Annotated in this window: 55 protein-coding genes and 5 pseudogenes (1 of these 60 cut by a window edge); 21 read left to right on the top strand and 39 right to left on the bottom strand. The window is 64.0% G+C overall.

The window, feature by feature from the left end; translation table 11 throughout:
* The 5 genes from catA to AC1D1A_RS19950 all read right to left on the bottom strand — a co-directional run.
* Positions 1-462, bottom strand: the 5' portion of a protein-coding gene (gene catA, locus AC1D1A_RS19970; RefSeq protein ID WP_476850855.1) for a catechol 1,2-dioxygenase. It extends 387 nt beyond the left edge of the window; only the first 462 of its 849 coding nucleotides appear in the window; the start codon lies at positions 460-462; its stop codon lies beyond the left edge, outside the window.
* Between the two features lie 193 nt (positions 463-655).
* The gene (gene catC, locus AC1D1A_RS19965) at positions 656-934 is read right to left on the bottom strand and encodes a muconolactone Delta-isomerase (protein WP_476858159.1); all 279 of its coding nucleotides are present in this window, start codon (positions 932-934) and stop codon (positions 656-658) included.
* A 69-nt stretch (positions 935-1,003) separates the two neighbouring features.
* Positions 1,004-2,104: a mandelate racemase/muconate lactonizing enzyme family protein gene (locus AC1D1A_RS19960; protein WP_476858160.1), complete on the bottom strand. Its 1,101-nt coding sequence runs from the start codon at positions 2,102-2,104 to the stop codon at positions 1,004-1,006.
* Positions 2,094-3,077, bottom strand: a complete 984-nt coding sequence (locus AC1D1A_RS19955; RefSeq protein ID WP_476858161.1) for a LysR substrate-binding domain-containing protein — start codon at positions 3,075-3,077, stop codon at positions 2,094-2,096. The genes AC1D1A_RS19960 and AC1D1A_RS19955 overlap by 11 nt, the downstream gene beginning before the upstream one ends.
* An 81-nt stretch (positions 3,078-3,158) precedes the next feature.
* Positions 3,159-3,428, bottom strand: a complete 270-nt coding sequence (locus tag AC1D1A_RS19950) for a hypothetical protein (RefSeq protein WP_476858162.1) — start codon at positions 3,426-3,428, stop codon at positions 3,159-3,161.
* A 1,437-nt stretch (positions 3,429-4,865) separates the two neighbouring features.
* Here AC1D1A_RS19950 and AC1D1A_RS19945 point away from each other — a divergent pair.
* The gene (locus AC1D1A_RS19945) at positions 4,866-5,261 is read left to right on the top strand and encodes a nuclear transport factor 2 family protein (RefSeq protein WP_476948523.1); all 396 of its coding nucleotides are present in this window, start codon (positions 4,866-4,868) and stop codon (positions 5,259-5,261) included.
* The gene (locus AC1D1A_RS19940; protein WP_476858164.1) at positions 5,258-5,956 is read left to right on the top strand and encodes an SDR family NAD(P)-dependent oxidoreductase; all 699 of its coding nucleotides are present in this window, start codon (positions 5,258-5,260) and stop codon (positions 5,954-5,956) included. The genes AC1D1A_RS19945 and AC1D1A_RS19940 overlap by 4 nt, the downstream gene beginning before the upstream one ends.
* Positions 5,957-6,001: 45 nt before the next feature.
* On the opposite strand, the gene AC1D1A_RS19935 is transcribed toward AC1D1A_RS19940, so the two are convergent.
* The 4 genes from AC1D1A_RS19935 to AC1D1A_RS19920 form a co-directional block, all read right to left on the bottom strand.
* Positions 6,002-6,766, bottom strand: coding sequence for an SDR family oxidoreductase (locus tag AC1D1A_RS19935; RefSeq protein ID WP_476948522.1), 765 nt, complete (start codon positions 6,764-6,766; stop codon positions 6,002-6,004).
* Positions 6,763-7,305, bottom strand: a complete 543-nt coding sequence (locus AC1D1A_RS19930; protein WP_476948521.1) for an MFS transporter — start codon at positions 7,303-7,305, stop codon at positions 6,763-6,765. The genes AC1D1A_RS19935 and AC1D1A_RS19930 overlap by 4 nt, the downstream gene beginning before the upstream one ends.
* A gap of 504 nt (positions 7,306-7,809) precedes the next feature.
* Positions 7,810-8,100 carry a muconolactone Delta-isomerase family protein gene (locus AC1D1A_RS19925; protein WP_476858167.1) on the bottom strand — a complete coding sequence of 97 codons (291 nt, stop codon included), beginning with the start codon at positions 8,098-8,100 and terminating at the stop codon, positions 7,810-7,812.
* A 32-nt stretch (positions 8,101-8,132) separates the two neighbouring features.
* Positions 8,133-8,510: a YybH family protein gene (locus AC1D1A_RS19920; protein WP_476948520.1), complete on the bottom strand. Its 378-nt coding sequence runs from the start codon at positions 8,508-8,510 to the stop codon at positions 8,133-8,135.
* Positions 8,511-8,626: 116 nt separating this feature from the next.
* Between AC1D1A_RS19920 and AC1D1A_RS19915 the strand changes: the two genes are divergently transcribed.
* Complete coding sequence (locus AC1D1A_RS19915) at positions 8,627-9,082, top strand: TetR/AcrR family transcriptional regulator (RefSeq protein ID WP_476858169.1); 456 nt, start codon at positions 8,627-8,629, stop codon at positions 9,080-9,082.
* Positions 9,083-9,206: 124 nt separating this feature from the next.
* Here the strand turns inward: AC1D1A_RS19915 and AC1D1A_RS19910 are convergent, their stop codons facing one another.
* The 4 genes from AC1D1A_RS19910 to AC1D1A_RS19895 form a co-directional block, all read right to left on the bottom strand.
* Entirely contained in the window at positions 9,207-10,985 is a 1,779-nt protein-coding gene (locus AC1D1A_RS19910; protein WP_476948519.1) for an MOSC domain-containing protein, read from the bottom strand.
* 210 nt (positions 10,986-11,195) lie between these two features.
* Positions 11,196-12,566, bottom strand: a complete 1,371-nt coding sequence (locus AC1D1A_RS19905; protein WP_476858171.1) for a dihydrolipoyl dehydrogenase family protein — start codon at positions 12,564-12,566, stop codon at positions 11,196-11,198.
* Positions 12,563-12,730, bottom strand: coding sequence for a hypothetical protein (locus AC1D1A_RS19900; RefSeq protein WP_476858172.1), 168 nt, complete (start codon positions 12,728-12,730; stop codon positions 12,563-12,565). The genes AC1D1A_RS19905 and AC1D1A_RS19900 overlap by 4 nt, the downstream gene beginning before the upstream one ends.
* 12 nt (positions 12,731-12,742) lie before the next feature.
* Positions 12,743-13,243: a VOC family protein gene (locus tag AC1D1A_RS19895; protein WP_476948518.1), complete on the bottom strand. Its 501-nt coding sequence runs from the start codon at positions 13,241-13,243 to the stop codon at positions 12,743-12,745.
* On the opposite strand from AC1D1A_RS19895, the gene AC1D1A_RS19890 reads away from it, so the two are divergent.
* On the top strand, positions 13,164-13,901 hold the full coding sequence (locus AC1D1A_RS19890) for a glycoside hydrolase family 15 protein (protein ID WP_476948517.1): 738 nt from the start codon (positions 13,164-13,166) through the stop codon (positions 13,899-13,901). The genes AC1D1A_RS19895 and AC1D1A_RS19890 overlap by 80 nt on opposite strands.
* Positions 13,902-13,949: 48 nt before the next feature.
* Here the strand turns inward: AC1D1A_RS19890 and AC1D1A_RS19885 are convergent, their stop codons facing one another.
* Positions 13,950-14,705: an integrase catalytic domain-containing protein gene (locus AC1D1A_RS19885; protein ID WP_476948516.1), complete on the bottom strand. Its 756-nt coding sequence runs from the start codon at positions 14,703-14,705 to the stop codon at positions 13,950-13,952.
* Positions 14,706-15,437: 732 nt separating this feature from the next.
* On the opposite strand from AC1D1A_RS19885, the gene AC1D1A_RS19880 reads away from it, so the two are divergent.
* Complete coding sequence (locus tag AC1D1A_RS19880) at positions 15,438-16,019, top strand: redoxin domain-containing protein (protein WP_476948515.1); 582 nt, start codon at positions 15,438-15,440, stop codon at positions 16,017-16,019.
* A pseudogene (locus tag AC1D1A_RS19875) lies at positions 15,964-16,512 on the top strand (DUF5996 family protein); the annotation flags it as partial. The gene AC1D1A_RS19880 and the pseudogene AC1D1A_RS19875, both read left to right, overlap by 56 nt.
* Positions 16,513-16,573: 61 nt before the next feature.
* Here the strand turns inward: AC1D1A_RS19875 and AC1D1A_RS19870 are convergent.
* Positions 16,574-16,945: pseudogene (locus AC1D1A_RS19870) on the bottom strand (transposase); the annotation flags it as partial.
* Positions 16,946-17,725: 780 nt separating this feature from the next.
* Between AC1D1A_RS19870 and AC1D1A_RS19865 the strand changes: the two are divergent.
* A complete protein-coding gene (locus AC1D1A_RS19865; RefSeq protein WP_476850832.1) occupies positions 17,726-18,136 on the top strand; it encodes a nuclear transport factor 2-like protein in 411 nt (136 codons plus the stop codon).
* 200 nt (positions 18,137-18,336) lie between these two features.
* On the opposite strand, the gene AC1D1A_RS19860 is transcribed toward AC1D1A_RS19865, so the two are convergent.
* Genes AC1D1A_RS19860 through AC1D1A_RS19850 form a run of 3 tightly spaced genes read right to left on the bottom strand, consistent with a single transcriptional unit; the run spans position 18,337 to position 21,790 of the window.
* Positions 18,337-19,398, bottom strand: a complete 1,062-nt coding sequence (locus AC1D1A_RS19860) for an NAD-dependent epimerase/dehydratase family protein (protein ID WP_476948514.1) — start codon at positions 19,396-19,398, stop codon at positions 18,337-18,339.
* Positions 19,395-20,276, bottom strand: coding sequence for an MTAP family purine nucleoside phosphorylase (locus AC1D1A_RS19855; RefSeq protein WP_476948513.1), 882 nt, complete (start codon positions 20,274-20,276; stop codon positions 19,395-19,397). Before AC1D1A_RS19855 ends, AC1D1A_RS19860 begins: the two co-directional genes overlap by 4 nt.
* A gap of 50 nt (positions 20,277-20,326) precedes the next feature.
* Positions 20,327-21,790 carry a glycosyltransferase family 87 protein gene (locus AC1D1A_RS19850; RefSeq protein WP_476948512.1) on the bottom strand — a complete coding sequence of 488 codons (1,464 nt, stop codon included), beginning with the start codon at positions 21,788-21,790 and terminating at the stop codon, positions 20,327-20,329.
* Between the two features lie 101 nt (positions 21,791-21,891).
* Between AC1D1A_RS19850 and AC1D1A_RS19845 the strand changes: the two genes are divergently transcribed.
* On the top strand, positions 21,892-23,082 hold the full coding sequence (locus tag AC1D1A_RS19845) for a molybdopterin-dependent oxidoreductase (RefSeq protein ID WP_476858181.1): 1,191 nt from the start codon (positions 21,892-21,894) through the stop codon (positions 23,080-23,082).
* Positions 23,079-23,579 (top strand): hypothetical protein, encoded by a 501-nt coding sequence (locus AC1D1A_RS19840; protein WP_476850827.1) that lies wholly within the window; start codon positions 23,079-23,081, stop codon positions 23,577-23,579. Before AC1D1A_RS19845 ends, AC1D1A_RS19840 begins: the two co-directional genes overlap by 4 nt.
* Here the strand turns inward: AC1D1A_RS19840 and AC1D1A_RS19835 are convergent.
* From AC1D1A_RS19835 to AC1D1A_RS19825, 3 genes are read right to left on the bottom strand one after another with little or no spacing between them, the layout of a single operon-like run.
* Complete coding sequence (locus tag AC1D1A_RS19835; RefSeq protein ID WP_476850826.1) at positions 23,519-24,223, bottom strand: methyltransferase domain-containing protein; 705 nt, start codon at positions 24,221-24,223, stop codon at positions 23,519-23,521. The genes AC1D1A_RS19840 and AC1D1A_RS19835 overlap by 61 nt on opposite strands.
* Complete coding sequence (locus AC1D1A_RS19830) at positions 24,223-24,891, bottom strand: TIGR04282 family arsenosugar biosynthesis glycosyltransferase (protein WP_476948511.1); 669 nt, start codon at positions 24,889-24,891, stop codon at positions 24,223-24,225. Before AC1D1A_RS19830 ends, AC1D1A_RS19835 begins: the two co-directional genes overlap by 1 nt.
* A 7-nt stretch (positions 24,892-24,898) precedes the next feature.
* A complete protein-coding gene (locus AC1D1A_RS19825) occupies positions 24,899-25,624 on the bottom strand; it encodes a glycosyltransferase family 2 protein (protein WP_476850824.1) in 726 nt (241 codons plus the stop codon).
* Positions 25,625-25,882: 258 nt separating this feature from the next.
* On the opposite strand from AC1D1A_RS19825, the gene AC1D1A_RS19820 reads away from it, so the two are divergent.
* Both AC1D1A_RS19820 and AC1D1A_RS19815 read left to right on the top strand, forming a co-directional pair.
* Positions 25,883-26,218: a YciI family protein gene (locus AC1D1A_RS19820; RefSeq protein ID WP_476948510.1), complete on the top strand. Its 336-nt coding sequence runs from the start codon at positions 25,883-25,885 to the stop codon at positions 26,216-26,218.
* Between the two features lie 69 nt (positions 26,219-26,287).
* Positions 26,288-26,599 carry an HAD family hydrolase gene (locus tag AC1D1A_RS19815; protein ID WP_476858183.1) on the top strand — a complete coding sequence of 104 codons (312 nt, stop codon included), beginning with the start codon at positions 26,288-26,290 and terminating at the stop codon, positions 26,597-26,599.
* Positions 26,600-26,955: 356 nt separating this feature from the next.
* On the opposite strand, the pseudogene AC1D1A_RS19810 reads toward AC1D1A_RS19815, so the two are convergent.
* Positions 26,956-27,114: pseudogene (locus AC1D1A_RS19810) on the bottom strand (IS110 family transposase); the annotation flags it as partial.
* 626 nt (positions 27,115-27,740) lie between these two features.
* Here AC1D1A_RS19810 and AC1D1A_RS19805 point away from each other — a divergent pair.
* Positions 27,741-28,430 (top strand): nucleoside/nucleotide kinase family protein, encoded by a 690-nt coding sequence (locus AC1D1A_RS19805; protein WP_476948509.1) that lies wholly within the window; start codon positions 27,741-27,743, stop codon positions 28,428-28,430.
* Between the two features lie 358 nt (positions 28,431-28,788).
* Here the strand turns inward: AC1D1A_RS19805 and AC1D1A_RS19800 are convergent, their stop codons facing one another.
* The 3 genes from AC1D1A_RS19800 to AC1D1A_RS19790 form a co-directional block, all read right to left on the bottom strand.
* Positions 28,789-29,259 (bottom strand): hypothetical protein, encoded by a 471-nt coding sequence (locus AC1D1A_RS19800; protein ID WP_476858253.1) that lies wholly within the window; start codon positions 29,257-29,259, stop codon positions 28,789-28,791.
* Positions 29,252-29,791: a hypothetical protein gene (locus AC1D1A_RS19795; RefSeq protein WP_476858252.1), complete on the bottom strand. Its 540-nt coding sequence runs from the start codon at positions 29,789-29,791 to the stop codon at positions 29,252-29,254. Before AC1D1A_RS19795 ends, AC1D1A_RS19800 begins: the two co-directional genes overlap by 8 nt.
* A 317-nt stretch (positions 29,792-30,108) precedes the next feature.
* A complete protein-coding gene (locus AC1D1A_RS19790) occupies positions 30,109-30,558 on the bottom strand; it encodes a hypothetical protein (RefSeq protein ID WP_476858251.1) in 450 nt (149 codons plus the stop codon).
* A 297-nt stretch (positions 30,559-30,855) separates the two neighbouring features.
* Between AC1D1A_RS19790 and AC1D1A_RS19785 the strand changes: the two genes are divergently transcribed.
* Complete coding sequence (locus tag AC1D1A_RS19785; RefSeq protein ID WP_476858250.1) at positions 30,856-32,379, top strand: glycoside hydrolase family 43 protein; 1,524 nt, start codon at positions 30,856-30,858, stop codon at positions 32,377-32,379.
* Between the two features lie 134 nt (positions 32,380-32,513).
* Here AC1D1A_RS19785 and AC1D1A_RS19780 read toward each other — a convergent pair whose 3' ends face one another.
* Complete coding sequence (locus tag AC1D1A_RS19780; protein ID WP_476858249.1) at positions 32,514-33,275, bottom strand: HAD hydrolase-like protein; 762 nt, start codon at positions 33,273-33,275, stop codon at positions 32,514-32,516.
* Between the two features lie 74 nt (positions 33,276-33,349).
* Here AC1D1A_RS19780 and AC1D1A_RS19775 point away from each other — a divergent pair, with 74 nt between their 5' ends.
* Positions 33,350-33,817: an Lrp/AsnC family transcriptional regulator gene (locus tag AC1D1A_RS19775; protein ID WP_476858248.1), complete on the top strand. Its 468-nt coding sequence runs from the start codon at positions 33,350-33,352 to the stop codon at positions 33,815-33,817.
* A gap of 10 nt (positions 33,818-33,827) precedes the next feature.
* On the opposite strand, the pseudogene AC1D1A_RS19770 reads toward AC1D1A_RS19775, so the two are convergent.
* The 3 genes and pseudogenes from AC1D1A_RS19770 to AC1D1A_RS19760 form a co-directional block, all read right to left on the bottom strand.
* Positions 33,828-33,932, bottom strand: a pseudogene (locus AC1D1A_RS19770) (lyase family protein); the annotation flags it as partial.
* Between the two features lie 105 nt (positions 33,933-34,037).
* Positions 34,038-35,450, bottom strand: coding sequence for an aldehyde dehydrogenase family protein (locus tag AC1D1A_RS19765; RefSeq protein WP_476872153.1), 1,413 nt, complete (start codon positions 35,448-35,450; stop codon positions 34,038-34,040).
* Entirely contained in the window at positions 35,443-36,495 is a 1,053-nt protein-coding gene (locus tag AC1D1A_RS19760; protein ID WP_476948508.1) for a homoserine dehydrogenase, read from the bottom strand. The genes AC1D1A_RS19765 and AC1D1A_RS19760 overlap by 8 nt, the downstream gene beginning before the upstream one ends.
* A 301-nt stretch (positions 36,496-36,796) precedes the next feature.
* On the opposite strand from AC1D1A_RS19760, the gene AC1D1A_RS19755 reads away from it, so the two are divergent.
* From AC1D1A_RS19755 to AC1D1A_RS19745, 3 genes are all read left to right on the top strand, one after another.
* Positions 36,797-38,236, top strand: a complete 1,440-nt coding sequence (locus AC1D1A_RS19755; RefSeq protein WP_476850812.1) for an amino acid permease — start codon at positions 36,797-36,799, stop codon at positions 38,234-38,236.
* Positions 38,237-38,317: 81 nt separating this feature from the next.
* A complete protein-coding gene (gene alr / locus AC1D1A_RS19750; protein ID WP_476948507.1) occupies positions 38,318-39,481 on the top strand; it encodes an alanine racemase in 1,164 nt (387 codons plus the stop codon).
* Positions 39,482-39,518: 37 nt separating this feature from the next.
* Entirely contained in the window at positions 39,519-40,319 is an 801-nt protein-coding gene (locus AC1D1A_RS19745; protein ID WP_476948506.1) for an IclR family transcriptional regulator, read from the top strand.
* Here the strand turns inward: AC1D1A_RS19745 and AC1D1A_RS19740 are convergent.
* From AC1D1A_RS19740 to AC1D1A_RS19730, 3 genes are read right to left on the bottom strand one after another with little or no spacing between them, the layout of a single operon-like run.
* Positions 40,316-41,092: an IclR family transcriptional regulator gene (locus tag AC1D1A_RS19740; protein ID WP_476948505.1), complete on the bottom strand. Its 777-nt coding sequence runs from the start codon at positions 41,090-41,092 to the stop codon at positions 40,316-40,318. The genes AC1D1A_RS19745 and AC1D1A_RS19740 overlap by 4 nt on opposite strands.
* 32 nt (positions 41,093-41,124) lie before the next feature.
* A complete protein-coding gene (locus AC1D1A_RS19735; protein WP_476948504.1) occupies positions 41,125-41,877 on the bottom strand; it encodes a cyclase family protein in 753 nt (250 codons plus the stop codon).
* Positions 41,874-42,323 carry a hypothetical protein gene (locus tag AC1D1A_RS19730; RefSeq protein WP_476948503.1) on the bottom strand — a complete coding sequence of 150 codons (450 nt, stop codon included), beginning with the start codon at positions 42,321-42,323 and terminating at the stop codon, positions 41,874-41,876. The genes AC1D1A_RS19735 and AC1D1A_RS19730 overlap by 4 nt, the downstream gene beginning before the upstream one ends.
* 324 nt (positions 42,324-42,647) lie before the next feature.
* Here AC1D1A_RS19730 and mmuM point away from each other — a divergent pair, with 324 nt between their 5' ends.
* Positions 42,648-43,652, top strand: a complete 1,005-nt coding sequence (mmuM, locus tag AC1D1A_RS19725; RefSeq protein ID WP_476948502.1) for a homocysteine S-methyltransferase — start codon at positions 42,648-42,650, stop codon at positions 43,650-43,652.
* Positions 43,653-44,535: 883 nt separating this feature from the next.
* Here mmuM and AC1D1A_RS19720 read toward each other — a convergent pair.
* From AC1D1A_RS19720 to AC1D1A_RS19705, 4 genes are all read right to left on the bottom strand, one after another.
* Positions 44,536-45,495: a carbohydrate kinase family protein gene (locus AC1D1A_RS19720; RefSeq protein WP_476850805.1), complete on the bottom strand. Its 960-nt coding sequence runs from the start codon at positions 45,493-45,495 to the stop codon at positions 44,536-44,538.
* Positions 45,496-45,616: 121 nt separating this feature from the next.
* Positions 45,617-46,411 (bottom strand): ATP-binding cassette domain-containing protein, encoded by a 795-nt coding sequence (locus tag AC1D1A_RS19715; protein ID WP_230011630.1) that lies wholly within the window; start codon positions 46,409-46,411, stop codon positions 45,617-45,619.
* A complete protein-coding gene (locus AC1D1A_RS19710; protein ID WP_476850804.1) occupies positions 46,408-47,454 on the bottom strand; it encodes an ABC transporter permease in 1,047 nt (348 codons plus the stop codon). Before AC1D1A_RS19710 ends, AC1D1A_RS19715 begins: the two co-directional genes overlap by 4 nt.
* A 114-nt stretch (positions 47,455-47,568) precedes the next feature.
* The gene (locus tag AC1D1A_RS19705) at positions 47,569-48,687 is read right to left on the bottom strand and encodes a substrate-binding domain-containing protein (RefSeq protein WP_223917292.1); all 1,119 of its coding nucleotides are present in this window, start codon (positions 48,685-48,687) and stop codon (positions 47,569-47,571) included.
* 165 nt (positions 48,688-48,852) lie between these two features.
* Between AC1D1A_RS19705 and AC1D1A_RS19700 the strand changes: the two genes are divergently transcribed.
* The 3 genes from AC1D1A_RS19700 (at position 48,853) to AC1D1A_RS19690 (ending at position 53,111) form a co-directional block, all read left to right on the top strand.
* Positions 48,853-49,851, top strand: a complete 999-nt coding sequence (locus tag AC1D1A_RS19700) for a LacI family DNA-binding transcriptional regulator (RefSeq protein WP_476886957.1) — start codon at positions 48,853-48,855, stop codon at positions 49,849-49,851.
* 52 nt (positions 49,852-49,903) lie between these two features.
* Positions 49,904-50,200 carry a putative quinol monooxygenase gene (locus AC1D1A_RS19695; protein WP_476948501.1) on the top strand — a complete coding sequence of 99 codons (297 nt, stop codon included), beginning with the start codon at positions 49,904-49,906 and terminating at the stop codon, positions 50,198-50,200.
* Positions 50,201-50,486: 286 nt separating this feature from the next.
* Entirely contained in the window at positions 50,487-53,111 is a 2,625-nt protein-coding gene (locus AC1D1A_RS19690; protein ID WP_476948500.1) for a GH32 C-terminal domain-containing protein, read from the top strand.
* A gap of 461 nt (positions 53,112-53,572) precedes the next feature.
* On the opposite strand, the gene AC1D1A_RS19685 is transcribed toward AC1D1A_RS19690, so the two are convergent.
* From AC1D1A_RS19685 to aspA, 3 genes and pseudogenes are all read right to left on the bottom strand, one after another.
* Entirely contained in the window at positions 53,573-53,836 is a 264-nt protein-coding gene (locus tag AC1D1A_RS19685; protein WP_476858254.1) for a winged helix-turn-helix domain-containing protein, read from the bottom strand.
* A gap of 99 nt (positions 53,837-53,935) precedes the next feature.
* Positions 53,936-55,237: a dicarboxylate/amino acid:cation symporter gene (locus AC1D1A_RS19680; protein ID WP_476948499.1), complete on the bottom strand. Its 1,302-nt coding sequence runs from the start codon at positions 55,235-55,237 to the stop codon at positions 53,936-53,938.
* A 150-nt stretch (positions 55,238-55,387) separates the two neighbouring features.
* Positions 55,388-55,630 (bottom strand): annotated as a pseudogene (gene aspA / locus AC1D1A_RS19675) (aspartate ammonia-lyase); the annotation flags it as partial.

The following is a 55,630-nucleotide window of genomic DNA, read 5'->3' as shown; positions in this document are numbered from 1 at the left end:
CCACAGTTCGATCAGTGCTCCGGCGAGCGGCTGGCCGGCGACGTTCGTGACCTGGCCCTGGAACAGCAGCGGCGTGCCTGGTTCGTCGTCGCGCATCGGCAGGGTGGCCGGGGTGTTGAGCGTGGGGGCGTTCGGGATGTAGTACGGTCCCTCGATGCTGCCCTTGGAACCGTGGCGGCTGGAATTGGCGACCTCCTCGACGGAGTGCTCCACCCATACGTCCAGGAACAGCGGCCACTCCCCGTCCTCGCCGACCTGGATGAGCCAGGCCTTGAAAGCGTTGTATTCGTCGTAGGTGACCTTCTCGTCCAGGACGGTGTCGTTGATCGCCTTGATGACGCGGCCGGCAAGCGTGCTGACCCGCTCCTGGCTGGTGCCGGCGGCGAGGTGCTTGTTCTCCCGGAAGCGGGCGGTTGCCCCTGCGCCCGAGGAAGCTGCTGTGGCTTCGGTTTCCATTGTCATGGTGACTCCCTTGTCAAAAAAGAACGATGGTAAAAACGGTCGGCGGTTTCGGACTGGCAAATTTCGCTCAGTGCCGTGCCGCACATCACAACCGGTGTTGATTCAACGGTAGGCCCGTAATTGATCGAGGGGAAATACCTATTTCCGGCCCATTGAAAGCTTTTGGATATGAATGTTCGAGCGAGGGGCCGGGCTATTTCACAGCGGACGGGTGCATGGCCAGCGGCGTCACCTTGATGTCCATGTAGGGGAAGAGCGGCAGTCCGGAGAGCAGGGTGTGCAACTCGTCGTTGTCCGCGACGTCGAACACCGAGTAGTTGGAGTATTCGCCCACGACCCGCCACAAATGCGCCCAGCGTCCGTCGCGCTGCAGCTGCTGGGAATACTCCCGCTCTTCCGCCTTGATGGCGTCGGCGTGTTCCTTGGGCGTGTCCAGCGGAATATTGACGTCCATGCGGACCAGGTACAGCATGTGGTTCTCCTTGCGGGGTGGGGAGCGGTATGCGGGCGTTCTGAGGGCAGGATGCGGGGCCGGGCCGGCCTAGTCCTGTCGGTATTTCTGCAGCTTGTCGGCGTCGATGGCCGCGCCGACGCCGGGGACCTCGCGGACCCGGATGGCGCCGTCGTTGATTTCGAGCGGCTCCGCGAGCAGGTCGTCCGTCATGTCCAGGTAGTTGGAGAGCTCCCCGGCCCGCCGGGAGCTGGCCTCGAACGCCGCACCAAAGGTGACCGTGGCGAGGCTGCCGATCTGGGTGTCGATCTGGTTGCCCATCGTGACGTCCACGCCGAGGCCCACGCAGAGGCCGAGGATCTGCTGGGCTTCGGTGAAACCGCTGCGCGCAGTCTTAATGCAGATCGCGGTGCTGCCGCCGGAAAGCAATTCGCGGGAGACATCGCCCAGGGTGGGGACGCTTTCGTCGCCCACGATCGGGATGCTCGAGCTCTGCACCAGCCGGCGCCGGCCCATCGCCTCGCCGGCATCGCACGGCTCCTCCAGCATGGAAAGGCCCAGGCCCTCGGTCCTGCGCAGGACCTCCATGGCCTCGTTCGCCGTCCAGCCACGGTTGGCGTCGAGGTAGATCTCGGCGTCCTCGCCAAGGCCCTCCCGCAAAACATGGCAGGCCTCGACGTCGAGGGAGAGGGGCCGCCGCCCGGTCTTGAGCTTGAAGGTGTTGATGCCGTACTTTTCACGGAACCGCAGCGCTTCTTCCAGAAGCTCGGCGGCGGGCTTGAAGCCCAACATGTGCGAGACCCGCATGCTGTCGGTGAAGCCGCCCAGCAGTTTGTGCACCGGGGTGCCCAGCGAGATCCCGATGACATCCCAGAGGGCGATGTCCAGGGCCCCCTTGGCCGTGGGGTTGTTGACCGTGCGCCGGAGCAGCTGCTGGACCTTGGAGCGGTCCAGCGGGTCCAGCCCGATGAGTTGCGGGGCAAAGACCTTGGTCACCACCGAGACGATCGAATCCTGGGTTTCGCCGTAGGTGTAGGGCCGCGGCGGGGTGTCCGCGATACCGCAGATGCCGGTGTCCGTGTAGATCCGGACCAGCACGTGTTCCGCGGAAGTCACCTCGCCGCTGGCGAACTTCAGCGGCCGCGCGTAAGGAATGGCGTAGGGAATGGCCTCAATGCGGTCAATTTTCACGGGGTGGTTCCTTTGTTGCGGATGCGGGTTGTGACTGTGGCAGGGACTGGGCCGGCGACTCCGCGGGGCGAAGCGGGGGCTGTTGCTGGCCAGGGCCCGATGTGGGAGGTAAATCGAAGAGCTGCAGGAAGCTGCGCAGCAGGGGTGTCTCAGCGTCGCGGATCCAGGCAACGGCGAGGTCGACCGGCGGCGGGTTATGCAACGGACGGAAGACGACACCCTGAAAGGAAAACATCCGGGAAGTCATCGGCACTAGGGCGATCCCCATCCCCGCCGCGACGAGCGAGAGCAGGGTGGAGGTTTCCCTGGCCTCCTGGACGAGCCGCGGCTGGAACCCGGCTTTGCGGCAGGCATCCACGACGATGCTGCTGACCGCGGAGTAGCTCGGATAACCGACGAAGTCCTGGCCGGCGAGCTCCGCCAGTTCCAGGGTGCCCTTTTCCGCCAGCGGCGAATCCGCCGGGAGGGCCGCGACCAGCTGATCCTGTTCGAGCAGTTTGAGGGCCACAGTTCCGGAGCGGACTGGGGGTCGGAGGACGGCGACGTCGAGCCTTCCGTCCTCGAGTGCGGACTCCATCTGCGGCGTCAGCATTTCGCCCTGAACGGTGATGCGGAGCCCGGGAAAAGTGCGTCGGGCGGCCTGGACGATGCTGGGCATCAGCCGGTAGGTGGCTGTTCCGGTGAAGCCGACGCGGAGGACGCCAGTGGCACCTGCGCCGACCTGCCGGACGTCCTCCTCCAGAGCTTCCAGTTCCTGCATCAGCAGCCGTCCTCGATCCAACAGGACCTGTCCGGCTGGGGTGAGATCCACCTTGCGCGTAGTGCGCAGCAGCAAGGGTGTGCCGAGCTGTTCCTCCAGCTGCCGGATCTGTTGGGACAACGGCGGCTGGGCCATGTGCAGCCGCTGGGCTGCGCGGCCGAAGTGACGTTCCTCGGCCACTGCAATGAAGTACTTGAGGTGGCGCGTCTCCATAAGAAGCTCCCGGGCAGCTCGAAGCAGGCGATATGCCGTACTCCGACCAGCTTAGGAGGGCGGATTAGTTAGGGGAAATACCTATTTCAGAGCTATTGGGACGTTTCGCATACCAATCTCCGCCTGTGGGCGGCCGGGGCGCGGACAGGCAGGCCAGCGGCAAGGAGGGTTACATTGTTCGAAAGGCAAGCTGGCCAAGATGTCGGCCCAGCCGAAGTGCTTGAAGTCATAGCCGCCCGGCGATGGCGCGGTGACGACCCGGTAGATGAAGTCTGCAAGGAAGATCACGCTGAAAACGGCGTTCATCACCGTGATCCCGGTGTCGAGCGATTTGCCCCCTTGTTGCCTCACATGAAAACCTCCGAGCGACAGCTGTCACGCGGGCAGCAACCATAACCCACGCTCCGGGCACCGCTTCGGCTGGTGACCGCACTCACCGACCCACTGTTGAAATCAGGCGGACTGGTACTTGGACCAACGTGGACGGGATCGCTTGATTATGCGGGCCTGCACCAGGCACGCGCCAAATAGCACCACCAAATAGCTCTGTCATTCACACGGCTGAGCAAGGCAGGCCCGGGCTCGCCCCCGCACCCCGGGACTCCGGCAACCACCACCGCCCCCGCCGCCGGGGTTCCGTTGTTTCGTGTGGCTCGGTTAGTCCGCGATCAGCGTCTGAAGGGGCGCCGCCCAGTCGTGCAGTGTTGCGCCGACGGGATCATGAACGGCTTGAAGGGAGGTGACCTTGTGATGGAGAGTCGAGTACAAGTCCCGCGCCCCTTCGATTGGGGGGGGGGCTGCTGGCGGCTGCGAAGCTTGGAGCTGGCCGCTTTGGGGTGTGTACAAAGTACACAATTTCGGCTTCGGATCGGGCCGTACCAGTCCCGGATTGGGCCGGATTCCGCATGTTTCCGCGGGAGTCTAGTGTTTGTTTGCAGGGGAGGGAATGCAGTTCGAGTCCCACCTCGGGCACAGCATTCCCCCTCGTCAGAGGGGTTTTTGCTTTAGTGTGTGTACATTGACCCTGATTGGGTCCCTCTGACGCTTGCCGCGGTTGGTGCCTGACGCCGCGGTGGCCTATGGAGTTATGTGGGTGGCGGGTTCAGAGTCCTGACTGGTGGGCTCTCCGCCTGCTGGGATGTGGGTTCATCCGGGTCTCCTTTCTGGGGTGGCCTGGTGGCCGTGGTCGGTCCTGTACCTATTCATGTCGTGGGGTTGTGGTGGTGACATGCTTCTGCTGAAACAAGTTCATTCGGCCACGAGTTTTGCGTTGCACGACCTCTTGTTCGCTTTCAGGTCTTTTTCTCGCGCTTCGCTGCCGGCCGCCTCATTGAGCGTTCGGGCCAGACTATCTCCGTGGCCTCACACCGAGAGTTTTGAACGCGCGTGCGTCCATCGCCGACCTTGCCTCGCCCGGCCGAGAAGCCGCTGAGCCGGAATCGAGCCTCATCCCGCTCAGTCGTGCGTAGGACCCCCCCCGTCCTCATCACTCCGCAAGGAGGTGCTGGGCGCCATCGGCATCGAAGGTCGGAGTTCGCTGCCCGACGATGGTTAGATCCGACATCCGGCAGTGGCGGTCGGGGAGTGAGCGTGAGACACTCGCCGGCCCCAAAGTACTCTCGGCATGCGCACCCCGGCCGCATTGGCCGCGCACGCGACCTCTCAGATCGACCAGTTCGGGCTGAAAGTGGATTGCGAGAGGAACTGCCAGCACTCAAACTGGACCACAAGCAGACCGCCGGACGGCGACCTGAATCGACGGAGATCACCCACGGAAAGGACAACACGATGGATCCGACCAGGGCGGCACTCGAGGCACACTGGCGCACATCGGAAAGCGGGGATAGCGAAGCCGAACACGCTATCTATTCCGACGACGCGATCCTCGACTATCCCCAGTCGGGTGAACGCTTCCGTGGTCGAACGACAATTGCGGCGCAACGTGGTGGACACCCTGCCGAGAGGCATTTCACGGTACTGCGGATCGCCGGAAGCGGGAATCTCTGGGTGAGCGAGTGCATCATCACGTATGACGGCGTGCCAACATACTCGGTGTCCGTCATGCAATTCGTTCAAGAGAAGGTAGTGCATGAGACGCAGTACTTCGCCGACACCTTTGGCGCCCCCGCATGGCGGATAGCAATCGCAGAGCCGATGCCGGGCCGGCAGATCGAAAGGGCATGATTCCGACCGGAGGGACGAGTAATGCGGCCGCAATCGACCCGAAGCACGTCCTGATCATCGGAGCCGGACCGGGCCTCGGGGCCGCTGTGGCCCGTCGCTATGCCAGAGAAGGGTTTCGAATCACGCTCGTCGCGCGCCACGAGGAGTCCCTTGCCGCTATCGCCGATGAATTGCGCGCTTCGGGCGCCAACATCGCCACCGTGCTCGCCGACGCCGCCGACCAGGAGGCGTTCCGTCTACGGCTGCAAGCCGTCGCACAGATCGACGCCCCCGGAATCGTGGTCTACAACGCTGCCCTGATCGCAAGAGACAGTATCCTCGCCACGGACGCCGAGTATCTGATGGCCGCGTACAACGTCGACGTGCTCGGCGCCATCACTGCTGCGCAGGTTCTCACGCCGGCGATGGCACAGGCCCGCACCGGCACGTTCCTGACGACGAACAGCTGGCTCAGCCACGACCCGCAGCCCGAGCATGCGACCCTCTCGATGGGAAAGACCGCCCTGCGCGCGGTGACCCATTTGTTGCACGACGAGCTGGCCCGGCAGAACGTGCACGTCACCGGGGTCACCATCGCCGGAGACATCGCGGATGGAACAGCGTTCGCGCCGGAACTGATCGCCGAAGCCTACTGGCGGCTTCACTCTCAGCCGGCATCGGAGTGGAGCCCAGAGGCTGTCTTCGACGGCAACTGATCAGCGTCGCCGTACGGGGAAGTGTCGTGGACCCACCCTGCCTCCTCACTGCCTCCCAAGGACTTGCTCGCCGCCATCGACGTCGAAGGTCGCACCCGTCAGTGCCGAGTTGGTCATGATGTGAACAGCGAGCGCTGCCACGTCCTCCGGTTCCACGACCCTCCGGATGGGCAGGCTTCTGCCAAGCTCGCTGCGACGGGCGTCGAGATCGTCGCCGAGCAGTGACGCTGACAGAGGCGTGTCGACGAAGCCTGCCGCGAGCAGGTTCACTCGGATGGGCGCCAGCTCCAAGGCGAGATTCGCGACCAGAGCCGGCAGGGCCGCCGCGAAAACGCCCGCGACGGCCAGGCCGGGGCCGGGGCGGCGTGCGCCGGTGCCGGTGATGAAGATCAGCGTGCCGCCTGGGCGCACGGTGCCGATGGCCGATCGGGCGACCTTCAGGGTGAGGAGGAGGTGCTCTTCGAGCGCGCCGCGGACGCGTGCCAAATCCATATCTGGTAAAAGGGCGTAGTAGGACCCACCAGCGGTGACGAGCACATGGTCGATCGGTTGGGGGAGCTCCTCGAAGAACCGTTCGAGGAGCTCGTGCTCCGTGGCGTCGAAGGCAGCCGTGCTGAGCGCGCCGACCTCCTGCGCGGCCAGTCGCAAGTGATTAGGATCGCGGCCGGTGAGAATGACATCGGCCCCCTGCGCGCGGGCCTCGAAGGCAGTCGCACGGCCGATCCCCCTGCTGCCGCCGATCACGACGACAGTCTGTCCTGTGAGCGGTCCGGAGGAGCGCCGGATCTCTTCGTTGCTGAACACGGTCATTTCACTCMCTGCGGAACGGGACGATCGGCCACCGGAAGCGCGCATGTATTGATTCTGGGCGCCGCGGTAATCGGCATCGCACCTGGCCGGACATTGGATACAACCGGGGCCGTGACGATCGCCGAAGCCGCCGTGATCCGACCCATCACGATCACCGCTGCCGAAAATCCGCCCTGAATGGCTGTTGTCAGGCCCCTTGCGCCGGATCCCCCGATCAGCACAGGAACCACCGCCGTGATGAGCAAGGCCCCGACTCCGGATCCGCCGTTGTTGATGGCGGAGGCCTCGCCGAGGTCGGCGTCGCTGACGGCCGCGCGCACGGCGGCTGTCAGACGTGTCACCAGCAGGCCGACTCCGAGCCCCAAAAGCAGAATCGCCTGCACATAGCTTTCGCCTGGACGCGCGCCCGAGAGCAGGAAGAAGCCGACGGCGACCGCGAGGATTCCGGCCACCATCAGCCAGGGCGGGCCGAGCCGCGCGACGAGCGCTCCGGCGAACGGCGAGAGCGCTAGAAACACCACTAACCCCGGAATGAGCACGGCGCCTGCCTGCTGACGCTCATGACTTTGTTCCCCTGTCTTGACGGGTCGCTTCGAACACGGAGAGGGGCATCCGCCGTGCCGAAGTCGACGTTATTACGGGAGCCAACGGGCTGGAACGCCGGGTTCTCCGGCATCCGGATGCTCGAATCGCACACCAGCCGCCGACGGGTGCGCGACGGCACGCCCACCGTACTGCGATGCGGGGTCCGACGCCAGAGCGGCCTCCACTATCGGCCCAGTCCCGAGCACGAAGCTGCCGCCGATCGAACCAGAGGAAAGACCAGGACCCGGATGCGCCCGGGGTCGATGCGGTGGGCGGATCGGCTGCAGACCCGTCCGCCGAACCCGAGCGGGCTGAATGCGCACGCCACCTGGCCGACCTCGCGGCGGCCTCCCGGGAAGCCGCCGTCGCGGCCGGCATCGCACCGTACCCGACGGCATGCTGACCCGAGCCGCACTCCGCCCCGGACTGCTCACCCCAGCGTGAGGAGCAGCCGACAACTATGCGCCAGGATCGTTCGGATGTGGCGACAGCGGCGTCACACTGTCGCGCCGCCACACCCGTAGCGGCATCGACGCAAGCACCTCCTCCAGTTCGTCGGCGTCACGCGCCTGGAAGAGACCCCAGGTGCGCCATTCGCCCTCTGCGAGGGGAGGGCGCCACAGCCGCAGGAGGTTTCCCTGAGCGGCGAGGGCGCGCGAATTCGCCGCCTCTCTGCTCCGCATATTGGCGACTGCCTCGTCCGACGTGCCCTCCGGGACCGTCGTCCTCATGTCGACCAGGAACTCCATCGGGTTTCCTCCCGCCTCCGATCGCGTGAACCCTACGCCTCGATCTTCGACACGTGATAGTGCCGGATAAGCCACTCGCCCTCCGAGCGCACCAGCGCCACGGTCAGATGCACCGGAATCACCGCGGCGTTCGGCGGCGTGAAGTCGACGTCGACGAACGCGAGTAACGTGTCCTCCGAGAACGCACGCGTCTCCAGCACCGTGTACGTCAGGGTGAGCCCGCCTGGCTGCTTGTCGTAATAGGCGGCGACTCCGGCTCGGCCAACGACCGGCGTCCTGTCGAAACCCTGGAAGATCGCATCCTCGGTGAAGTACGCGGCGACGCGCTTGGGCTCGTGGCGCCGCACAGCGTCGGCCCAGCTGTCGAGCACCCGGATGAGTGCAGCAGCCTGTTCGGTCGTAACGGTCATGGTCACACTGTCGCTTTCTCGAATCTCGTCAGTTTCCGACGTTCTGACCGCCGTCGACATGGAGGAACTCTCCCGTGACGAACGGAGCCCGCTCGAGGTAGAGCACGCCGCGCACAATGTCGTCGATCGCCTATCCGTCCTACCGGGTGCAGGGCTGCATAGGTGTCGAATGCCTCCGGCGCGTGCAGCGGGGTCTTGTTGACGCCCGGACCAGCGTTCGGTCAACTACTAACCGATGCAGGTATAGCCGACTGGTCGTATTACTGCAACCCTGGGACGAACATCTGACGCGCCGGAGTGCTTCCTGGCAGCGGACCGTCGAGCTTTTCGGGCAGCGCTCGTACGCGAGGATCGGCATACCCGAGGTCTGTGCGGCCGCTGGGCTGCCGAAGGGGAGCTTCTGTTACTTCGTCCCCTCCAAGCAGGCGCTGGCCCTCGCGGTCGTCGACGAGCACTGGGTGTGGCAGCGRGACCTGGGGGTGAACATCCTCACCGATCCGGCTCCGATCGTCGAACGTCTGTGCCGCCTTTTCGTGCTGATCGCTGAGATGCAAAGATCACCAGGAGCATGACGGTCGGGGCCAACCGGTTCGACCTGACGTACGCGAGGGGCGGTCTGTCCGACGACGCGCTGCTGACGAACATCCGGCTCTGGAAACGAGGTCGCGCCCCCCCGGTACGCGAACTCCTCGCGAGTCAGGCGTCCAAGACGGTTTCGGCGGCCGGTTGAGCACAGCACAGCAAAGTTTGCGACGCCTCCGGTCGCTCCAGCGGCTCGGGCGAGTAGTCGACCGCGCCGCTGAGCAGTCCGGTAACGCAGGTGTGGCACACGCCAGTGCGGCACGACCATCGCGTCGACACGTCGCAGGCCTCGGCCAGGTCGAGCAGCGACCCGTACCGGTCCGACCAGTTCACCGTGAGACCGCTTCGGACGAAGGTCACGGCCGGCCCGGTTCCCGCGGTTCCCACCGGCGGGTGCGGCGCGACCGGCGTCATCGCCACGACACCGGGATTCAGCGACGCCAGCGCGCTGAAGAGCTCGGAGTGGATGCGTCCCGGGGCGATGCCGATGGCCTTCAACGCCTCGGTCATCCCTTCGATGAATACCGGCGGGCCGCAGACGTAGGCCCTCGACGCCACGTCGAAGCCGAGCGCCCGCAAGCCGTCCGCATCCAGTCGGCCGAACATCGTTCCGGGCGCCGGCCCCTCGAGCGGCGGGGCCGAACGGGTGAACCAGAGGAAGGAGTGGGCGTTCGTCAGCCGGCCGAGCAGCTGCTCAACCTCGGGGGCAAGGCCGTAGTCTGCCTCGGCCCTGGCGACATGGAGCCACCACACCTGCCGATCCGGCTGCGTGGAGGCCAGTGAGGCCAGCATCGACAGCACCGGGGTGATCCCGATTCCCGCCGAAAGCAGCAGCACCGGCTCGTCGGTGTCGTCAAGCACGAACTCCCCGCGGGGCGCCGCGACGTCGATGACGCTTCCGTCGGCGACCGTGTCGTGGATGTACGGGCTAACGGTTCCGTGCTCCTCCCGCTTCACGCTGATCCGGTAGGTGGCGTCGTCCGGGCGGCCGGAGATCGAGTAGCTGCGGACCGCAGACGTGCCGCCGACCGGCAGCCGCAGCGTCAGGTACTGGCCGGGCTTAGCCGCCGGGAGGGCCGCGCCCGATCTGTCGCTCAGATAGAGGGAGCGCACGGACGGTGTCACCTGGACGGTCTTGGTCACGGTAAAGGGCCGGAACCCGTTCCATCCGGGTTCCTGTCCCGCCTCGGCCTGTGGCCCGGTCTGGCCCATGTCCGCCGCGGCGAGCAGCTCGTGGAAGGACTGCTGCCAGCCGGGGCTCAGCGCCGGAATGCCGACCGCGAGCTTCAGGAGCTCGTGAGATCGGTCCGGCAGATAGAGCAGGCCGTCGATCGCTTCAACGGTCAGCTGATGGCGTCCATCGGCGACTTTCACGATCGGGTCGCCGGGCTGCACTGTGCCTTCCGTGAGCACCCGCAGGTAGAAGCCGGGTCGCCGGTGAGAGACGAGGAGCGAAGCCATCTGCGGTACTCCCAGGCGCAGGCCGACGCGGTAGCACGTCACCCGTGGCTGTGTCACCTCGAACTTGGCGTCACCGATCCGGTACCGGTCGCCGATGCARACCTCATCATCCGCGAGGCCCGCGACGGTGAAGTTTTCGCCGAAGTTGCCGGGCACCAGGTCGTCGCGGTTGAGGTGTTGAGACCAGTGGTCATAAGACCCCTGCTGGTACACCATCACCGCGCGCTGTTCACCGCCGTGGCCACCGAGGTCCCCTTGGCCGTCGCCGTCGACATTGAGTCGTCGAACGAACCGGGGGCCGTTCACCGGGTATTTGTAGATGCCGGTGTGGACTTTCCTACCCTTCCAAGAAACGTCTTTCGGCATTCCCACGTTGAGCGCCAACAGCTTTCCGACGTTGTCGCTGACGCGAAGATGATCGGTCGCGGCCATCAGCTCGGCCCCTTCTCGCCCATCACACCCTCCGCGATATCTGGTGCCCGTCCAGTAGTGACTGTGGCATCGCTCATCCCAACACGCTCAATTCATCCCGTCTCGATCTCTCCGCCGGAAGCGCTCTAACCACCACGGGTTGCCCCGCAAAATCCGGCTCGTGTGCGGCCCGCGAAGCGGCAGCTGCGGTGCTCCTCGAATCGGCTTTCCTCAGTCCGCCGCGGATGGTCCCGCGCCGACCCGCCTGCGCGCACCCCCGATCTCCCCGCGCAGTGCCTTCAGCGCGGAGACATAGATTTCCGAGAAGGTCGGGAACGGCTGGATCGTGTCGCTTAGGACATCAATGGGGACACGGGCCCGGATCGCCAGCGTCGCCTGCTGCAGCCACTCGCCGGCCTCCGGGCCGAGCGCGTACGCACCTGTCAGCCGTTCGCCGTCGCTGAGGAGGGTCAGGAAGCCGTTGCTCTCGGCGTCGGCACGCGTGTAGGTGGAGGTTTTCGGCAAGTCTGAGACTGGGGCCGTGGCGCTGAAGCGGCCCTCGGCGGCGCCCACCGCCGCGGCCTGCGGGTCCGTATAAGTGACCCGCGGAACGGCCTCATAGTTTGCCTCCCGCGCCTCACCGAGGATGTTCGCGGCGACGACATCGCCCTGATACTTCCCGACGTGGGTCAGCGGCCAGATGCCGGTGACGTCACCGATCGCCCACAGCCCGTCCGCCACGCGCAGGCGTGCATCGACAGGGACTCCGCGGGGATCCGGCTCGACGCCGACGGTCTCCAGGCCGATCCCACTAATCCGCGGGCGCCTGCCCGTGGCGACGAGCAGCCGGTCACCTCTCAGCTCGCGCCCGTCGTCGATCTGGACGACGTAGTCCCCGCCCTCGCGCCGCGCCGTGGTCGCGGCCGCGGACAGCACGAGTTCGATGCCCTCGCCGCTCAGAACTTCACCGAGGGCCTCGCCCAGCGGCGCCGGCTCCCGGGCCAGGACGTGCCCGGACATGTCGATGACTGCCACCTCGCCGCCGAATCGGCGCACGGCCTGGGCCATCTCGACACCGACCGGGCCGCCGCCGAGGATGAGCAAGCGCCGGGGAACGGCCTTCATTGAGGTCGCCTCGCGGCTGCTCCAGACACCCTCTAGACCCCGCAGGCCCGGGATCGGCGGCACGACCGGATCGGCGCCATTGGCCAGGACCACCTGGGCGGCGGTGTGCCGCACGCCGTCGACCTCGACGACGCCCGGCCCGGCGAGCCGCCCGGTGCCGCGCAGCAGGTCGATACCGTGATCGGCCAGCCAGCGCTCCTGCCCTGCATCGGAATAGTCCGAAACCATGAAGTCGCGCCAGGCCAGCGCCGCTTCGACGTCGACTGCGGCAGTGGCGGCGGCCTCGCGTGCCGCATGGGCAGCCTCACCGGGCCGCAGCAGCGTCTTGGACGGGATGCACGCCCAGTACGAGCACTCGCCGCCGACTAGTTCCCGTTCCACGACGGCCACGCGCAGACCGCCCTCGGCCAGCGCGCCTGCACAGTGTTCACCCGGTGAGCCGCCGCCGATCACAATCACGTCGTAGTCGCTGTTCATGTCGGCAACTCCTCCCCGGCATGCTCGCGCACCATGTAAAGCGCGTACCAGTCAGGCCAGTCCGGGTCCTCTTGGCCCGTGAGTTCCTCGTGTTTGCCATGTGCTGCCGCGGCCCGCCTGAGGGCTTCGGCAAGATCGTCCATGGATTCGTACGTCGTGGCCATCAGCCTCTCCCTTCAGCGGCCCGGAAGCCGGGTCTTGATCTCCTGAAGGACCCAGCCGTTGCCGTCCGGGTCGTTAAAGGAGGCGAACGAGCCGTAGTCCGGGTGTCCGGGGGCCGGTCCGTCGACACGTCCCTCGCTTCCGGCGTGGTGGAAGATGCCCGTGGCGTCGTGGAATGTCTCGCTGACCTCGACCCCGCGCGCGATCAGGTCGGCCCGGGCAGCGTCTATGTCGTACACCGCCAGATGTAGGCCCTGGGATGAGCCCGGCGGCGCCGAGGTGACCCCCTTGCCGAAGATGATCGAGCAGCCGGAACCCGGGGGCGTGAACTGCATGAGACGGTAGCCGTCCTCCACGGCCGCTTCGGCGTCGAACCGCCAGCCCAGGCCCTCGTAGAAGCGCTTGGCCCGATCGACGTCCGAGACCGRCACCACGATGACCTCGAGCCTGAATTCCCCGGGCTTCACCGGCGGACTGCCGGCTGCACTTTGTTTGCTTTCGTCGACGGTGCTCATCCCGGCCTCCTCGGTGGGGCGCGCCATGAAAGAGCGGCATCGGGCTCACCGGCGACCCGGGAAAGGCGTGCCGGCGGCGGGCATCAGGCCAATGCTGCGGGCTTGCGCTGCAGGGGTCGCCATGCGCTTTTCCTTGTCGCCCCCCGGTCGGTCTGCGGCCGAGGACGCTGCCCTCGGGACCCCACAGTGGCCTCATCCGGGACGAAAGTCAAGGGGGCAGCCTAACTCGTCGGATGCAGCGGGGGAGAGCCAGGGCCCAACCCTTGTGGCGAGCAACGCAGATCGCCCCGGGCATGCACGGGGGATATTCGAACGGGCATGCAGCCACGTCAACGATGTGGGTCTCCTCAGTGAGGAAACCGATTCCTCGAACGGTGGGCAACTGGGGAACTTTCCGCAAACCTTCAGCCACATTGGGGCTGGTCAACGCAGCCTGGTCCATCCAGCAGGCGGAGCGGCGCAAAGCGCAGCACTGACAGTACAGAATCCCTGTACTTCCGGGCTGGCTGACGGGGCCCGGCCCGCTCCTCGACCGCGGCTGCAGTGCCAAAGTCAAGACCTAAATCAATCATCCAAAAGCTGGAACGGCGGGGAAATGCGGGGGGCAAGCAGGGGCGCTCGTCTCTGGAAAACGCGCCCTGGGAAGTGCTCCCCCTAAGCGAGCCTGCCCCTCCCTGTCCAATCCCGGCCCCCCTGTTGCCTCACGTCAATACCTCCGGGAACGTGGGGTCGTTGCCTCAGATGAAATCCTCCGGCTGCCGGGGCGGTTCCACCGTTCGTTCACGGCGGGTTTGACCGGGGCGGGCTGTTTGGCAGTGGTGAGGGCTTCAAGCCGGCCGGTCAGGGCAAGGATCTGCCGTGAGAGGGCGGCCGGCCTGATCTTCTTGTATTGGGCGTTCATCCGGATCACGGGCATCCGTGCCAGGGCCGGGTCGGCTGCGGCGCGCCGGTGCGGCGTCGCTGCCCGGTCATGTGTTTTGCTCACCTTGGCTCCGCGGCGGACCTTGGCGACGAGTTTTTGCTGGGGCAACAGATAGTTGGTGAAGATCCGGTCCAGCTCCCAGATCTCGTTGAGCAGCTCCAGTTCCGCGGCGGTGTCATAACGCAGGTAGCCGACCAGCTCACGGACCCGGGACCAGTTCTTCTGCTCCACGTGGGCGCCGTCGTTCTTGTTGCTCGGACGGGACCGGGTGAAGGTGATGCGGTGCTGCACGCAGAACTCGAAGAGCTCGTTGTTGATGAACTCGCTGCCGTTATCCGAATCGATGCCGATGACGGGAAACGGGAAGACAGCGAGGACGTGCTGCAGTCCCGCGAAGACGTGCTTCTGCGCCTTGTTCGGCACGGACCGGTTCACGGTCCAGCCGGTCGCGATGTCCGTGACCGTGAGGGTGAAGCAGAACTGCCCGGAACTGTTCGAGCCCTCGTGCCCGACCAGATCGATCTCGACGAAACCGGGCACCGCATCGTCCCACTGCGCCCCAGGTGCGGATCGGGATCTGGGACTTCAGCAGCGACCCGGGCTTGGTGTGGGACCGGCCCCGCGGTAACAGCTTCGCCCGCTGGCCCGCCAGCCGCCGGTCGATGGTCGCCGCGCTCATGCGGGCCAGCAGTGCCGCCTGCCCGTCGGTAATGTCCAGGGCCTTCTCGGCCCGCAGCATCGGCACGAGATCCGGCAGCATCGGCGCCAGCAGCTTCCCCGCCGGGCCCCGCAGCACCGCCCAGCACAGCACGAGCCCGTCCTGCAGGTCAGCCCCGTACACCGGGGCACGTCCCGGCCTGACCGGCCGCAGCCGCGGCGGGTCAAGCGCATGCCGCAACACCGCCCGGGCATGATCCCGGTGCCAGCCGGTCAGCTCCACCAACTCATCCAGGATCCGCCCCTTCCTGGCCCGGTCACCGGCCCGGTAGGACTCGGCCAGGTGCTTCGTGACAGCCTTGCGTTCGCCCATCGTCAATCCCATCCCTCAAGGATGTCCGCGCCCCCACCCTTCCCGGACCTTTTCATATGAGGCAACGTATCGGGCTACGCGGAGGTTTTTTATGAGTCAACGCGGCCCCTTGCTGGGTGCCCGGCGCCGGCGTAGGCTCGCCCGCAGGAGCGGCGGTGCCACCACAGCGCAACTGGGTGCCAGCAACGACGTCGATGGCAGGGACCGTCGCCGCTCACCGGCACGTGAAAGGCGGCCGAATCGTGCGCTCAGATATTGCACCTGGCGGCATCTTCCCCGATTACGAGTTGCCTGACCACGAGAACATCCCCCGCAGGATCAGTGAGTTGCAGGGGGAGGACCCCCTGGTCTTGATGCTGTCGCGCGGACACTACTGCCCTAAGGAGCATCAGCACCACCTTGAACTTGCCGCGTTCTACCCTAAGGTCGCTGTGGCCTACACGCAGATGGCAACCATTGCGACCGATGACCACCACGTGCTCCAGGAATTCCGTGCGTCGGTGGGTGCGCAGTGGCCGTTCCTCTCTGATCCTGGCCGCACCGTGCAGCAGGATCTGGACATCCAGGAATACACCGATCCGGACCACGACCCGATGATCCCACACACGCTCGTTCTGAAGCCCGGCTTGGTCATCCACAGCATCTACAACGGCTACTGGTTCTGGGGGCGTCCCTCCGTCGACGACCTCCGCCGTGATCTGCGCGCAGTGACGAAGGAGATCCGGCCAGACTGGGACCTCAGCACGCCCGGCCTACGTGAGGCATGGGATGCGGGCAATTGGGCGCCCTTCCACGGATGGAACAAGCGGGTACGGCCGGACTGAAGACGTCGAGTCGGCCTCTAGCTGTGAAGGACGTGCGACGGACGCGTCTGAAGTTTCTGGCGCTCATAACGGGTGGCCGCAACTCCGGGGACACCTCTACATGTGGACGCAGATTGTCGGCAAGATCCGCATGGCGCACACTCCGATGCTGAACCACTGGTGGCAGGTGACGCTGTACCTCACCCCGCGCGGCTTGACGACGTCGTCCATCCCCGACCGCCATGACGCCGTCGACATGGAATTCGAATTCTCCGAGCACGTCCTGCGGCTAGGCACCGGCAACGGCATGAGCGCCAACGTTAACCTCAGCCCGAAGCCGGTGGTCGAATTCCATGGTGAGACCTTCGATGCCATGAACCGGCTCGGCACCGAGAGGGCCATCCGGGCGGGGCCGAACGAGGTCGAACCGACCATACCGTTCGCCGGGGACTACCTGCATGCCTCTTATCACAGCGAAGCCGTCCGGCTGTTCTGGCATCAACTGCTCCAAGCGGACCGCCTGCTCAATGCGTTCAGGTCCTACTCCCGGGGCAATGTGAGCCCCGTGCACTTCGGCCCTTCGCGCTCAGCGACAACACCATCTCGTCCACGCCGGTCAGCCGGCGCTGCCGTTTCTTCACGGTCTGCGGGTCGAACGTCGCACCGGTGTCCCGCGGCACGTCGATCTCCACCGGCCCGATCTCTGTCATGACGGTCTTGGCGCCGGTGCCGTTGCGCGAGTTCCCGCTCCCGCGCCCGGACCCGTCGTGTTTGCCGTAGCCGAGGTGCTCGTCCATTTCCGCTTCCAGCGCGGTCTCCAGGACGTTCTTCGTCAACGGGTTCAACAACCCGTCCGGGCCGACCAGCTCGATTCCCTGCTCCCTGGCCTGGGCCAGGAGCTGCTTCGCTAACTTTTGCTGATCCAATTCAGTCGCCATGGGGTCCATGGTTCCGCTCATGATCAGTCCTCCCCGCCAGGCACCGCCCGGCGTGTCAGGCCAACCCCGGATCCACCGTTATTCAGACACTCCCGGCCGTTTCGCTGGTTCCTAGGCAGCGCTTTTGGTTGCCTGAAATGTGGCAAAAAGGAAGTGTGTACAAAGTACACACTTTGGGTTTCGGACTGCGTCGTATATGGGTCGGACCGGGCCGGATTCCGCATGTTTCTCGGGGAGTCCAGTATTGGCAGGGGTGGGAATGCAGTTCGAGTCCCACCTCGGGCACGTGTTTTCCCTGTTCAGGGGCTTATGAGCCACTGAGTGTGTACAAATCTCCTTTTATGGGCCCCTGCAGGGGCCCATTTTTGTTGGTGGCCGTTGCGGTCTGGCGGCTCCTTCTCTTGGCTTGGACAGGGGGTGTTGCTAGTCACTCCTTCATGGCCGGGAGCGCTTGGAACGGCATGACTTGCTGTGACTCGGGGATCAAACCCTCATGATCATCCCTGTCGGCAGCCGGAACGTCAGGGAACTCTCTGTTACTTGGGCCCGGGGAGAGGGCGGTGGTTGTTTGTCCGGCCAAGGTGGTGTGCACAGGGTCCACAGGCGTAGCCGCGTGATTCCGTGGCKCATCGGTGACAGAGTGCGCCGTGCAATCGCCCACGCCTGGACCCTCAACGAGGCACCGACCATTGACGATGTTCGTGAGCGCGGACAAGGATGGGCACCGGGCCGCAGCTACGCCACCGCACGGCTCTGGCGCCCACTTACCACCACCGAAGGAATCCCAGCATGACCGACATTGCAAGTGATGACTACAACGGGGCCACCCGCGTCGAATACCTCCTCGGCGCTCCCCTCAACGAGAACGTAGTCCGCCAATGGCCGCAGATGCGCGAAATCGTCCGAGGCCGCCAACTCATCGCAGACGTCGAAGGCAACTTCCCCGAACTCACCCTGGAAATCGGCCGCCGGCACCGGCTGGGCACCACCATCGTCGTCGAATGGACCTGCAACTACGGCGACGGACGCCTCTACCGCAACGTCACCATTGGAGAACTCGTCGACGGCACAATCACCCACATCACGGACTACTGGGGGGAGCCGGTAGAGACCCCGAATTGGCGGAAGGGTATGACCGACCGGCTAGAAATGCCGGCAGATGGCGTCTGGAAAGACGCAGCCCACCTCGGCCGGCACTGACTCGACAGGATCAGCGGCAAGCCGGCCGGCGTCTTCCGTCTCACTGCCGGGAACTGGCTCGGGGTCATGGCAGCCGGCCCGCCAGGGACCTGTGGGAGGGTTTACTCGCATTCGGGAGACCCGTATCTGTAAGGGATTTCTCGCGGCGGGGGGAGCGAGCGGAGGATGCCGGCATATGGGACCTTCGGGACAGGCGCTTGTCAGCCTGGCTCGCCGCGCAGGGGAGCTGTGGCGAATTGACGCATGCCTTCGTCGAAGCCTACGGTCGGTTCCCAGCCGAGTTCGGCCTGGATCAGGTGGGAGGATGCGGTGATGTGGCGGACATCCCCCAGCCTGTATTCACCCGTCACGATCGGGGCAGGTCCGGCACTGAAATTACTAAGAGCCGCGGCAACATCGCCGATGGTGTGCACCTCGGAGGCGCCGACGTTGTAGGCCCGGAATGCAGCAGCGCCGCCCGCGGACAGCGCCTCGGCCGCAGCGATGTTCGCGGCGGCCACGTCCCTGACATGAATGAAGCTGCGCCGCTGGGCGCCATCTTCGAAGACCCGGGGTGCCGCACCGCGGGCCAGGGCCGAGCGGAACAGCGAGGCAACACCGGCATAGGGGGTGTCGCGCGGCATCCGGGGACCATAGACGTTGTGGTAGCGCAGGGCGATCGCCACCCCGCGGGCGCTGCGTGCCCACGCGGCGGCGAGATGCTCCTGGCTGACTTTTGATGCCGCGTAGACGTTCCGCGGATCCAGGGGCGCGTCCTCGCTGACCATGGAGGGAATAAGGATCGCGCCGGACGCAGGGTTCCGGGGGTCGTAGATGCCGGCGCGCAGGTCGGCCTCGGCGCGCGGTCCCGGTCTGACCGCGAGGCCGGTTTCGGAATCGATGTAAGCACCCTCACCGTAGACCACCATCGAGGAGGCCAGGACCAGCCCGAGAATGCCCTGGTGTTCCATGGCGGCGAGCAGGACAGCGGTGGCGTAGTCGTTGTTCCGGACGTAGTCCGGCGCGTCAGCGAAGCTGACGCCGAGCCCGACCTTCGCGGCCTGGTGGCAGACGGCGTCGATCCCCTCGAGCGCACGCTCTGCCGTGTCCGGTTCCGTGAGATCGCCGGTCAGCAGCTCCACCCTCGAATCAAGGGCCGGCGGCCCCGGATGGAGGCCCGGGTCCAGGGAGTCCAGGACGCGTACGAACCATCCCTTGGCGAGGGCGGCGTCGACGATGTGCGAACCGATGAATCCGGCACCGCCGGTGACGAGGAGCCTCACTGTGCGGGCACGGACTCGTGTGTGACCGGGAGTGCCATGATCCGGGCGACGGCGGTCCGATCCATCAGCGGGCGCGGTGCGTAGTCCTCGGGGATCGCCGCGATCGTGGCCTCCAGCACGGCCAGGACGCTGTGCTGGGCTTTCTTCAACCGTGCAAAGACGGCCTCGGCGGTGACCGGTTCCGAGCCGTCGTGGCCGGTGTCAGAGTCTGTGATGAAGGCCAGGTTCGCGAAGCCCATGTTCAATTCCGCGGCCAGCACGGGCTCGGGGTACTGGGTCATGCTGATGATGTCGGCACCGCCGGTGACGTACCACGCCGACTCGGCCTTCGTTGAGAACCGCGGTCCGTTGATCACCACCACGGTGCCGTACGGGGCGTAGGGGAGGCCCCGTGACGCAAGAGCTGCCTCCAGGTGCGACCGTAGTGTCGGGCAAAACGGTTCCGAGGCGGGCAGATGCTGGACACCCGCCGGGGTGACGCCGTCGGCGACGGTGCCGTCGAAAAAGGTATCGGCGCGTCCCCAGGTGCGATCGATGAGTTGGTCGGTCACGACGAAGGTCTCGGGACCGAAGCCTTTCCGCAGCCCGCCCACCGCAGAGGAGGAAATCACTGCCTCGACCCCGAGGCTCTTGAGCGCCCAGAGGTTGGCCCGGTAGTTGATTTTCTGGGGCGGAAGCGAGTGTTCGCCGCCATGGCGGGGGAGGAACGCTACGGTTCGTCCGCCCATGTCGGTCAGTGTCACCGGACCGGACGGCGGCCCGTAAGGGGTCGCGACGTCGACGGTCGCGCGCACAGTTGCCCCGGTAAGCCGGTACGTTCCCGAACCGCCAATGATGCCGATGCGTGCCTGGGCCGGCCCGGGAAGTGGTGTGTCCATGATGTAATCCTGCCATTCGTCGGTGTTTGTCCATGACGGGTCTGTTCCGGTCACCGGCCCGCGGGGTCCGGCGCCCCGGTCGTGAGTCCGGAAAGGGCAGCCAGCCGCAGCCCGTCGCGGCGCCGCAGCCAGGTGCCTCCGGCGATGGCCGCGGCCGCCAGGAGCAGGGCGCCCTGGTTGAGTGGCTCGCTCCAGGGTCCGGAGGGGACCATATAGATGATGTCCAGGGCGAGGATCACCCCCACGTACTCCCAGCGCCGGCTCAGCACGATGAACGGCAGCAGCATGAGCCCGTACCAGGGGTAATTTGGGCTGACAATCAGCAATGTCAGCCCGATCATGACGGTCTGCTGTTCCCAGACATTCCCCGCCTGGGTGCGCCGCAGCACGCAGAGGGCGACGACGGCCAGGGCCGCCGCGCTGAGCACCGGCGGCCAGGGGCCGGCGGAGACGAGCTGTGCAAGACCGAAGCGGATGCCGCCGCTCTGGCTGTAGTTCTCTTCTTTGAGGTAGCCGGGCAGGAAGCCCAGGACGCCGGCCCCGGCGATCGCCACGTAGGGCAGGTAGAGCAGCACGAACGTGGCCAAGGCTGCGGTGATGAACCGGGCCGGGCGCCGCCACAGCAGCGCGGGAGCGGCAATGACCGGGATGAGTTTCGTTGCGACGGCGGCCCCGAAGGCGGCCCCCGAGCGGATCGGCCTGCCGCCCAGAAGCAGCATCCCGGCGGCAAGGATGAGGACTCCGGCCAGGACGTCGACGTGGGCGTTGTTGACCGCTTCCAGCTGCACGAACGGACTCCACCCCCACACGGCGGCCAGGTACGGCGGTGATCCGCGGCTGGCCAGCGCGCGGAGCAGCATCAGTGCCATTGCCACGCTAAGGAGCAGGCCGGCAACCTGGAAAGCCATGAAACCGGCCGTGTCCGGGACCGTGGCGCGCACGCCCAGAAAGTACAGTTCGGCTGTGGGCGGGTAGATCGTGGGTACGTGCGGGCGGTTGATGGCCGTGCACAGCGGGTCCCCGGAAGGATAACCGGATGCGGCGACGGATTCCGTTCCGAACAGGTCTCGGGCACACACGGGCTTGCCGTCGGGGCCTGTGGAACCGGGGGCGAACAGCCAGCCGGGGCGAAGCCTGCTGAGCGTTTCATCGATGGGCACATACGAGTAGGGGGAGATTCCGGCTTTTTGAACGATGCCGTCCCACGCATACCGGGCCGAATCGTTGCTGGTTCGGGGCGGGGCGCTCACGGCAACGAGTCCGAGCAGGACCGTTCCCGTGATGATGACGGCCCCCACATGACGCCGTGGCACGTGCCGTAGCAGGCTGACGGCCGCGATGAGGGACAGCCATGACAGGCAGGTGGCGATGATCTGCGCCGTTTCGAGCGGGTTTCCGGGGACCACCATCCACCACAGCAGTGCAGCACTTGTGAGGAACACAAGCGGAAGGAGCACGAGGACCTTGATCCTGGTTCCGCTTGTCCGGCTGGATTCTGTTGCAGTGACGCCCACTCTCCGATCCTGCCCCATGTCCGGTGCCCGCGCTGCAGACGGGCCAAGGATTTCAGCGAATCGTAAGGTCCGGGGGACTGAATTGGTGGTGTGATCGAACTATGGAAAAGCTAACCAACGCTTTGGCCGCACGGTTCGCTTCACCGACGCGCAGCACCCGGCTCACGGTGGTCTTGGGGCGCTGGCTCGGGCTCAGCTTCACCATTTGCTTTCTGACCGGGCTCTTCAGTCACGGGCTGCAGGAGCCGCCGTCGTGGATGTTCTTCCCAACCAGCCCCGTCTGGATCTATCAGCTGACTCAGGGAATCCATGTGACCACGGGCATCGCCGCCATTCCGTTGCTGCTGGCCAAATTGTGGTCGGTCTATCCGGAGCTGCTGAAGTGGCCGCCGGTCAAATCCGTGACGCACGCCTTGGAGCGGGCATCCATTGCCTTGTTCATCGCTTCCTCGCTCCTGCAGCTGACCACGGGCCTGATCAACACCTACAAGTGGTACCCGTGGCCTTTCCCCTTCCGTCAGACACACTTCTGGTTGGCCTGGGTGATCTGGGGGTCGCTGCTGCTCCATATCGCCGTGAAACTTCCATTGATCATGGAGCATTGGCGTTCCCGTTCGGGCACCCGGCCCCAAGTGGCTGCCGGCGCCGGTTCCACAGCACCGGTGATTGACGACGGCGCGGCGCCTTCGATGCCGGGTCGCTGGTCCCGGCGGGCCTTTCTGGCCGCCGTCGGCGTTACCACGGGCGCCGTCGTACTCACGACGGCCGGGCAGTCCTTTTCCTGGCTGGACCCGCTGAACCTTTTTGCACCGCGGAAGATGGGAACCGGCCCACAAGCCGTCCCGGTGAACCGCACCGCCGCCGACGCCAAGGTCGCCGACCTGGCCGGAGCAAAGGACTGGGCGCTCACCGTGAGCCATGAGGACACCCGTCGCATCCTGACCCTCGCGGAGCTCCAGGCCCTGCCCCAGTATGAGCACGAACTTCCCATCGCTTGCGTTGAGGGCTGGAGCCAGACGGCCACCTGGCGGGGTGTGCGGATCCGGGACCTGGTGGCCGCTGTCGGCGCGTCGCCGTCGTCCTCGCTCCGGGTCACAAGCCTCGAACCCGAGGGCGCCTACCGCACGATGGACATGCCAGCCGCGTACGCACAGGACGAACGGACCTTGGTGGCTCTGGAGCTGAACGGACAGACGCTCGATCTGGACCACGGGTATCCGGCGCGCATCATCGCCCCCGGACGCCCCGGCGTCCTCCAAACAAAGTGGCTGCACACTGTGGAGGTCCTGTGAAACCCGTGATGCCGGCTGGCGCCGGCAAACCCGCCGGGGCGGGACGAGCTGCGGGCATCTGGAGGATCGTTCTGGGAATTGCGGGTGTGTCGCTGCTCGGGTACGGGCTCTTGGGTTTGCCGACCCAACTCGGCCCGCCCCAGCTGCTCGGGCTTCTGGTGTGGATGGCGGTGGCCGTGCTACTGCACGACGGCGTCATCGTGCCGGCCTCCACCCTTGCCGGCGGGGGTCTGACCCGGCTGGGATCCGGGCTCCGCCCAGCGTCGGGCGCGGTTCTGCGTGGCGGGCTCATGACGGGGGCCGTGGTGACCGTGATTGCCGGGATCTTGTTGAAGGCCCAGTCCGTGGCCCGCAATACCAGCGCCCTGGAAGGCGACTATGCCACCAATCTGCTCTGGTTCTGGGCGGTGCTGGCAGCGGTGGTTGCCGTACTCGTTTATGGGATAGAGCGGACCGGCATGCGGCGGGGCGAGAGTCGGCAAAAGACGCGGCCCTGAAGGCGCTGGATGGCGGCTACAGACCAGCCGGCGGCCGGCGCCCGCGACGCCAGACCGTTCGTGCCGATCCGCGCCCAGGCGAACGCCTCGCTTCGGTTCCCGTGCCTGTCTTCGAGAAAAGCGGAGTAGGCCGTGTCGATGTTTTCGTCGGCGTCTACTTCCACCAGCAGTGTCCCGGAAGGGGCGATGAGCTGCCGGCAGCGGCCCAGCAGGGCCGTGACGCTTCCCCCGATTCCAATGTTGCCGTCGAGCAGGATGACGGACTGCCAATGGCCCGGCTGCGGTACAGGGGCGAAAATTGACTGTTCGAGGGCGCGGGCACCACGGTTGCGCGCCTGCCGGACCGCCTCGGCGCTGGCATCGATGCCCAGGGCTGCCAATCCGAGCAGCTGGGCAGCAGCCAGAAGTCGTCCCGGCCCGCAACCGACGTCCAGGACCGGCCCCAGAAGGCTTTGCAGGAGAGACCTCTCTGTGGCGTCGGCGTCCTCGCACCAGTTACGGACGTCGAACTCCACCGGCTCCGCGGGATAGTGCGCACTTTCCGGACGGAGGGTCAAGGCCCCGGAGCCGGTCAGCAGGGCAAGGGCGAATGGCTCACGTTCGCCTTGGCCGAAGTAGGCGGCAGGTGCCGCGGTGGCGGTCATCACCGGGGTGCTTCTGTTTTTTGCCGCACGCCCGACACGCAGGCGACGGTTTTGGCCACCGCCTTGGCGAACGCGCTGCCCGGAATCTCCGCCGCGATCTGCTGGGCGTCACTGAAGTGATCCATGTCCCGCAGTTCGGGGAGCATTCCGACGTTGAGGCCGGCCGCGGTGAGCCGGGCGAGCTGCCGGGCCCCGGTTGTCGTCGTGGACATGGGAACGCCCCTGATCAGGGCTCCGTCCGGCTGGCGCAGCGCCAGCGACCAAAAGCCGCCATCCGTTGCCGTGCCCATCCAGGCATCGTGGCTGGGCTGCGAGGTGGACCAGTCATGGAGCAGCGGCTCTACATGGCGGCGGGAGAATTGCGGGGTGTCCATGCCAATAATGAGCAGGGGGCCGCTGGTTGCGTCACAGATGGCGGCCAGGCGCTCATCCAGGCCTCCGGATACTTGCTGGACAAGAGTGAATTTGGTGGCGTCCCGCGCGGTGGGTGCCCCGTCCATCACGAGCAGCCGGCGTCGGGCCGGGAGGCTACGCACCGAATAGAGGGTGCGGCTGAGGCTCAGCTGGGCCAGGGCTGCAGCTTGTTCGGGCGTCAGCGGGGGACTGAGCCGGGTCTTGACCCGTCCCGGCAGGCACTCTTTGGCGATGACGGCCACTGTCAGGTCCATGTTGCCCTCATAGGGGTTCTTCGCGGTGGCCGGTCATCCGGGCCGGTCCCGGCGGCAGCTCAGCGGCGGCCGCCCTGAGCTGGGCCGACATGTCCCGGACCGCCGTAATCGTTCCGCGTAGGGTGCCGGTGACTTTCGATTTGCCGGTGCGCGGGGAATACCGCACTGGGAACTCCACGATCCGCCAACTGTGCAGGCTGGCCTTGAGGAGCATCTCCAGGGGGTAGCCGCTTCGGCGGTCCTCCAAGGCCAGGGAGAGCAGCCCTTCGCGGCGTGCGGCCCGCATCGGTCCAAGATCCGTCACGTGTTCCCCGGTCATGCGCCGGATCCGCGATGCCAGGACACGGTTGGCGATGCGGGCGTGCAGGGGCCACGAGCCGGGCTGCGGCCGGCGGCTGCCCAGCACCAGATCCGCGTTTCCGTCCATGATGGGGGTGAGGAGCGCCGGAAGCTGGGCCGGATCCAGGGAGCCGTCGCAGTCACAGAAGGCCACGAATTCCGCCGTTGCCGCGAGCAGCCCGGCATGGGCGGCCGCCCCGAACCCGCGCCGGTCCTCCCGGACCACGGTCGCACCCATGCTCTCCGCGAACTCAGCGGAACCGTCCACCGAACCGTTGTCCACGACGATGGCCCGGTACCCGTGCGGCAGACGGGACAGAACCCACGGTAGGGCGCCCCGCTCGTCCAGGCACGGCAACACGACGTCAACCATGCAGGCGGTCATTTCAAACATGCTTCAAGGCTACGGATTCGGCAGCGCCGATTCGCCCCGGAATCCTTACGGTATGCGGAAAAATGATGCCGCGGACCCACCGTTAACCGGTGCTCCCCATTCCCGCCGGTGCCTGGCTGCGGCGGAGCGAGCCGCGTCCCGCCGAGTGTGCCGACATCAGGTTATTGCCAGCCCCGGCCACTTCCGGAGAATGGCTTCAGGCCGTAGTGTTCCGGGTGGTTGGTGCCCGAGATGTGGTGCCGGATTCAAGGAGGAAGCATGGCTAAGTTTGTCGTTCTCTACAATGCTCCGCAGTCGGCCGAGGCCACCATGGAGAACAACGATCCTGCGGCTGCGGCTGAAGGAATGAAGCTCTGGATGGACTGGGCCGGCCGGACCGGTGAGCATCTGGCGGACATGGGCGCTCCCTTGGGCAACGGGCAGGAAATTACCCCGGCAGGGGTGTCCGCAGCCAACGCGAACGTGGGCGGCTACTCGCTGCTGGAGGCGGACAGTGTGGAGCAGGCCGTGGCTCTGATGGATGGCCACCCTCACCTCATGATGCCCGGCGCGACGATCCAGGTGTTCCAGGCCCTCGATATCCCCGGAATGTAGGAACGGGTTCACAGGAGGGTCCCGGGTCCAGCCGGGCCCCTCCCTCGGCCGAAGGGATCCCGGAACCTGATGACCCTATTCCCGGGTCCTGCGATAGGACCGGGCGCGCCGACGTCGGCGCCCCGCCCGGTTAGCTTCGATGCGCTCTGGTTCGCAACCTTGCTCAGGGACGGGTTCGCCCTTGCCGCGGCCGGAGGCAGCGGCCGGTTCGCCGACATTGGCGCCGAGGTCCTGGGCGGGCTCCTCCGCGGGGTGTCTTTGGACAGGAACCTGGACGAGGCAGTGGACCACGTCATGGACGGCCCGGCCGGACTCGGGCTGCACCCGGACGTACCTGAGGGCGTGCGGGCACTCGAAAATGCCGGATGCCGCGCCGCATAGCGCGGCCGTGCGTGGTGTGCTTTTGTTGCCGCGCTTTCCGGAACCAATGAACGTTCCCCGCCGCGGCAGCGTTACCACCAGTTCAGTCAGGCTGAACCCGCAGATTTCCTCTTTGCGTCTAAGACCCACAGAGGGGATGACGGCCGCTCCTGTGTCCGGGGCAGGTTGTCGCGGTGCCCTTTGTCGTCCGGAGCTGAGAAAAGCCGACCCAGTCTCGTGGTGAGACGGAGCCGGCTGTCTTGGATGCTTCTACCTGGCGTTGTGCAAGTATGAGTCCACTGACCTTTGGGGGCGGCCAGTTCAAATCCGTGAATGGTGCCAAGCCGTCTTAGAACGCCAAGGGTTTTCAGGATCTACTTCGCGAGCCGCGTTGCTTCGCGGCGGCAGGTTTGACCTCCGAATTCCTCGTCCCGTTCCCTCCAAGCTGCGATGGTGTTGATCTGTGTGACGGTCAAGGGCTTACGGGCGTCGACGCCGAGGTCGACGACGCGGAGGAGAGCGGTGAGCGCATTAATGGCTGCGATGCTCCGCGCTGGGCAATTTGGGGTGTGTACAAAGTACACACTTTGGGCTTCGGATCGGGTCGGAATGGTGCCGGACTGGCTCGGATTCGTTACTTTTCCGGGGGAGTCCAGTGGTTGCAGGGTGGGAATGCGGTTCGAGTCCCACCTCGGGCACGTGTTTTCCCTGTCCAGGGGCTTGTAGTCCTCTGAATGTGTACAAATCTCCTTTTATGGGCCCCTGCAGGGGCCCATATTTGTTGGTGGCGGCTGGTCTGGCGGCTCCTTGTCTTGGCGTGGACAGCGCTGTTGCTGCTTACGCGTTCATGGCCGGGAGCGCCTGGAACGGCCTGACTTGCTGCGACTCGGGATCACTCGGGCCTCSTTCCTTGCTGTTTGTGCCGGACGTGGTCGGCCTTGYACCTRTTCATCTCCCGGAGTTGTGGTGATGACATGACCTGMGGGAWGTTTCTGGGAGATTGTCTGGTCCTCSATTCGTTCCTTTTCTTGGCCGGGGAGAGGTGAGCGGGCGWTTGTCCGGCAAAGGTTGTGTGGACATTGTCCACGCCGATGTAACGTGATGCCGTAGAACACCGGTGACCTCCTGCCCTGGTCCAGGCGAGAGCCGGAAAGGAGAAGCGATGAACACCCCTCCATACCTGCGCTGGGACGAATCAGGCCAGCAGCAGCTCCTCGCCMGGGCTGAAGCGCTGCTCCAGCGGCGAAGCCGGTGCCTGCTCGGAATTGCCGGGGCGCCCGGGGCCGGAAAATCCACCATCTCCGAATGGCTGCTGGAGCRCCTGCTCACCGACCATCCCCGGCAGGTCGCCCTGGTCCCCATGGACGGATATCACCTGGCGCAGTCGCTGCTCGTGGCCCGCGGGCTKGAGCACCGCAAGGGCGCTCCGGASACCTTCGACGGTGCCGGSTWCGTCGCGTTGCTCCGCCGGCTGCGCTCAGAKAYCTCGCGGGAGATCTTCGCWCCGGTCTTCCGCCGCGAAGTCAACGACGCGATCGCCGGGGCCATCGCCGTCCSGCCGGAAACACGCCTGATCATCACCGAGGGCAACTACCTGCTCTTGGACGAGGCCCCATGGAACGAGGTCGCATCCCTCCTGGATGAAACCTGGTTCGTCGAACTCGAACAGGGCGAACGCCTGCGCCGGCTCACCGCCCGGCACCTGAGGTTCGACAAGGACCCCGCCATCGCCGAATGGCGTGYAACCGGCAATGACGAACGCAATGCCCGCCTGGTAGCAGCAGGAAGCCAGCGGAGCACACTCGTCATCGAGCACACACCCGCGACCGTCCCGGCGCCCGGCCAAGAATAACCGGCCAGAAACCGAGCCGCCGGCTTCACGGCGCCCCGGCATTATTCCCTGCCTGGGACACAAGTGCCCGACGAGGCTCATCGATAGTGTTCACGTAACCTGCCGTCGTAGCCGCTTCTGAGTGGCCGCTCGCCATAATCTCCGATATCGGCGTTGGAATCAGTTGAGTGCAGCCGATCTGCGGCCACGAGCAGAATCACCGAGACCCGAGGTCAAATCGACGGGTTTGCCTTCATCGGTCCATAGCGGTCCCGGACCGTAGTCCGTCCAGAACTCCAGTCGCGTCATGATCCGAGTATCTCCCTGCGGCGACCGGCCTTTGGGATCAGCCGCCTCCACGCAACGGCTGATCCCAACGCTACGCCTTTGGTATGGCCAGGGTCGCTGCCCAGCGCTGGCCCACAGCCGATTCGATGCCTACCGAATAGGACTTGAGGTGGCTGACCTCGAATTGGTTTTCCGAAGGAACCACATCGTTTTGATTGCAGGGCAGCGGGAACTTACCTACCCCATCGACGTTTATGAGTACTTCCCCCGGGCCAAAGCACGTCAGATATACCTTGATGAACTTCGATTCCACGCTGAATTGACCAAGGCTCATCGTTGCAGTCTGGTTGTCCAGCGATCCGACCACTTTTTCGCCGCTGGGAATGTGGTGGTTCACGGTCGTCGGAGAAGTTACTGACTCGGGCGGCGTGCTCGACGGACTTGCCGTAGCTGTGGCCGTACCGGGAGGCAGCGGCGGCACGGCGTCGCATCCCACCAGGGCAAGGCACACTGCAGCAAGCCCGGCCCCGGCCAGCATCATCCCCGCTGATCTATCAGCCATTCCAAGTCTTCCACCCGATGCTGGTGGGAGCATCCAGCGTCCCCGTCCCAATAGTCGAACTAACGCAATTGGTGTTGTATTTCCAAGTGCGGATGTTTACCTTCCATTTGCTGGTTCCGATTTGCGCGTAGCCGGTCCGCAAAGCCGGCACGGTGTATTGGACCGACATTGAGGTCGTATAGGAAGCGGAGGCCGTGATGCTGCCGGACACCTGTGCCTTAGCAGTCGCGATTCCACCGCTCACGCCGCCTTCAATATATCCGCCCACTGTCGCTCCTATCGTGCCAGACAAGGTATTCGTAAACGTGACAGTGTTCGCATAGCTCGTCCCGTTAATGGCGTGGTACACCGGGCCGATGGCCTGATAGTAGTTTTGCTTGGACGTGACCGTCTTGTAGACCGTCGAGCTGTCACATAGCCCCTGTGGACTAACCACCCCCCCTGTGTCCGGGGCAGCCTGGGCCGGAGATGCAAGGGTCATCAGCCCCGTTACGAGAATGCCAGCTAGTGTCGCACCAAGAATCTTCTTCAATTGAATCCCCCAATTTCAGTACTCCGCTAGCTGACATCAGGGCGCACAGCGAAGTGAAGTGAAATAGTCCCCCAATGATCGCTGGGCTGAAGCGTCGCTGCCCCGACCAGCTGATGGCCCGACTCTATGGGACCGCGACTGCAGCAGCAATATGTAAAACAAATTGAATTATTACAGTCTGGTAATGACATTCAGGCCGGCGCCACGCCGGAAATGAAGTTTGCCTGCACGGTTCCGTTTGGCAGGCTTGGGGTCAATCAGGCCAGGCCTCAGTAAATGGACAGTAATGGCACACGATAGCTCAAGGGGTTGCCGGCTTAGCTTTGGCCTGTCCCGACTCGGAAGATGCGGTCACTCAGGTCGCTGTGGAGGACGTGGAACTGTCCACCGTTGCCGTTGACCGTTCCGTCCGTCACGTAAAACCCCCGTCCGGCGTCCGCGCCTCCGGTAGCTCTGTCGATGACGGCGATCAGATGCCGGCCAAGATGTCCCTTCGGCCCCAGGACGGTGATCTCCTCGAGTTCTTCTGCCGTCAGTCCTGCCAGCACCGCACTAATTTCAGCCACGCCCTCAGGGTTACCCATGCCCGTGTTGGCCTGAATGCACAGGCTAGGGCACGTGGACCACCGCAGCAAGGATAGGGGGTTCTCCTCCTCTGCTGCGGCGATGGTGCGCTGTTCCAGTTCGCGCATTCTGGCAAGCTGCTCGCCGATTCGGCTGGCTACCATCAGGCCGGTACGCATCGCCCCGTCCACGGCATCTTCCATTCCGTCTGCTTCGCCCCGGACCACGCTGGTCCGGGGCGTTTCCATGTGATCGAAAGGCAGCCGGGCAGGTACCGTCGCGTCCCTTGAAGGCATCGTGGCCAATTGGTGCAACGCTCTGGACCATGCAGCGGCAGCGCTGAATGACGTGGCGTCCCCGGCTGTGATGCGGGTGTGAGGCAGGGAAGGTGTTCCAACCAGTGAAAGTCCAGGTGGGACTGCAAGGCGGGACATCCTAGGGTTGAAATTCCTCTACTCCCGCAGACCGGGTAGTCAATGCCAGCAACGGACGGAGCCCCATTGGTTGACACTGCAGTCGAGCAGGTTCGGCAAGTAGCATCTCCCGCAGCCATCACACCGGTCATTCCGGGTTTCCACCCTGACCCCACAATCTGTCGGGTCGGCTTCGACTATTTCCTGGCAACGTCGAGCTTTGAGTACTTCCCCGGAGCGCCGATCTTCCACAGCCGGGACCTCGTAACTTGGGATCAGATCGGGAACATCCTCACCCGGCGGAGCCAGTTCGCTGTTGGGGACGGGCGTCCTTCAGGCGGGATCTTCGGCTCAACGCTCAGGCATCACAACGGTGAATTCTGGTTCGTCACCACGAACATGAGCGACTTCGGTGGCGGTCATTTGCTGTTGCGGTCCAAGGAGGCTGCTGGCCCGTGGAGTGACCCGGTACAGATACCGGGAACGCTGGGCATCGACCCGGATATCGCGTGGGACAGCGACGGAAGTTGTTACCTCACCTGGGTGGGGTTCGGCCCCGGCGAGAATGAGTCCGGTATCGTCCAGGCGCGGCTGGATCCCGACGCTGGCCGCCTCTTGGAATCTCCCAGGAAGGTGTGGCAGGGAACAGGGCTGGCCTACCCGGAGGGGCCGCACCTGTATGAGGCGGGCGGCTGCTGGTATCTGGTTTTGGCCGAAGGCGGCACGGAACGCGGTCATGCCGTCTCTGTCAGCCGTGGCAGCAGTCCCGCAGGTCCTTTCGAACCGCATCCGAACAACCCCATCCTCAGTCATCGCAGCATGGCGGCGCCCGTCCAGAGTGTCGGCCACGCGGACCTGGTCGAAACGGTCGATGGTGATTGGGCCGCGGTCTACCTCGGTGTTCGTCCCCGAGGCGTTGTTCCTGGCTTTCACGTCCTGGGTCGAGAAACTTTTGTTGCGGGTATCTCCTGGGACCAGGGTTGGCCGCGGTTCGATGAGGACCGTTATCAGGTTCCCGTCGTCGGGTCTTCGTTTATTGATGATTTCTCTTCAGACAGCCTTCACCCGCGGTGGATTTCACCCGGCCAGGACCCCGCTTCGTTTACGGCCGAAACCCCCGAAGGTCTCCTTATCAGGCAGAGCCAGACTGGCAGCGTTCACATCTTGGCAACCAGGGTCCTCGGACACGTTTGGGGTGCACGCGCGTCGGTTCTTCTCTCGGGTGACGAGGCGGTCAGGTTCCTCCTGAGGATGGACGACTTCCATTGGTATGGCATCGAAGCCTCCGGACGCCAAATCCGGGTCGTGGCCCAGATCGGACCCCTTCAGCAGGTGGTAGCGACAGCGGAAATCGACCCAGCCCCTGGACCATTTCAGCTGGAAATCGCATGCAACGACTCACCCTTGGCGGGCCAACCGGGCATAAATACTGGGCCGGACGAAGTCACATTGGGCTTTCGAGAGCACGGCGAGCTGACGACGCTCGCGCGGATGGACGGCCGGTATCTGTCCACAGAGGTCGCCGGCGGGTTCACCGGCCGCGTTGTCGGACTGGCGGCAACCCGCGGCAGCATTATCATCGAACGGTTCGAATACAACCATCACGATTAGCGCCGCTCGAGTTCGTCCATCCCTGAGAGTCTCCGGCCCCATTTAGGGCACGATTGCGCTCTCCCAGCCAGTGCGGGAGCTCCACAGTCGGGGAGGAATGCGTGCGAACCCTAAACGCAGGCTTCGACGGCTCGTCAAACAGTGGAATGTGGATGACTGCTGGTCGCATTCGTGGACTCATCGCACGAGGGATGCTGCGCGGCTGACCGCCGGCGGTTCTCCAGGATCAGTGGCAGAAGGGCCGCAGGGGAGGCAGCAACGGCGGCGGCCTGCGAGGCTTCCTCGGCCTCCCCGTATCCCCAGAGTGCGAATATTGTGGGGATTCCGTGTATAGCTGCTCCCGCGACGTCGTAGCTTCGGTCTCCGACCATTGCGGGACTGGAGATGTCTACGCCTGTGGAATGGAGCCGAAGCAGCAATTCGGCGATGACGTCTGCCTTGCTCGCTCTTCCCTCGCTATCTGACGCTCCGCATACGGTGATGAAGTGGCAATCAATTCCGAACATTCGTGCCAGTCTTTTTGCTTGATCTTCAACCTTGGATGTGGCTACGGCCATCGGAATGCCGGCCGAATGTAGGCGTTCGAGTAGATCGATGATCCCGTCGTAGGGGCTGGACTGTTCGGCGCCATGATCGGCGTACGCTTTGCGATAATGTTGGAGGGCCTTTTGGGCCGTCTTTTCGTCCAGTTGTGAGACTGTTCTGAAGGACTCGATCATGGGCGGACCAACGAATCGGCGCAGTATGTCCATGCTGGGGACCGGCGCGCCCACAGCTGCCAATGCCTGTGCAGCACTTGTTGTAACGCCCGGTGCTGAATCCAGGAGCGTGCCGTCCATGTCGAACAAGATGCAGCTAATGCCAGTGAGAGACGGCCGGGCTTGATGAAGTGTCATTTTTCGAGGCTTTCGGTCTTGAAGTTGTTTCCGTTCCGGTTGGGTCCGGGGGATTATTGCGGTGAAGGGCAGGCATGGATCGAGTGAGTCTTGATCAGATTGATCAGAGGATTCTTGCGGAGCTTACGAAGAACGCTCGCATGAGCCATGCAGAGCTGGCGACCAAAGTCCTCCTTTCGAGGAACGCTGTGCGCCAGCGGATCGAGCGGATGGAACGGCAAGGGTATATCCAGGGGTACACGATTGTTGCCGGCCCTCCGGGCCAGGGCCTGGTGTCCGCCTTCCTGATGGTTTACAGGAAGGACCGGGTGCGGGGGGCGGACGTCATCTCCGTGTTGCGGTCGATTCCCGAGGTGGTTCTGTGCGATGTCGTGAGCGGTGACTTTGATCTTCTGGTGAGGCTCGAGGCCCGGTCGCTGGAGAGGGTGCAGGAGATCTGGGAGCAGATCGCTGCTATTCCCGGAGTCACGGACACAGTGACGGCCATGACGCTTTCCAGTTTCATCAGGCGGGGCGCCGGAGGTGCCCGCGCCACGGAGTGAAAGTGATCCCGCTGATGGTGAAGTTCTCCAAGGCCCGGGCGGTGTGTGCTCCCCAATAGGCTGTGGCCGGAAAAGGAACGCTCCCGAGCGAATCCGTCTCGATGCGGGTGGCCATGGTTTTCTGTCCTCCGTGTGGAAGTTTGGGTGGTGCGCAGTTTTGTGCCGGCTGCCCGGAGGAACTGGAGGGGCGCGGGCCCTCGGCCGCGCCCCTCCAGTTCGATCAGTTCTTGATGCAGATGACTTTGGGCTGGGTCATCTCCTCATACGCGAAATGGACGCCCTCCCTGCCCATGCTCCCGTACTTGGCCCCGCCGAATGGCATGCCGTCGAACCGGTAATCAGAGGAATCATTGATCATGACGCCGCCTGCTTCGAGCTGGCGGGCCGCATCCATGGCCCTGGCCAGGGAGTCGGTGAATATGCCCGCATGAAGACTGAACTCGATGGCATTGGCGACGTCGATGGCCTCTTCGAAGGTGTTGAATTTACGAAGCATGACCACAGGGCCGAAAACCTCCTCCCTCCACAGGCTGCTGTCCGCCGGGACGGCTTCCAGGACGGTCGGCTGAAGCACATTGCCGTCCGTGACGTTGCCTGAGAGCAGGACGGCGCCGGCGTCGAGGGCCACGTCCAGTTTGGACTGGAGCTCCTGCAATGCTGTGGGGCTGATCATGGGTCCGACATCCGTCTGTTCATCCATTGGATCCCCGGCAACCAACCGCGCCGTTGCCTCCAGGAAGCGCTGGCGGAACGCGCCGTACACTGGGGCGGCTACGAGGATCCGCTGCACCCCCACGCAGTTCTGGCCGGCGGCCCAAAACGCTCCGGAGACGCAGGATTCCACGGCCTTCTCGATGTGGGCATCGTCCAGGACGATCACGGGTGCGTTTCCGCCGAGATCCATGGAAAGCTTCTTCAGGCCTGCGGTGCGGGCGATACTCTCCCCAGTGGAGAACCCCCCGGTGAAGGACACCATTCGTACGTCCCGGGACCGAATGATTTTTTCGGCCACGTCCCGGTCGCCGTGAACAATCGTGAGGGCTTCCGGCGGGAGGCCGGAGCTCACGAGGGCGTCCGTGAGCAGCTGGGCTGACAGGGGAGTCAATGCAGAGGGTTTGAGGATCACGGCGTTTCCTCCGGCGATTGCCGGGCCGATCTTGTGTGCCACCAGGTTGAGGGGGTCGTTGAAAGGAGTGATCGCGGCAATGATGCCCAGTGGTTCGCGCGAGTACCAGCCGGTGCGGTCCTCTGAGCCCTCGTACGAGTCAAAGGGTATGACTTCGCCTGCGTTCCGGCGCGCTTCGGTAGCGGAGAGGCGGAGCGTGTTGACCGCGCGCATCACTTCCTTCCGTGCCTGGCGGATCGTTTTCCCGGCCTCGGACACAATCGTTTGCGCGAACTCCTCGCTGCGCTGCTCGATCTCCGTTGCGGCGCCGTCCAGTATCTTCCCGCGGGCGTTGCGGGACAGTGCCCGTGCCTTCCGGGCGCCGACGCGGGCCGTTTCGATCACGGCTTTGCCGGCGGTGGCCTCGGTCAGCGAAACCGCGCCGACCACTCTGCCGTCGTAGGGGCTCATCACGTCGCGGAACTGCGGCAGCGCCGTTTCCGTCGAGCACAGCGTTGATTCAGACATTTGCGGCTACTTCCGTCCTGGCTGCGTGCATTGCGATGATGTCAGAAAGCAGGGCGTAGGCGGTCTCCACACGGCCGGCTCCCGGTCCGGAGACGGTGACCGGGCCCAGAAGGTCGGTGTCGAAGGACACGGCATTGGTTGCGCCGGAAACGCCGGCCAGCCCATGGCCGAGGGGGAGCGCTACGGGGGAGACGCCTGCGGTCACTGACCCGTCCGGGTTCCGCCGCGCTGAACCCACGAGCTTCCAGCGGCGTCCCTCGCGGGTTGCCTTCTGGATATTCTCCGGCGTCACTGTCGAAATCCCCGCCCGCTGAACGTCCTTTAGTTCGATGCCTGCGTCGAGCAGCTCGTTGGCGAGGATCAGTACCTTGAGCTGAACGTCGTATCCCTCGATGTCTGCTGCGGGATTGGCTTCGGCGTAGCCGCGTTCCTGTGCCTCGCTGACGGCCTCTTCGAAGTCCAGTCCGGATTCCATCCGCCCGAGCACATAGTTGCTGGTGCCGTTGAGGATGCCTTCGAACCCGTTCAGCTTCAGCCCCGCGAACATTTTCTTGGCCAGGCGGATGACAGGAGTGCCGCTCATGACGGCACCCTCGAATTCGAAGTGAACGCCGTTCTGTTCGGCCAGGGCGGTCAGTTCGGCGCCGCGGAGGGCAACCGGGCCCTTGTTCGTCGTGCAAACGCTCTTGCCGGATTCGAGGGCCCAGCGTACGTGCGAAACTGCTGGCTCGCCGTCGTCGGGATTCGTGAACGTGGCCTCGCAGATGATGTCGGCGGTGCAGTCACGGATAACTGATTCGTTATTGGTGTCCGCGGACCCGCCATGGGCGGCGAAGGTTTCGCTTCCACCGTCCAAATTGAGTGCGATGCCGAGGTCGATCCCCTCGGGCTGGACCAGCGAGCCGAGACGCAGGTCGGTGATGGCGACGACACGCAGGCCGAAGCCCAGCTCGGAACGGAGTGTGTCACCGCGTGTTGCGACCAGTTCGGCCAGCGTCCTGTTGACGCCGCCGAAGCCGATCAGCGCAATGTCATAGGTGGTCATGGTGCTCCTTAAGTCAGATACATCGGTCCTCCAATGCTCACCGCATTCCATGTCCGTCAGTGCATGTCATTGTGACCGAACAGCAGGGCGAACTGACCATCTGTACGCCGATTCGGCAGCAGCGCCTCGAAGTAACTTAGGTGCAACATAAGCATGTTGAAATGTTTTTAATGACCCAAAGGCCGTTTTCGTGTTACTTTCATCACTACCGCCACTGCACAGCCCGAGGCGCCCTGTCCCCCAAGCCGGGGCGATGTGCGCATCTTTCGCATCAGACCTATCCACTCACCGGGGAGAAACCATGGAACCCTCATCACCTGTCCAGCTAGACACACAACCCACGTTGCCCCCGTCGACCGACTCCGGGCTCCGGCGGTCCATGGGGGCACGCCATCTGGTCATGATCGCCATGGGCGGGGTGATCGGCTCAGGGCTGTTCCTGAGCTCGGGCTACACCATTTCCCAGGCCGGACCGCTCGGCGCGGTCATCGCCTATCTGATCGGCGCCTTCGTTGTGTACCTGGTTATGGCCTGCCTCGGCGAGCTTGCCATCGCGTATCCGGTCTCAGGCGCCTTCCACATTTACGCGGCGAGGTCGATCGGGCCGGCCACAGGGTTCGCCACGGCCTGGCTCTACTGGCTCTGCTGGGCAGTGGCCATCGGATCGGAGTTCACTGCCTCCGGTCTCCTCATGCAGCGCTGGTTCCCGGATGTTGACGTCTGGGTCTGGTGCGTCATCTTCGCCTCGGTCCTCTTCGGATTCAATGCAGTTTCCTCGAAGTTCTTCGGCGAGTCCGAGTTCTGGTTTGCCATCGTCAAAGTCGGCGCCATCGTGGTCCTCATCGTTCTTGGTGGCGCGGCGTTGTTCGGCATCCACCCGCTCAGTGAGGGAGGCAGCCACCCGTTCATGTTTGAGAATTTCAACACCTCCAGCGGCCTCTTCCCCAACGGTTTCAGCGGCGTCCTCGTCACTGCACTTGCAGTGTTCTACGCCTTCTCCGGCTCGGAACTCATCGGTGTGGCAGCGGGCGAAACAGCTGACCCCGCCACCAGCATCCCCAAAGCGATGCGCAGCACAGTGATCCGCCTGCTGATCTTCTTCGTCGGGGCAATCGCTGTCATCGCAGCTACCATCCCTTTTGATCAGGTAGGCCTGGATGAAAGCCCGTTCGTGACTGTCTTCTCATCCATAGGCATTCCTTTTGCCGCCGACATCATGAACTTCGTCATCATCACCGCCCTCCTCTCCGCCGGAAACAGCGGCCTCTTCTCCTGCGCACGGATGCTCTACTCCCTTGCCGACGAGGGGCACGCCCCCCGGGCGCTGAAGAAACTGACCCGGGGCGGTATCCCCCTAATCGCGCTTTCAGTCAGCATGCTCGGAGGCCTTGCGTCGCTCATCAGCAGCGTCGTTGCGCCCGAAACGGTCTACCTGGCTCTCGTTTCAGTGGCAGGTTTCGCCGTCGTCGGGGTCTGGATGTCCATCACCGCCTCGCACTTCTTCCACAGGAGATCCTTTGTCAAGAACGGCGGCGATGTCGCCGCCCTTGCCTACAAGGCCCCGCTGTTCCCGCTGGTGCCCATCCTGGCCTTTTCGCTCTGCCTCATTTCGCTCATCGGCATCGCCTTTGACCCGAATCAGGTAGCAGCCCTCTATTTCGGAATCTCTTTTGTTGGTGCCTGCTACGCCTTCTTCTACTTCAAATACGGGCGCAAGGCGCGCGCAGACCAGCTGTCCTGACGCCATCATCAACCATCGTCTTCTCAGCTTCGTGGCCGGGGTCTTTCTTTCCCGGCCACGAGGCTGTTCAAGGGATAAACCATGAACTCACAAGGCCTGATGCAACACGTGCGCAGTTCGGTCCAGGACGCCGGCAGCTGGCTGGAGATTGACGCCGCCGCTTTCGAATCAAACGTCCGGACCCTCCTGTCCATGATCGATGACCGGGCGCTGTTATGCGCAGTGGTCAAGTCCCATGCCTACGGGCACGGAGCTGACCTCTTACTCCCGTCCCTTGTTCGTCTGGGCGTTCCATTCATCGGAGTAGGAAGCAACGAGGAGGCAGCCATTGCACGCCGCTGCGGTTTTGAGGGCCGGATCCTGCGTGTCCGTGCCGCGGCGCCGCAGGAGATCAGAGCAGGCCTGCGTCACGACATCGAGGAACTTGTCGCCGACCCGCAGAGCGCGTGGGAGATACACAAGATCGCTGCCGTGGCTGGGAAGGTGGTCCGCATCCACCTCGATATCAACTCTACCGGGATCAGCAGGCACAGCCTCGACGTCTCATCCTCGCTTGGCCGGGAATCCGCGGTAGGAATCGTGAGCCACCCGGGGCTTCAACTGGCCGGGATCATGACGCATTTTCCCAAGGACGACGACGGCCATATCGAAACGACTCTTCTGCGGTTCCAAAGCCAGGCGTTGACACTGCTTCAATTGACCCGAACTCCCCGGGAGGAAGTGCTGCTCCACTGCGCCAATTCATACGCCGCCCTGCACGTACGCGGCTCGTGGCTGGACATGGTCCGTGCCGGGGCAGTCCTCTACGGCGATTCGGAACCTGCAACAGCGCACTTCCAACGGTGTTTGGCCTTCAAAGCCCGGATTGCGTCCATTAATAGCTATGCAGCAGGCACTAAGGTCGGCTACGGGCTCACCCACACCTTGGACCGGAACTCCAGGCTGGCTTCAGTGACAGCGGGTTACGGAGATGGCTACCGGCGGGCACTGGCCAGCCAAGGCAGCATACTTGTCCGCGGCCGACGCGCTGCCATAGTCGACATCGTTTCGATGAATTCCATGGTTGTCGACGTCACCGACGTGGCGGGAGTTTCCCCTGGAGACGAAGTCGTGCTGTTCGGGCGGCAGGGACGGGCAGAAATCGCTCCCGCAGACCTGGAAGCAGCGAATTCAGCGATACTCGCTGACCTCTACACTGTGTGGGCGCAAGGAAACCGCGTCCTGGTCAACAATGAAGACATGTGAGAATAGGCGTAGTCATCGGGCGGAAGGAGCACGGAGCATGGATTCTTCCTCGGAAGCGTCGTCCATGGCCCAAGGACTTCGAATAGTTCGGCTGGTCGCAGACCGGGAGAAGCAGGGCAGGCGGCTTCTCGGCGTTTCCCAGCTCGCATCCGAGCTGGATATGGAACAAAGCCGCGTCTCACGGCTGACGCAGGAATTGTGTGAGCTGGGACTGTTGGAGCGAGTCGAACGCGGTCCCTTCCGAACCGGTCCACGTTTTTTCAGCCTGGCCGCAGCGCTGAATACCGGCTGGGTCCGCGAATCAAAAACCGAACTTGAGGCTTTAGTGGCTTCTTTCGGCCTTAGATCCAGAGTTTCCGTCCGTGATGGCTTCCGGGTCGTTCTACTGCGGGCCTCCAGTAACGATGCGGTACCCGGCAGCTTCGTGAAACCCGGCATGGTGACGCCCGTGTGGTGTACCGGCTCCGGACGGGCCTTGCTGTGGGACGACCAACAGCCAGCCGTGGAAGTCCTTCTCCAGGATGTCAACTTTATCGGCGTAGGCGGTCCGGGGGCGGCCCATTCGCCGCAAGAAGTCGCCGAACTGATGGACCGGGACAGGGCGCGGGGCTTCATTGTCGCGGAGGAAGAATTCGAGCACGGAATCTACGAACTGGCCGTTCCGGTCCGCAACGCTGATGGATCGATTCTTGCCGCGCTCAGCGTCCTCGGCAGCCGGGCCGAGATCAAACCCAGCACCAATGGCATTGCAAAGGCCCTTACGGCAGCAGCCGAGCGGCTGGGGTCCTTTGAGGGCCGTCCCCGGGACAACGCGGTCCGGAAGGGCCTTGCCAGCTAGAGCCGGTTCTGCGGCGCCGCGTGACCCAGCGTTGACTCAAGCCACTTTCCCCAGGACACGAGAGCCGTGGCGCATAGCTCCAGGCGCGGCTCCAAGCGTGTCTTGGCGCCGACGACCTGAAGCGCTGCCACCACATCGCCCTTGAAGTCGCGAATCGGAACGGCCAGCGAGTAAAGTCCTGGTTCGGCTTCCTCGTCGACAATGGAGTACCCCCGTGCCCGCGCCCCGCGCAGTCGTGACAGGAAGTCCTCGACGTCAAGCGGTGTATTGGGGCCATGGCGCACGAAAGGTACGCCGGAGAAAATGGTTCGGACCTCGGCGTCCGGGGCTTCCCACAGCAGGGCCTGGCCGGCATCGCTACAAAACGCCGGGTAGGGCCGGCCCAGCCACGAACCGACCATGTTGCTACTTGCCGGAACACGCTCACCGATGGTGACAGTACTGTTTCCGCTCATAACTCCAAGGAAGCATCCTTCGTTAGTTTCACCGGCCAAGCCTTCCAGAGCGGTTACGCCGTCGGTCTGCAGCCGTTGCTCTGTCAACAGCTGTGCGTCTGTCAGGAGCGACCAGTTCATTGTGTAGGACCGATGGTCTCCGCGTGCCAGAAACCCCTCCTGCTCGGCGGTCCGGAGACTGCGCGAAACCTGGCTGCGGTCCCTGCCCAGATCGGCTGCTATATCAGCGACCGTTCCGCCAGACAGGCCTTCTGCGTTGCGGGAGCCCACAGCGAGGACAGCCATGATTCCCCGGCCCATGCTGGACGTCTTAGACATGGATCCGATTCTAGTCACTGCACGAACGTGTCTTAGTGGATGGCGAAGACACGGGCTGGAAAGCCGCTGCCTTGCAGTGGCTTAGGCCAGCTTGCAATGAGGATCGCGCCGGCTTCTGGAAGTCCGTCCAGGTTCGCCATCAGCTCGATCTGCCACCGGTTCCGCGCCAGGACATAGGTCTCCAAGGTGAAATCCTGGCAGGACGTAGCCCGCCCCGGGTCTGTGTCCGTCTGCTCGTGGCCGACGGCAGTTACCGACCGCTCCTCGATCAGGAAGGAGAGGACTTCCTGCGACCAGCCAGGTGTGTGGCTGACACCCTCATCGTCCCTGTTTGCCATGGCGTCGGCGTCGGGCCAACGATGGCTCCACCCTGTCCGCAACGCCACAAAGGACCGCGGTGCGATGGCACCATTGCGGCGCTCCCATGCCTGAATGTCCTCCATCGTGGGAGTGGCGTCCGCATTTACGGTGACCCGGGCGGTGATGTCGAGGATGACCAGTGGGAGGACCATGTCCTCCACAGGAATCTGGTCCAAGGTCCGTCCCCCGCGGATGAAATGCGAGGGAGGGTCAACGTGCGTACCCCATTGGCCGATGATCGAATACCGGTGAGCGGTGAAACCGTCGCCTTTCTCCAGGTCGAAGACCGCCTCCCTGATTTCGTCGGGGAAGGCCGGGAAATGCGGCYGGCCGGGGTGGAAGGCGTGCGTCAGGTCGGTGAATGACCTTCCCGCCAGCAACGCCTGCAGACCGTCCCAAAGTCCAGCTGTGGTGGCTTCAATCATGATGCGGCCTCGCTCTCAAAGAGTGCGGGAAGGGCTGTGCTGGAGACGCTGACCGGGCCTGTCAGTTCGATGACCGGTACCTCCCAGGGATGGATATCCACGATGTGCTGCAGGAAGCGTTCCACGGCGGCGTCAGGGAGCGCCGCATCGAAATACGTCGTGAAGACAAAGGTAGGCGAAATTGTCCGCTGCCCCACCTGCCCCAACGTAGGGTTAGCGCCTTCAGTGCAGGTGAAACCCTCGTAACCCAGGCCGGATTCAAATACATGCCTGTAGTTGCCAAAATCCCCTAAGTCGGTGGATTCCGACGAAGCCTGGAGCAGGGCCGCGATGCCGGCTTCATCTTTGAACGCTTCTGCGTCCCCCGTGGCGAGCCGCGAGAAGGTTTCCGAAGCTATAGGCCAATGCACGCGCAGCTTGCGGACTGATTTCATTGCAATTTTCAAGGGAAGCCTCTTCCTGGGCAGTTCGCAAAAGGTGTCAGAATGCCATATTGGCAGAGAGTGATGTTCATTACAAGCATGAATATATGCTTATTACGCACAATCTTGAGAGGTGTTCGCGTTCACTCGGCACATCCGCCAGCCTTTGGGCGTGACTGAGCCGCGGAACACCGGTTGCTGCAAGCGGCTGCTGACCGTCATCTGCAAGCCCCGGGCTGCACTGCTCTTTTTGGCACTCCACGTTGTGCTACCTTGCATTGCCGGGCCACGAGGCGCCGCAACTGCCCCGCAGGAAAGAACAAACCGAAATGCTTGGAGCCCTGAACGATGCCCAGTACCATCCTTTCCCGCATGCTCGACGCCGGAGCGAACCTGACCGTGGACGGTGCGCTCGCCACCGAGCTTGAAGCGCACGGCTGCGATCTGGAAGACCCTTTGTGGTCGGCTAAAGTCCTTCTGGAGCAACCGGAACTGGTCAAGCGCGTACACCACGATTACTTCCGCGCCGGAGCCACTGTCGCCATCACGGCTAGCTATCAAGCCACACCCCTGGGATTCGCGCGCCGCGGCATCGGCGAGCAAGCGGCCTTGGAACGGGTGGCATTGAGTGTGCGCCTGGCCGACGAGGCACGCCGCGAGTACCTGGCGGAAAACCCGGATGCGGGCCCCCTGCTTGTTGCAGGATCGGTCGGGCCCTACGGCGCGTACCTTGCCGATGGATCGGAATACCGGGGCGACTATGTCCTCAGCCGAAACGAGTTTTTGGAGTTCCACCGGCCCCGAATCGCATCGCTGGTGGAGGCCGGAGCGGACTTTCTTGCCTGTGAGACGCTGCCTTCATTGCCGGAGGCCGGGGCCCTGTTGGCACTCATGAAAGAGTTCGACGTCGAAGCCTGGCTCTCCTTCACGCTACGGGATGGCGGCCACATCAGCGACGGTACGCCGCTGGCTCAGGCGGCAAAGCTCTTGACGGCAGAGCCGCTCGTGGCGGCTATCGGCGTGAACTGCGTGCCGCTGGAGCTGGTCTCCCCATCGCTGGAGGCCCTGGGCAGAGCCACTGATACGCCCCTGATCGCATATCCGAATTCGGGCGAAAGCTATGACGCAGTCACCAAAACGTGGGGGCCGGCCGCGGCGAGCCCGTCGGGCCCCGATAGTAAACAGCCCGCAAGCCTTGCGGAGGGAACGCCAATCTGGCGTGAACTTGGTGCCCGGCTCGTTGGCGGGTGCTGTCGAACGACCCCCCAGGATATTGCCGCCGTGACGGCGCTGTCAGAAAGTTACAAACCTGGATATCGACCGTTTGGTGCTGCTGGCGCAAGGAACTTCTGACGCGTCACGAACTTGGCCTCTACGCAGTTAACCTGAGTGGCGATGTCCCCTATTGAGTAACGATGTAACGGGATCTGTGCAGCAGCACCGATGCTTCTCCACACGGAGCACCGAAACCGCCATCCCAGCTGTGTATTAACCCGCCATTCTCAGCCCACAGTCACAGATTCACATCTAGGGAAGTTCTCGCGGCGGGGGAGGGGACGTAACGTGTCGCGCTTCAGGACCGGCTTGCGGACACGTCTGACGGGCAGTTGCGCAGCTCCTGAGGCGCGCAAAGAAGGGCCGCGCCCCTGCGGTCTGGGATGTGGCTGGTGGCCGGAACGCTCTGAAACGGCGAACTTGCGGTGTGTGTACATTGTCCACACTTCCGCCTTCGGATCGAGTCGTATGTGGGTCGGATCGGGCCGGACCTCGCATGTTCCCGGGGGAGTCCAGTGTTCATCCATCCCTGGATTCGCGGTTTTCGACATGACTGCCAGATTGTGCTCTACCACCACACCGGCTCGTCTCTATTTCTCTCGCGTGTCGTCAGACAGTGGCATCGAGGGCGATGAGCGGCCGGGCGTGAGTGGTCGGAGGCGAGGGCGCCGGTCGCCGTCGTCGGAGATATCCGGCGTCGGACGTCCTGTGCTTTTTGATTCGTTCCGGTGCCGACCGGGTGTCTGCCTAGGGCCTCGGGGGAGCTGACCTGGTCGGACTGCCATTCACGAAGTATCCGTTTTTGCGTTTCGGTTGAGCTGCCTAAGCGGAACAGTTTGGCCGGCGGGGCATAAGCGAATCCGGAATCCCGGCGTCAGTAGAGGATTTTCCGGTCTGGGAGGCGGGCGAGGGTGGCGCTGAAGGAGCGGTATCCGGGACAACCGTCATTTGATTAGGTGGTTCAGGAACCCCCGTATTGGGCACCGGAATGGGCTTCGATTGCGATGTTGAGTTCTTCCAGGGTCGGGGGGTTTGCTCCCGGGCGCTGCACGGTGATGGCCGCGGCTGCAGCTGCGGTGTGTCCAAGCTGCTCCAAGACAGCTGGGGCGAAACCTTCGGTTCCTCGGGTGAGAAAACCCAGGATCAGGGCGGACATGTAGGAGTCCCCGGCGCCGATGGTGTCGGCAACTTTGGACTTCACGGCGGGAATGCTGATGTTAGCGGCGGGGGTGGTGAATTGTGAGCCGTCGGCGCCTTTGGTGATGACGGTAAGTCCGGCGCCCAGACCGAGGATGTGTGCTGCGGTTTCGTCCAGGCTTTTTTGGGGGTACAGCCAGTAGGCATCTTCGTCGCTGAGTTTGACGACGTCGGTTAGGGGCACGAGCTCTTCGAAGGTGGCCAAAGCTTCCCTGTGGCTGCCGAGCAGGGCTGGACGGATATTCGGGTCATAGGTGATCATGCAGTGTGTGCGGGCTTGTTCGAGCAGGGATTTCACGGCGCCGGCACCGGGATTAAGGAAAGTGGCGATGGATCCGGTGTGCAGGATTTTTGGGAAGTAGGCGGGGGCTGTCGGGGCAAGGTCCCAGGAGATGTCGAAGTCGTACTTAGCGGAGCCGTCGGGTCCAAGGGTTGCTGTGGCCGATGCCGTTTTGGTGAGGGATTTTGATCCGGGCAGAAGTATGACGCCTGCACTGCTGAGGTGGTTTTCGATGGAAATCCCACGCGCGTCCGGGGCGATGGCCGTGAGCAGACCTGTGGTGACGGCGAGGCGGCCAAGTCCGTAAGCGACGTTGGCCGGTGAGCCGCCGGGGTGCTCCACCGTGTCGTGCGACGTGGTGACCACGTCGATCAGCGCTTCGCCTATGACCATGACGTCGAGCGTCTGGTGAGCGTCGTTCCGGGCTGTTGTGAGGTAATCCATGGTCTGTCTCTCGTGGGATGGTGATGATGGGAACTCCCGGTATGGATCCGTCCGCGGACCTGGGGGAGGTCCGCGGACGGAGAAGGGAGCTCCGGTAGAGCGGGAGGGTACTAGCCGGCCATCAGGCGGTGGCTGCGCCGGTCATGATCGCCACTGCGTCGGTCATGGTGTGTGATTGCGGAGTGATGGTGGCAGCGCACTTGCCCAGGCGCTGGATGTGGATCCTGTCCGCTACGTCAAAGACGTGGGGCATGTTGTGGCTGATCAAGATGACCGGCAGGCCGCGGTCGCGAAGGTCCCTGACCAGCTGGAGCACCTGGTTCGATTCCCGGACGCCAAGTGCCGCCGTCGGTTCATCCAGCACAACGACCTTTGAACCGAACGCTGCGGCGCGGGCCACGGCGACAGCCTGGCGCTGGCCGCCCGAGAGGTTCTCCACCGGCACTGTCACGTCCTGCAGGGTGGAGATGCCCAACCGGGTCAGCTCTTCCTTGGCCTTCCGGCGCATACCTTTGGTGTCAAGCATCCGGAACACGCTCCCGAGGAGTCCCGCACGCCTTTCCTCCCGACCCAGGAACAAGTTCGAGGCGACGTCGAGGGCCGGTGAGACAGCGAGGTTCTGGTACACGGTTTCGATGCCGTGGACCCTGGCGTCCTGCGGCCGCTTGAAGTGCACGGGCTGTCCTGACATGAAGAGCTCGCCGGAGTCCGGGACTTCTGCTCCGGTGAGGCATTTGATCAGGGTTGACTTGCCTGCGCCGTTGTCGCCGATGATCGCGAGGACTTCGCCCGGGTAGAGGTCGAGACTGACCCCGTCCAGTCCCACGACACGGCCGAAAGTCTTGACGAGGTTCCGGGCCTGCAGGATGGGCTCGCGCGTGGCGACGTGGGGGGCTTCAAATTCTGTCGTGGTCATGACTTGACCTTTCGGATCCACTGATCGACGGACACAGCAACAATGATCAGGACGCCCACGGCGAGCGTCTGGTACAGCACGTCCAGCCCGGCGAGCGAGAGGCCGTTGCGGAAGACACCCACGATCAGCGCTCCAAGCAGTGAACCCCAGATGGAGCCGCGGCCGCCGAAGAGGCTGGTTCCGCCGATCACGACGGCGGTGATGGAGTCCAGGTTCAGGTCTACGCCGGCGTTGGGGCTGGCGGCGTTGGTGCGCCCGATCTGGATCCAGGCGCCGGCGGCCAGGACGGCGCCGGCGGCGAGGTAGACGCTCATGAGAACCCGGTTGACGGGGATGCCAGCCAGGCGGGCGGCTTCCTTGTCATCGCCCACGGCGTAGACATGCCGGCCCCAGGCCGTCTTGCCCAGGATGAAGGCGACCGCGACATAGAGCAGGAGCATCATGACGACGCCGGTGGAGATCCGCACGGGGCCGAGCGGGAAGGTGGTGCCGGTCCAGGTCAGCAGGGGAGGCATGGCCGAGCCGCGAACGGTCGCTCCGTTGGAGTAGAGCAGTGTCAGGGCGATGAAGATGTTCAGCGTGCCGAGGGTGACGATGAACGGCGGGAGCCGGAACCTGGTGACCAGGAATCCGTTGAGTGCTCCGGCGGCAAGTCCTACGACCAGGCCTGCGAGCAGGGCAACAGGTGCGGGCAGTCCGTTGTTGACGGCGAGCTGGGCCATGACCATGGAGGAGAGGATCATGACGGCGCCGACGGAGAGGTCGATGCCAGCGGTGAGGATGATGAGGGTCTGGGCGATGGCCAGGGTGCCGACGACGGAGACCTGCTGGGTAATCAGCGAGAGGTTTTCAACCCGCAGGAACCTGTCATTGAGGAGGCCGAACACCACCACCGCGATGAGAAGTACGAGGGCGGGACTGAGGGCGGGGTAGCGGTGGAGGGTATTGCGTATCCGGCTGAGCGGTGTCTGGCGGTCAAGGAATTCCTCTGCCAGGTCGGCATGCCCGGCGCTGGGCGGGCCGGCGGTCTGTTGCTGGGTCACGATTGGTCCTGATCTTCCGTGATGGTTGCTAGGGGAGGCCCTAGCTCGGGAGATGCGGGGCGGGGAGGCCGATAGCGGGCGCCGGGTCCCCGCCCCGCAGTGAAGCTGGGTGGGTTACTTTCCCCAGCAGATGTCGGAGGCTTGGGTGGTGGTGATGCTCTTGACGCCGTCGGCAGGCTTGTCTGTGACGAGCTCGACGCCGGTGTTGTAGAAGTCCAGCCCCGGTGAGTTGGCCGGCTTCTGGCCGGTCTTGGCGAGGTCAACGATGGCCTTGACGCCCAGTTCGGCCATCTTGACCGGGTACTGCTGGGCCGTGGCGCCGATGACGCCGGACTTGACGTTGTTCACGCCGGTGCAACCGCCGTCCACCGAGACGACCAGCACGTCCTTTTCCTTGCCGGCGGCCTTCAGTGCCTCGAAGGCACCCGCTGCCGCAGGTTCGTTGATGGTGTAGACGACGTTGATGTTCGGGTTCTTGGCCAGGAGGGTTTCCATGGCGGTGCGTCCGCCGTCTTCGGCGCCCTGGGAGGCCTGGCTACCGACGATCTCGTAGTCGCCGCCCTTGCCGCCGGTGTACTTGCCGGTCTTGGCTTCGTCGCCGTTCTTCTTTTTATCCGCGGTGTCGATACCGAGGCCGGTCAGGAAGCCCTGGTCCCGGTTGTAGTCAACCGAGACGACCTTGTCATCAAAGAGATCGACGAGGGCAATCGTCGCTTTTTTCCCGTCCAGCTGAGCTGCGGTCCATTTGCCGATCAGCTCCCCGGCGGCGAAGTTGTCAGTGGCGAACGTGATGTCGGCTGCGTCGGCGGGATCCGGCGGGGTGTCCAGAGCGATGACGAAGAGCCCGGCGTCCTTGGCCTTCTTCAGGGCGTCCACTACGGAGGGGCCGTTGGGGGTGATCAGGATGCCCTTGTCACCCTTGGAGATCGCGTTCTCAATGGCCTGGATCTGGGTGTCCTCGTCGCCGTCAGCCTTGCCCGCAGCGAGCTTAAGGTCCACGCCGCCGGCCTCGGCCGCCTTCTTCGCCCCGTCCTCCATGGCGACGAAGAACGGGTTGGTCGTCGTCTTCACGATCAGGGAGACACCGACCTTGTCCCCTGACGAGCTACCGGTTGATGAGGTGGACGGGGAACTACCACCACAGGCAGAAAGACTGAGCGCTCCCAGAGTCAGCACTGCTCCTGCAGCGAACAGGCGGGTGGCCGTTGAACGGGGTGCTTTGGAACTCAACATTGAATCTCCTGGTGTTTGAGGCCCTCACTGGCCTCGACAACGATGTCATGTACGATGTAATCAGCATCACACCAGAGAGTCAATAGATGCAACTTAGAAGGAGCGATATATTTGACAACGATGTCCGATCGTAGCCAGCCGACCATTTCCGCCAGTCGTCCGACAATGCGCCACGTGGCTGCCCTTGCCGGCGTCGGAATAAAGACCGTCTCCCGCGTGATCAACGACGAACCTGGCGTGTCGGACGCCACCCGGGAAAAGGTGCTCAGCGCTTCACGGCAACTCAACTACCAGCTGGACATGGCCGCCGGCAGCCTGCGCCGCGCGGGCAGAAGGACGCTCTCGGTCGGGCTGTTGCTGCCGAGTGTTTCCAACCCGTTCAGCGGCGAGATCAACCGGGCCATAGAAGATGCTCTTGGGGCCAGGGGAATCGCGGTCTTTGCGGCGAGCCTGGATGATGACCCCCAGCGGGAGCAGGACATCGTGGCGGCATTTCTTGGGCGGCGTGTCGACGGGCTCATCCTCACGCCCATCGCCAGGAGCCAGGCGTATGTGATCCCGGAGCATTCCCGTGACCTGCCTTTGGTCTTCATTGACCGTGAACCGGTAGGAGTGGAAGCAGATGCCGTCGTGACCGACAACGCCGCAGGCTCCGCGAGGGCAGCTGCTCACCTGATCAGCCGCGGCCACACCAGGCTCGCCTATCTGGGGGACCGCACCGACATCCAGACCGCCCGGGAACGCCGGCGGGGGTTCATTGAGGAGATCGGCCGGCAGGGAATTCCCACTTCCACGATTCCCGTCCGTGAAAACCTGCACGATGAGGAATCGGCCAGATTGGCCGTGTTGGAACTTCTCACCGCTGCCGAACCACCGACGGCGATCTTCTCCAGCCAGAACCTCATCACTTTCGGCGCCATGCGCGCTCTGAGAGAGCTCGGGCTGAGCAAACGCGTGGCCTTAATCGGGTTCGATGACTTCACGCTTGCCGACATGATGGATCCCGGCGTGACAGTCATCGCCCAGCACCCCGAGCGAATCGGGAAGCTGGCAGCAGAGCGGCTCCTGGCCAGGATCGATGGCGACGAGCAGCCCCCGCATACCTATGTTGTCCCGTCTGAGCTGATACAAAGAGGCTCCGGGGAACTCCGCCCTCCGGCCTGACACCGGGGACCTTCATGAACAATCTGCCAAACACATTGACCTGAATGGGATCATGATGACCAAAACCCTGTACGCCGAATTCACCGTCAAGCCCGGCAGCGAAGCACGTGTCGCGGAGATGATGCTTGAACTGACCCGGCACGTCCGCCAGGAACCGGGCAACGAACTGTTCCTTCCCTATACCAGGGAAGAGAACCCCCGGGAGTATTTTGTCTTCGAGGTCTACCGCGATGAAGTCGCGTTCCAGGAACACATCGGCGCCGATTACGGCGCCAGATTCAACGAGGAACTGGCCCGCCATATCGAAGGCGACGCCTCGGAACTGACCTGGCTTCTGCCGCTGGAATAGCCCTCAGCCAAATCCAGCCGATCCACGGTCGGCGGGAGCTGCTGCGTCCAGGACCCACGGAGAGGGCTGAACGGGGCCGCCTACCGGAAATAACCCTTCCAGCCCTGCCGCTGGGAGGGAATTTTCTGCTGCCCGCGCATCGCTTCGCCCGGCTCAGCCGCGCGGCGGGCGGCCTCATTCCCGCGCCGCCAAAACCGTTGACTTGTCTGACGGACATCACTTAGTGTCCTTCGCACTGACAACGTTGTCTACCGACGACGCGCGCAACGAAGGGCGAATCAAACGAATGAAGAACACGACCACCCGCAGGACGCATGCCGTTTCTGCACTGACGCTCGCGGGACTGACGCTGGCCGCGGCACTGGCAGGTTCCCTGCCGGCGTCGGCCGCGACAGACCCCGGGGACGAACCCTACCGACCGGCCATTCACTACACGCCGGCAAAGAACTGGATGAACGACCCCAACGGGCTCGTCTTCTACAAGGGCGTCTACCACATGTACTACCAGCACAACCCCTCCGGTAACACCTGGGGGAACATGTCCTGGGGCCACGCCACATCGAAGGACCTTGTTCACTGGCAGGAGCAGCCGCTGGCGATCTCCACCGATGCAGAGCAGGACATCTTCTCCGGCAGCGTCGTCGTGGACAAGGACAACACGACCGGTTTCGGTACGAAAGAGAACCCACCGCTGATCGCGATCTTCACCAGCGCCTACAAGGACGCCTCGCCCCACCGCGGCCTGCAGGCGCAGTCCCTGGCCTACAGCCTCGATGACGGCCAGACCTGGACCAAGTACTCCGGCAATCCTGTACTGAACCGAAACTCCGCCAACTTCCGTGACCCTAAGGTCTCCTGGTACAACAAACCCGGCGGCGGAGGCTACTGGCTCATGACCGCGGTCGAAGCCCAGGATCACAAGGTCGTCTTCTACAAGTCCGCCAATCTCAAGGACTGGACCGCCCTGAGTGAATTCGGACCAGCCAATGCCACCGGCGGGCAGTGGGAATGCCCCGACCTGTTTCCCCTCGCCGTGGACGGCGACCCGAAGGACGTTAGATGGGTCATGGTCGTCAACATCAACCCCGGCGGCGTGGCCGGCGGCTCCGCTGGCCAGTACTTCGTGGGCAACTTCGACGGCACCACCTTCACCTCCGAAACCACCAAACCCGTGGCCACGCCCCCTCCCGGGACGGTCCTGGCCGGATTCAACGACGGAACTTACAACGGCTGGACCGTCAACAACGAGCCAGGAAACTGGAAGAACGGCCCATTCGGCAGCACTCCGGCAAACGGAGCCCTTCCCGGCCAGAGCCCCGTGACCGGCTTTGGCGGCAGTGGCCTGATCAACTCCTTCAACGACGGCGACTGGCCGCTCGGGTCCATGCAGTCACCTAACTTCACCGTGACCGACGACTACCTGAACTTCCTCGTGGGCGGTGGCAAGCACCCCCGCGTCTCCGACAAGCTGGACAACACCCCGCCCGAAGGGGAGCTCAAGTTTGACGGCTTCGAGGTTCCCGCCGGGACATCGCTGGCCGACACCGGCTGGACCGGGACCGGCGACCTCACCCCCAACTTCCAGCCCTCCACCAGCGGCGGGGACTTCTACCTCGGGGCCAAACGGATCAACACCTTCGAGACCGGCACCGCACCGGGCGATGACCGGCAGGGCACCCTGACATCACCGGAATTCCCCATCACCAAGAATTTCATGAGCATGCTGGTCGGCGGCGGCAACCGCTCCGCGGACTCCGGACAGATCCTGGCCGCCCAGTTGCTCGTCAACGGCAAGGTGGTCCGCTCCCTCGCAGGAGACAATTCCGGAATCCTGAACTGGAAAGGCTGGGATGTCGCCGAGTTCGCGGGACAGAATGCACAGTTGCGTGTAGTTGACCAGGCCACCGGCGGGTGGGGACACCTGACCCTTGACCACGTCATGCTGACTGACGGCCCGGCCGTTCCCCGGTCTGACGAGGAATCGGTAAACCTCGTGGTCAACGGACAAGTGGTCCGCACGGCCACCGGAAACGACAGTGAAAAGCTCGACTGGGCATCATGGAATGTCAAAGAATTCGTTGGCCAACAAGCACATATCAAAGTGGTCGACAATAACCGATTCGGTTGGGGCCACATTCTCGCGGACGACTTCATGCTCTCCTCGAAACCGGCACAGTCGGCCCTGGACACCTATGACTGGCTGGACTACGGACGCGACTACTACGCCTCCGTGTCCTTCGCCAACATGCCCGAAAACAAACGGGTCATGCTGGGCTGGATGAACAACTGGGACTACGCCAACAACATCCCCACCAACCCGTGGCGCAGCGCCATGGCCCTGCCGCGCGAAGTGAAATTGACCCAGACCCCGGAAGGGCCCCGGCTCACCCAAAGCGCCGTCAAGCAGGTCGACAAGCTGGCCCAAGAGCCAAGCTACTCAACGACGAAGGGCATCCCGATCGAGGAGGGAACAACCCCGCTGCCCGCGGCCGCCTCCGGCCAGGTCCAACGAGTCGACATCACCTTCGCGCCGGGCACGGCCAAGAAATCCGGCATCACCGTGCTGGGCGATGGAGCCGCATCCACCGTCATCGGCTACGACGCCACGACCGGGAAGCTCTTCGTTGGCCGCACTAACTCCGGCAACACCGCGTTCCACCCGTCCTTCGCTTCCATAGAGGACGCCCCCGTCACCCTGGACAAGAAGGGCTACGTCACCCTTCGGGTCTACCTCGACCGCTCCTCAGTAGAGGTCTTCGCCCAGGACGGTCTGCGGACCATCACCGACCAGGTATTCCCCAACGCCGGAGCCGACAAGATGGCCCTCTTTGCAGAAGGCGGTACCGCCCAACTCAAATCACTCACCGTGACACCGCTTGAAAAGGCAATGTTCCTGGCTGAAAAGAAGTGACCCCACCCGCCGCCTGACGGGCTCCCCAAGGAGCTGGAACTGAAGGGATTGCGCCCGGTATTGCACCGGGCACAATCCCTTCAGCTCGTCCATACCCCGGCGGCCGAAACATCAAGGGAAAGCCCCAGAGCAGCGCGCTCATTTGGAGGAGTTCACACACGACGGGGTTGGTGAGTGCCATGGCGAGCAGGAGCAGTGCCGGGACGGAGCGAAGCTTGGTGTGCTGCTGTCCGGCTTGGCGGTATATAGCGTCAACCAGTTCTTGGTGCTGCGGGTTTCGGGTCGTTGGGAAGGTGCCAGTCTTCGCCGGGGGCGTCCGGGTGTTCGCCCAGGACGTGGCGCCCGCCCAAACTGCGAGGTTGGTTGGGGGCGAGGACATGAGATTCCGGCCGTAAGGACACGGCGGACGACGGCGGGAGGTCCCGCCGTCGTCCGCAAGAGTTGCAGTCAGCGCTGTCCGGCTAGGAGGCGGGCTCCGTCTTTCCAGGGGCGAGACCGTAGAAGGGCGTGAAACGACTCCTGGCACCGGGGGAAATGTTGGAACGGACGATCGAAGCGCTCTCCAGCGCTGCCAGATGATATCTGACTGCGCCGCGCGAGGACGCGATGCCGTCGCTGATGTCAGCTACTTTGCTTGCCCCATGGCTTGCCAGGTAGTCGATGATTTTTGATCTGATCGGAGTGTTTCTGGCTCTTTTCGTCCGCTGAATGCGGTGAACGTCCATCGGGCTCTGGAGGTCAAAGTCAGCGGTCATTGGCCATGGCCTTTCATCCGGTGTGAGGGTAGGTTCGCAGGTTTGAAAATTTGGCCGAGCGGGATCCGGTCAGTGCATCGGAACACGCTCAAACTCCCTGCTATCTTCAGTGACCTGCGCATCCTGGGAGGCTTCCGGGCGTGACGCTTCGAGGAGGGACGTGGACTTGTCGTGGTTCCGGCCGATGACCGCGGTGGCGATGGCATTTCCCAAGATGTTGGTGGCGGTGCGTCCCATGTCCAGGAGTTGGTCGATCACCAGCAGGACACCAATTCCGGCGGCCGGGATGCCGAAGGCAGGGACCACGGCGGCTACGACGACGAGTGACCCGCGTGGAACGCCGGCCATGCCCTTGCTGCTGAGCAGGAGCATTGCGGTCATCGCGATCTGCTGGCCAAGGTCCATGTCGATGCCGTAGGCGTTGATCAGGAAGACCGACGCGAAGGTCATGTACATCATGGAACCGTCCACGTTGAACGAGTAACCCAGGGGCAGCACGAAACCGGTGGTGCGCTTCTCGATGCCGAACTTGGTCAGGCCTTCAATGAGCTTGGGCAGGGCGGCTTCACTGCTGGAGGTGGCGAACGCGATGACCATGGGTTCGCGCACTATCCGTACCAGTCGGAAGGCGGCCCGTCCGAGGAAGGCGACGGCGACGCCGACCATGATGACCCACAGGGCCGAGAGAGACACATAGAACCCGCCGATGAACGACGCGTAGGTGGCAAACGCATCGAGACCTTGGGAGGTGAAGGCCGCTGCGATGCCGGCGAAAACGCCGACGGGTGCCGCCAGCATCACATACCCGGTGACCTTCAGCATGACGCCCATCAGTTCGTCGATGGCATCGGCTATGGAGGAGCGGCCCTTCTTCCGGAGGTTCAGCAGCGGGATGCCGAAGAGGGCGCCGAATACGAGGATCTGAAGGGGGTTGTTTTCGGTCAGTGCGGCGAAGACGCTCGTGGGGATGATGTGGGTGATGAACGCCTGGTAATCGAGGGGCTTCGTTTCCATCCCCGCGTCGCCTCCCGGCATCAGGTGGAGCCCGTCACCGACGTTGAGTACATGGGCCGTGATGAAGCCGAACGCGCCCACCAGGACGGAGGCGGTCAGGAACCAGATCATTGAGCGGCCAAAGAGCTTGCCCACCCCGGCGGATTTGGCTGCTCCTGCGATGCCGGAGACGAGGGTGGCGAAGATCAGCGGGGCAATGATCATTTTGATGAGGTTCAGGAACATGTGCGTCACGGTGTCGAGGACCGCCACGACGGATTCGCGTGTGTCCACCGGCAGCAGCCAGTGGAAGAGCAGACCGCTGAGGATTCCGAACAGGAGCGCTGCCAGGATCCACATCGTTGATTTGTTTTTCATAGTCAGTCCTTGGGTAGAGGCCGGGTTGGTGGCCCGGTGCTGGAACGGTCCTCGTCATCGAGTTCCGTTTTCTCTGTAGTCGGTCGGGATTTTGGGCACGACGGCGTGCCCCTTGCTCCCTGGTCGGGCGGGGTCGTCGGTCTGCGGAGGCTATTGGGTGAGGTTGGCCAGGCGGTGCGGGCTGAGGAGCTCGGTGAGCTGGTCGTCGGTGAGCAGGCCGTGTTCGAGGACTAGTTCCGCGACGCCCTTGCCGGTGGCGAGGGCTTCCTGGGCGATGGCCGTGGCTGTGGCGTAGCCCAGTTGCGGGTTCAGGGCGGTGACGAGGCCGATGGATTGTTCGACGGTGAGGCGGAGGTGTTCGGTGTTGGCGGTGATGCCCCGGACGCAGCGGGC

The organism is Arthrobacter sp. P1_B9, assembly GCF_056406495.1.
This window is presented reverse-complemented; position numbering and strand designations above follow the sequence as displayed.

Excerpts from the sequence above, each read along its gene's own strand:
- AC1D1A_RS19800 (WP_476858253.1), bottom strand. The coding sequence starts at position 29,259 with ATGGCTGATAGATCAGCGGGGATGATGCTGGCCGGGGCCGGGCTTGCT.
- AC1D1A_RS19940 (WP_476858164.1), top strand. The coding sequence starts at position 5,258 with ATGATTCCGACCGGAGGGACGAGTAATGCGGCCGCAATCGACCCGAAG.
- AC1D1A_RS19835 (WP_476850826.1), bottom strand. The coding sequence starts at position 24,223 with ATGACCGCCACCGCGGCACCTGCCGCCTACTTCGGCCAAGGCGAACGT.
- AC1D1A_RS19700 (WP_476886957.1), top strand. The coding sequence starts at position 48,853 with ATGCGCCACGTGGCTGCCCTTGCCGGCGTCGGAATAAAGACCGTCTCC.
- AC1D1A_RS19865 (WP_476850832.1), top strand. The coding sequence starts at position 17,726 with ATGACCGACATTGCAAGTGATGACTACAACGGGGCCACCCGCGTCGAA.
- AC1D1A_RS19830 (WP_476948511.1), bottom strand. The coding sequence starts at position 24,891 with ATGGACCTGACAGTGGCCGTCATCGCCAAAGAGTGCCTGCCGGGACGG.
- AC1D1A_RS19825 (WP_476850824.1), bottom strand. The coding sequence starts at position 25,624 with ATGTTTGAAATGACCGCCTGCATGGTTGACGTCGTGTTGCCGTGCCTG.
- AC1D1A_RS19680 (WP_476948499.1), bottom strand. The coding sequence starts at position 55,237 with ATGAAAAACAAATCAACGATGTGGATCCTGGCAGCGCTCCTGTTCGGA.
- AC1D1A_RS19900 (WP_476858172.1), bottom strand. The coding sequence starts at position 12,730 with ATGGCCACGACGTACGAATCCATGGACGATCTTGCCGAAGCCCTCAGG.
- AC1D1A_RS19705 (WP_223917292.1), bottom strand. The coding sequence starts at position 48,687 with ATGTTGAGTTCCAAAGCACCCCGTTCAACGGCCACCCGCCTGTTCGCT.
- AC1D1A_RS19820 (WP_476948510.1), top strand. The coding sequence starts at position 25,883 with ATGGCTAAGTTTGTCGTTCTCTACAATGCTCCGCAGTCGGCCGAGGCC.
- AC1D1A_RS19790 (WP_476858251.1), bottom strand. The coding sequence starts at position 30,558 with ATGGAAGATGCCGTGGACGGGGCGATGCGTACCGGCCTGATGGTAGCC.
- AC1D1A_RS19925 (WP_476858167.1), bottom strand. The coding sequence starts at position 8,100 with ATGGAGTTCCTGGTCGACATGAGGACGACGGTCCCGGAGGGCACGTCG.
- AC1D1A_RS19780 (WP_476858249.1), bottom strand. The coding sequence starts at position 33,275 with ATGACACTTCATCAAGCCCGGCCGTCTCTCACTGGCATTAGCTGCATC.
- AC1D1A_RS19715 (WP_230011630.1), bottom strand. The coding sequence starts at position 46,411 with ATGACCACGACAGAATTTGAAGCCCCCCACGTCGCCACGCGCGAGCCC.
- AC1D1A_RS19690 (WP_476948500.1), top strand. The coding sequence starts at position 50,487 with ATGAAGAACACGACCACCCGCAGGACGCATGCCGTTTCTGCACTGACG.
- AC1D1A_RS19740 (WP_476948505.1), bottom strand. The coding sequence starts at position 41,092 with ATGTCTAAGACGTCCAGCATGGGCCGGGGAATCATGGCTGTCCTCGCT.
- catC (WP_476858159.1), bottom strand. The coding sequence starts at position 934 with ATGCTGTACCTGGTCCGCATGGACGTCAATATTCCGCTGGACACGCCC.
- AC1D1A_RS19755 (WP_476850812.1), top strand. The coding sequence starts at position 36,797 with ATGGAACCCTCATCACCTGTCCAGCTAGACACACAACCCACGTTGCCC.
- AC1D1A_RS19695 (WP_476948501.1), top strand. The coding sequence starts at position 49,904 with ATGATGACCAAAACCCTGTACGCCGAATTCACCGTCAAGCCCGGCAGC.
- AC1D1A_RS19815 (WP_476858183.1), top strand. The coding sequence starts at position 26,288 with ATGACCCTATTCCCGGGTCCTGCGATAGGACCGGGCGCGCCGACGTCG.
- AC1D1A_RS19855 (WP_476948513.1), bottom strand. The coding sequence starts at position 20,276 with ATGGACACACCACTTCCCGGGCCGGCCCAGGCACGCATCGGCATCATT.
- AC1D1A_RS19955 (WP_476858161.1), bottom strand. The coding sequence starts at position 3,077 with ATGGAGACGCGCCACCTCAAGTACTTCATTGCAGTGGCCGAGGAACGT.
- AC1D1A_RS19945 (WP_476948523.1), top strand. The coding sequence starts at position 4,866 with ATGGATCCGACCAGGGCGGCACTCGAGGCACACTGGCGCACATCGGAA.
- AC1D1A_RS19905 (WP_476858171.1), bottom strand. The coding sequence starts at position 12,566 with ATGAACAGCGACTACGACGTGATTGTGATCGGCGGCGGCTCACCGGGT.
- alr (WP_476948507.1), top strand. The coding sequence starts at position 38,318 with ATGAACTCACAAGGCCTGATGCAACACGTGCGCAGTTCGGTCCAGGAC.
- AC1D1A_RS19685 (WP_476858254.1), bottom strand. The coding sequence starts at position 53,836 with ATGGACGTTCACCGCATTCAGCGGACGAAAAGAGCCAGAAACACTCCG.
- mmuM (WP_476948502.1), top strand. The coding sequence starts at position 42,648 with ATGCCCAGTACCATCCTTTCCCGCATGCTCGACGCCGGAGCGAACCTG.
- AC1D1A_RS19935 (WP_476948522.1), bottom strand. The coding sequence starts at position 6,766 with ATGACCGTGTTCAGCAACGAAGAGATCCGGCGCTCCTCCGGACCGCTC.
- AC1D1A_RS19890 (WP_476948517.1), top strand. The coding sequence starts at position 13,164 with ATGACCTCGAGCCTGAATTCCCCGGGCTTCACCGGCGGACTGCCGGCT.
- AC1D1A_RS19765 (WP_476872153.1), bottom strand. The coding sequence starts at position 35,450 with ATGTCTGAATCAACGCTGTGCTCGACGGAAACGGCGCTGCCGCAGTTC.
- AC1D1A_RS19920 (WP_476948520.1), bottom strand. The coding sequence starts at position 8,510 with ATGACCGTTACGACCGAACAGGCTGCTGCACTCATCCGGGTGCTCGAC.
- AC1D1A_RS19760 (WP_476948508.1), bottom strand. The coding sequence starts at position 36,495 with ATGACCACCTATGACATTGCGCTGATCGGCTTCGGCGGCGTCAACAGG.
- AC1D1A_RS19845 (WP_476858181.1), top strand. The coding sequence starts at position 21,892 with ATGGAAAAGCTAACCAACGCTTTGGCCGCACGGTTCGCTTCACCGACG.
- AC1D1A_RS19745 (WP_476948506.1), top strand. The coding sequence starts at position 39,519 with ATGGATTCTTCCTCGGAAGCGTCGTCCATGGCCCAAGGACTTCGAATA.
- AC1D1A_RS19775 (WP_476858248.1), top strand. The coding sequence starts at position 33,350 with ATGGATCGAGTGAGTCTTGATCAGATTGATCAGAGGATTCTTGCGGAG.
- AC1D1A_RS19720 (WP_476850805.1), bottom strand. The coding sequence starts at position 45,495 with ATGGATTACCTCACAACAGCCCGGAACGACGCTCACCAGACGCTCGAC.